This window comes from Thalassotalea psychrophila (assembly GCF_031583595.1).
Taxonomy (GTDB): Bacteria; Pseudomonadota; Gammaproteobacteria; order Enterobacterales; family Alteromonadaceae; genus Thalassotalea_A; species Thalassotalea_A psychrophila.
In genome coordinates, this window is sequence record NZ_CP134145.1 from 3,459,890 (window position 1) to 3,517,560 (window position 57,671).

General features: G+C 35.1%; 38 protein-coding genes and 3 pseudogenes (2 of these 41 running past the window's edge). 19 read left to right on the plus strand and 22 right to left on the minus strand.

Features of this window, described 5'->3' with window-relative positions:
* Positions 1 to 191, minus strand: the start of a protein-coding gene (gene sixA / locus RGQ13_RS14185; protein WP_348390401.1) for a phosphohistidine phosphatase SixA. It extends 286 nt beyond the left edge of the window; the window shows 191 of its 477 coding nt (coding positions 1–191); its start codon is at positions 189 to 191; its stop codon lies beyond the left edge, outside the window.
* A 381-nt stretch (positions 192 to 572) separates the two neighbouring features.
* Here sixA and RGQ13_RS14190 point away from each other — a divergent pair, with 381 nt between their 5' ends.
* The 3 genes from RGQ13_RS14190 (at position 573) to RGQ13_RS14200 (ending at position 8,596) form a co-directional block, all read left to right on the plus strand.
* On the plus strand, positions 573 to 3,338 hold the full coding sequence (locus tag RGQ13_RS14190) for an insulinase family protein (RefSeq protein WP_348390402.1): 2,766 nt from the start codon (positions 573 to 575) through the stop codon (positions 3,336 to 3,338).
* A gap of 117 nt (positions 3,339 to 3,455) precedes the next feature.
* Positions 3,456 to 8,075 carry an EAL domain-containing protein gene (locus RGQ13_RS14195; protein ID WP_348390403.1) on the plus strand — a complete coding sequence of 1,540 codons (4,620 nt, stop codon included), beginning with the start codon at positions 3,456 to 3,458 and terminating at the stop codon, positions 8,073 to 8,075.
* A gap of 254 nt (positions 8,076 to 8,329) precedes the next feature.
* Entirely contained in the window at positions 8,330 to 8,596 is a 267-nt protein-coding gene (locus RGQ13_RS14200) for a hypothetical protein (RefSeq protein ID WP_348390404.1), read from the plus strand.
* Positions 8,597 to 8,892: 296 nt separating this feature from the next.
* Here RGQ13_RS14200 and RGQ13_RS14205 read toward each other — a convergent pair whose 3' ends face one another.
* From RGQ13_RS14205 to fadI, 3 genes are all read right to left on the minus strand, one after another.
* Positions 8,893 to 9,087, minus strand: coding sequence for a hypothetical protein (locus tag RGQ13_RS14205; RefSeq protein ID WP_348390405.1), 195 nt, complete (start codon positions 9,085 to 9,087; stop codon positions 8,893 to 8,895).
* A gap of 234 nt (positions 9,088 to 9,321) precedes the next feature.
* Positions 9,322 to 11,478 carry a fatty acid oxidation complex subunit alpha FadJ gene (gene fadJ, locus RGQ13_RS14210; RefSeq protein WP_348390406.1) on the minus strand — a complete coding sequence of 719 codons (2,157 nt, stop codon included), beginning with the start codon at positions 11,476 to 11,478 and terminating at the stop codon, positions 9,322 to 9,324.
* Between the two features lie 4 nt (positions 11,479 to 11,482).
* Entirely contained in the window at positions 11,483 to 12,793 is a 1,311-nt protein-coding gene (fadI, locus tag RGQ13_RS14215; RefSeq protein WP_348390407.1) for an acetyl-CoA C-acyltransferase FadI, read from the minus strand.
* 360 nt (positions 12,794 to 13,153) lie between these two features.
* On the opposite strand from fadI, the gene RGQ13_RS14220 reads away from it, so the two are divergent.
* The 8 genes from RGQ13_RS14220 (at position 13,154) to RGQ13_RS14255 (ending at position 21,895) form a co-directional block, all read left to right on the plus strand.
* Positions 13,154 to 14,110, plus strand: coding sequence for an AAA family ATPase (locus RGQ13_RS14220; protein WP_348390408.1), 957 nt, complete (start codon positions 13,154 to 13,156; stop codon positions 14,108 to 14,110).
* A 57-nt stretch (positions 14,111 to 14,167) separates the two neighbouring features.
* On the plus strand, positions 14,168 to 15,169 hold the full coding sequence (locus tag RGQ13_RS14225) for a DUF58 domain-containing protein (RefSeq protein ID WP_348390409.1): 1,002 nt from the start codon (positions 14,168 to 14,170) through the stop codon (positions 15,167 to 15,169).
* Complete coding sequence (locus RGQ13_RS14230) at positions 15,157 to 15,714, plus strand: DUF4381 domain-containing protein (RefSeq protein ID WP_348390410.1); 558 nt, start codon at positions 15,157 to 15,159, stop codon at positions 15,712 to 15,714. The genes RGQ13_RS14225 and RGQ13_RS14230 overlap by 13 nt, the downstream gene beginning before the upstream one ends.
* Positions 15,707 to 16,855 (plus strand): vWA domain-containing protein, encoded by a 1,149-nt coding sequence (locus tag RGQ13_RS14235; protein WP_348390411.1) that lies wholly within the window; start codon positions 15,707 to 15,709, stop codon positions 16,853 to 16,855. Before RGQ13_RS14230 ends, RGQ13_RS14235 begins: the two co-directional genes overlap by 8 nt.
* Positions 16,855 to 18,789: a vWA domain-containing protein gene (locus tag RGQ13_RS14240; RefSeq protein WP_348390412.1), complete on the plus strand. Its 1,935-nt coding sequence runs from the start codon at positions 16,855 to 16,857 to the stop codon at positions 18,787 to 18,789. Before RGQ13_RS14235 ends, RGQ13_RS14240 begins: the two co-directional genes overlap by 1 nt.
* Positions 18,783 to 20,414, plus strand: coding sequence for a BatD family protein (locus RGQ13_RS14245; protein WP_348390413.1), 1,632 nt, complete (start codon positions 18,783 to 18,785; stop codon positions 20,412 to 20,414). The genes RGQ13_RS14240 and RGQ13_RS14245 overlap by 7 nt, the downstream gene beginning before the upstream one ends.
* 259 nt (positions 20,415 to 20,673) lie before the next feature.
* Complete coding sequence (locus RGQ13_RS14250; protein WP_348390414.1) at positions 20,674 to 21,189, plus strand: sigma-70 family RNA polymerase sigma factor; 516 nt, start codon at positions 20,674 to 20,676, stop codon at positions 21,187 to 21,189.
* Positions 21,182 to 21,895, plus strand: coding sequence for a DUF3379 family protein (locus RGQ13_RS14255; RefSeq protein ID WP_348390415.1), 714 nt, complete (start codon positions 21,182 to 21,184; stop codon positions 21,893 to 21,895). Before RGQ13_RS14250 ends, RGQ13_RS14255 begins: the two co-directional genes overlap by 8 nt.
* 124 nt (positions 21,896 to 22,019) lie before the next feature.
* On the opposite strand, the gene putP is transcribed toward RGQ13_RS14255, so the two are convergent.
* Entirely contained in the window at positions 22,020 to 23,507 is a 1,488-nt protein-coding gene (gene putP / locus RGQ13_RS14260; protein ID WP_348390416.1) for a sodium/proline symporter PutP, read from the minus strand.
* 352 nt (positions 23,508 to 23,859) lie between these two features.
* Here putP and RGQ13_RS14265 point away from each other — a divergent pair, with 352 nt between their 5' ends.
* Positions 23,860 to 24,537, plus strand: coding sequence for an EAL and HDOD domain-containing protein (locus tag RGQ13_RS14265; protein WP_348390417.1), 678 nt, complete (start codon positions 23,860 to 23,862; stop codon positions 24,535 to 24,537).
* A 103-nt stretch (positions 24,538 to 24,640) separates the two neighbouring features.
* Here the strand turns inward: RGQ13_RS14265 and pgi are convergent, their stop codons facing one another.
* The 3 genes from pgi to RGQ13_RS14280 form a co-directional block, all read right to left on the minus strand.
* The gene (gene pgi, locus RGQ13_RS14270; RefSeq protein WP_348390418.1) at positions 24,641 to 26,284 is read right to left on the minus strand and encodes a glucose-6-phosphate isomerase; all 1,644 of its coding nucleotides are present in this window, start codon (positions 26,282 to 26,284) and stop codon (positions 24,641 to 24,643) included.
* 39 nt (positions 26,285 to 26,323) lie between these two features.
* Positions 26,324 to 27,334: a UDP-glucose 4-epimerase GalE gene (gene galE / locus RGQ13_RS14275; protein WP_348390419.1), complete on the minus strand. Its 1,011-nt coding sequence runs from the start codon at positions 27,332 to 27,334 to the stop codon at positions 26,324 to 26,326.
* 91 nt (positions 27,335 to 27,425) lie between these two features.
* Entirely contained in the window at positions 27,426 to 28,382 is a 957-nt protein-coding gene (locus tag RGQ13_RS14280) for a DHH family phosphoesterase (RefSeq protein ID WP_348390420.1), read from the minus strand.
* A gap of 212 nt (positions 28,383 to 28,594) precedes the next feature.
* Here RGQ13_RS14280 and RGQ13_RS14285 point away from each other — a divergent pair, with 212 nt between their 5' ends.
* The 5 genes and pseudogenes from RGQ13_RS14285 to RGQ13_RS14305 form a co-directional block, all read left to right on the plus strand.
* Complete coding sequence (locus tag RGQ13_RS14285; protein WP_348390421.1) at positions 28,595 to 29,464, plus strand: glycosyltransferase; 870 nt, start codon at positions 28,595 to 28,597, stop codon at positions 29,462 to 29,464.
* Positions 29,461 to 30,327 (plus strand): glycosyltransferase family 2 protein, encoded by an 867-nt coding sequence (locus RGQ13_RS14290; protein WP_348390422.1) that lies wholly within the window; start codon positions 29,461 to 29,463, stop codon positions 30,325 to 30,327. The genes RGQ13_RS14285 and RGQ13_RS14290 overlap by 4 nt, the downstream gene beginning before the upstream one ends.
* 358 nt (positions 30,328 to 30,685) lie before the next feature.
* Positions 30,686 to 30,940, plus strand: coding sequence for a hypothetical protein (locus tag RGQ13_RS14295; protein ID WP_348390423.1), 255 nt, complete (start codon positions 30,686 to 30,688; stop codon positions 30,938 to 30,940).
* Positions 30,941 to 30,979: 39 nt separating this feature from the next.
* Positions 30,980 to 31,744, plus strand: a pseudogene (locus RGQ13_RS14300) (IS1595 family transposase); the annotation flags it as partial.
* Between the two features lie 13 nt (positions 31,745 to 31,757).
* Positions 31,758 to 31,958: pseudogene (locus RGQ13_RS14305) on the plus strand (lipoyl synthase); the annotation flags it as partial.
* A gap of 332 nt (positions 31,959 to 32,290) precedes the next feature.
* On the opposite strand, the gene RGQ13_RS14310 reads toward RGQ13_RS14305, so the two are convergent.
* Positions 32,291 to 33,559 carry a hypothetical protein gene (locus RGQ13_RS14310; RefSeq protein WP_348390424.1) on the minus strand — a complete coding sequence of 423 codons (1,269 nt, stop codon included), beginning with the start codon at positions 33,557 to 33,559 and terminating at the stop codon, positions 32,291 to 32,293.
* Positions 33,560 to 33,669: 110 nt separating this feature from the next.
* Here RGQ13_RS14310 and RGQ13_RS14315 point away from each other — a divergent pair, with 110 nt between their 5' ends.
* Both RGQ13_RS14315 and RGQ13_RS14320 read left to right on the plus strand, forming a co-directional pair.
* Entirely contained in the window at positions 33,670 to 33,816 is a 147-nt protein-coding gene (locus tag RGQ13_RS14315) for a hypothetical protein (protein ID WP_348393446.1), read from the plus strand.
* A 351-nt stretch (positions 33,817 to 34,167) separates the two neighbouring features.
* Complete coding sequence (locus tag RGQ13_RS14320) at positions 34,168 to 35,259, plus strand: glycosyltransferase (RefSeq protein WP_348390425.1); 1,092 nt, start codon at positions 34,168 to 34,170, stop codon at positions 35,257 to 35,259.
* Between the two features lie 291 nt (positions 35,260 to 35,550).
* Here the strand turns inward: RGQ13_RS14320 and RGQ13_RS14325 are convergent, their stop codons facing one another.
* The 13 genes and pseudogenes from RGQ13_RS14325 to RGQ13_RS14385 all read right to left on the minus strand — a co-directional run.
* Entirely contained in the window at positions 35,551 to 36,537 is a 987-nt protein-coding gene (locus RGQ13_RS14325; protein ID WP_348390426.1) for a hypothetical protein, read from the minus strand.
* Positions 36,534 to 38,150: a glycosyltransferase family 2 protein gene (locus RGQ13_RS14330; protein WP_348390427.1), complete on the minus strand. Its 1,617-nt coding sequence runs from the start codon at positions 38,148 to 38,150 to the stop codon at positions 36,534 to 36,536. The genes RGQ13_RS14325 and RGQ13_RS14330 overlap by 4 nt, the downstream gene beginning before the upstream one ends.
* Positions 38,151 to 38,359: 209 nt before the next feature.
* The gene (gene tagD / locus RGQ13_RS14335) at positions 38,360 to 38,818 is read right to left on the minus strand and encodes a glycerol-3-phosphate cytidylyltransferase (protein WP_348390428.1); all 459 of its coding nucleotides are present in this window, start codon (positions 38,816 to 38,818) and stop codon (positions 38,360 to 38,362) included.
* On the minus strand, positions 38,818 to 42,651 hold the full coding sequence (locus RGQ13_RS14340; protein ID WP_348390429.1) for a CDP-glycerol glycerophosphotransferase family protein: 3,834 nt from the start codon (positions 42,649 to 42,651) through the stop codon (positions 38,818 to 38,820). Before RGQ13_RS14340 ends, tagD begins: the two co-directional genes overlap by 1 nt.
* 331 nt (positions 42,652 to 42,982) lie before the next feature.
* A complete protein-coding gene (locus RGQ13_RS14345) occupies positions 42,983 to 46,816 on the minus strand; it encodes a glycosyltransferase (RefSeq protein ID WP_348390430.1) in 3,834 nt (1,277 codons plus the stop codon).
* Positions 46,817 to 46,862: 46 nt separating this feature from the next.
* Entirely contained in the window at positions 46,863 to 47,792 is a 930-nt protein-coding gene (locus RGQ13_RS14350; RefSeq protein ID WP_348390431.1) for a hypothetical protein, read from the minus strand.
* A 78-nt stretch (positions 47,793 to 47,870) separates the two neighbouring features.
* Positions 47,871 to 48,891, minus strand: a pseudogene (locus tag RGQ13_RS14355) (GDP-L-fucose synthase family protein).
* A gap of 21 nt (positions 48,892 to 48,912) precedes the next feature.
* The gene (locus RGQ13_RS14360; protein ID WP_348390432.1) at positions 48,913 to 51,174 is read right to left on the minus strand and encodes a glycosyltransferase family 25 protein; all 2,262 of its coding nucleotides are present in this window, start codon (positions 51,172 to 51,174) and stop codon (positions 48,913 to 48,915) included.
* 267 nt (positions 51,175 to 51,441) lie between these two features.
* Entirely contained in the window at positions 51,442 to 52,557 is a 1,116-nt protein-coding gene (gene gmd / locus RGQ13_RS14365) for a GDP-mannose 4,6-dehydratase (RefSeq protein ID WP_348390433.1), read from the minus strand.
* A 397-nt stretch (positions 52,558 to 52,954) separates the two neighbouring features.
* Complete coding sequence (locus tag RGQ13_RS14370; protein WP_348390434.1) at positions 52,955 to 53,710, minus strand: hypothetical protein; 756 nt, start codon at positions 53,708 to 53,710, stop codon at positions 52,955 to 52,957.
* Positions 53,707 to 55,620, minus strand: coding sequence for a GSCFA domain-containing protein (locus tag RGQ13_RS14375; protein ID WP_348390435.1), 1,914 nt, complete (start codon positions 55,618 to 55,620; stop codon positions 53,707 to 53,709). The genes RGQ13_RS14370 and RGQ13_RS14375 overlap by 4 nt, the downstream gene beginning before the upstream one ends.
* A gap of 16 nt (positions 55,621 to 55,636) precedes the next feature.
* Positions 55,637 to 56,680: a glycosyltransferase family 10 domain-containing protein gene (locus RGQ13_RS14380; protein ID WP_348390436.1), complete on the minus strand. Its 1,044-nt coding sequence runs from the start codon at positions 56,678 to 56,680 to the stop codon at positions 55,637 to 55,639.
* A gap of 13 nt (positions 56,681 to 56,693) precedes the next feature.
* A protein-coding gene (locus tag RGQ13_RS14385) for an exostosin domain-containing protein (protein ID WP_348390437.1) crosses the window boundary here: on the minus strand, positions 56,694 to 57,671 show its 3' portion. It continues 1,158 nt past the right edge of the window; the window shows 978 of its 2,136 coding nt (coding positions 1,159–2,136); its start codon lies beyond the right edge, outside the window; its stop codon occupies positions 56,694 to 56,696.

A 57,671-nucleotide genomic window follows, 5' to 3' on the forward strand; every position in this document is an offset into this window, starting at 1 on the left:
TTTAATGTTTTCGCTGATTGCTGAGCTCTAAGATATGGGCTAACGAATATCGCATCAAATTCTACGCCTTCATTGGCTAACCATTTCGCCATCACTTTGACTTCTAATATGCCTTGCTCGGTCAAAGGACGTTGCTCGTCAATGTGCACTTTAGTATCGGCGTCGCCGTGGCGCATTATAAATATGTTCATTGAAATACCAATTTCATTAATAAAGTGTTCTATTTTTTCATCAGATAAAATGGATAAATGCAAGGCATGAAATTTAGTGAGTAGTTATTCTTACTTATAAATTTTATAACGCTGTAGTTATTCATTTTAGCCATTAAAAATGACCAGTTAATTAGTGAACTTGGTATATTACCAATTTCAGTCAATGACTGGGTTATTGCCTATACCATAAAATGTCATTTTGAGAGTGCATCTGCATAGTATTGGCTTAATTTTCGACAATAATAAAGAATTACTTGCCATAGATAAACAATAGTTCAGAAATAAATTGTTATCAGGTATATTATTTAATAGTTTTAAGTATTTAAGTAATTGTTTTTAAACTTGGCAATGGAGCCTTTATTGAAGCAAAGTCCAAACGATCCTAAACAGTATAAGCCACTTACATTAGCAAATGGATTGCGCGTTTTATTGATTGAAAACAGCGAGTCTAATCGTAGCGCTGCTGCACTTGCTGTAAATGCAGGCCATTTTGACGATCCTAAGAATAGACAAGGCCTAGCGCACTTTTTAGAGCATATGTTATTTTTAGGTACGGAGAAATATCCAGAGAGTGGTGAATATCAACAGTATTTATCGCAACACAATGGGTCTAACAATGCCTGGACAGGTACTGAACATACTTGCTTTTATTTTGATATTAACCAACAACACTTTAGTGATGCATTAGACCGCTTTAGTCAATTTTTCACTGCCCCATTGTTATCACAAGAGTTTATTGAAAAAGAAAGGCAAAACATTGACGCCGAGTTTAAATTAAAACTTAAAGACGATATGCGCCGTATCTATGATGTTCACAAAGAGACCATCAACCCAGAGCATCCATTCAGCAAATTTTCCGTTGGTAGTTTAGACACGCTGTCGGACAAAGCAGACAGTTGTTTAAAAGATGAAGTAACTCGTTTTTACAATGAACATTATTGTGCCGAGCGGATGACACTCGCCATCGAAGGCCCACAGCCTATTGCCGAGCTAGAACGTTTGGTGATTGAAAAGTTCTCCGCGATCAAATCTGAACAACATGCAAAAATTACAGTTAGCGAGCCACTGTATAAAAAAGAACACCTTGGCATAACAGTTGATATTAAACCCGAGAAAAATGATCGCAAACTTATTTTAAGCTTTGCCATGCCGGGAATTGACAGTTCCTATTTATACAAACCAGTGAGTTATTTAAGTTACTTGTTAGGCCATGAAGGTAGTGGCAGTATTTTAGCTTATTTAAAAAACAAACAATGGGCAATGGCATTAACATCAGGTGGCGGCGTTAACGGTACGAACTTCAAAGATTTTAATATAAGCTTGCGATTAACTGAAGAAGGCGAACAACATCAAGATGAGATTGTTTCCTTAGTGTTTGCATATATTCAGTTGATGACAAAAGCAGGTATTAACGACACCTATTTCAATGAGAAGAAATCCATTTCGGAGTTCTCATTTCAATACCAAGAAAAATTAAAACCGATAGACTCAGTGAATCAGCTAGTCATTAATATGCAGCATTATCCAGCGCATGATTACATCTACGGTGATTATGTGATGGCAGAGCTTAAAGATGATTTAGTGGCTGAATTCTTAGATTATTTACGCCCAGAAAATATGCGTATTATTCGTGTTAACCAACACGTCACTACAGATAAAATAAGTTATTGGTATAAAGTACCTTATAAAACGTCCACTATTGATGCCAGTTTAATCACCCTTTGGCAGAGTAAGCTTAACTTTAAAGAGTTAAGTTTACCTGAGCCAAACCCTTATATAGTGGATAACCCAAAATTAGTGCCAGCCAAAAGTGAAATATCGGTGCCAGCATTAATTAAAGAAAAACCAGGGTTAAAAGTTTGGTTTAAGCAAGACAGCTCTTTTTTTGTCCCTAAAGGACAGATATTTATTGGTATCGACTCAACAGTTGCTATCGAAAGTAAAGCTCATATTGCCATGACCCGCTTATTTGTTGAGTTATTTAGTGATTCGGTACTTGAGCAAAATTACCACGCTGAACTTGCTGGTATTCATTATCATTTATATCCTCACCAAGGTGGAATGACATTACAGTTGTCAGGCATTAATGAAAAACAACCGTTATTGCTAGAAAACCTTCTTGATAGCATCAAAGATCATTCATTAGCGGTGGATCGATTTAACTTATTTAAAAAGCAATTAGTAGTGAATTGGCGTAATGCTGAAAAGAGTAAATCAATTTCACAATTATTTTCCAAACTAAGTGCTCTAATGAAACCGTACAGCCCTAGCGGCAAAGACTTAGCAGAAGCTTTAGAGCAAGTTAGTTACGAAGACTTTACCGACTTTTGTGAAGCATATTTCAACAAACTCTGTATAGAGGTATTCATTTACGGTAATTGGTTAGAGCCGCAAGCTACTAACATGGCTAAATTAATCAGTTCGAAACTCACTGAACATTTGGACGAAAATGAAGGAGTCACTTGCAAAGTTGTTGATTACCAAGGTAAAGGCACAAGCTTATTACCGCTCCATATTCCAGAACATGATTATGCCAGCGTAATTTATTACCCGATGCACAATAATGATGTGCAAAGTGTGGCTTTAACTATGGTCACCAGCCACTTATTGTCGCCACATTTTTTTCATCAAATGCGCACCGAGAAACAGTTTGGTTATTTAGTTGGTGTCGGCTATGTACCGATGAACCGGTACCCAGGTATCGCCTTTTACATCCAGTCTCCGGACACTACTAGTGATGCCCTATTTTCAGCGATGGATGAATTCATCAATGATTTTGATGTAAACATATCAACTGATGAGTGGCAGCATTTACAGCAGGGATTAATAGGTCAACTGCAGGAGAAAGACACCAGTCCAAGAATAAAAAGCCAACGTTACTGGGTAAGTATTTGTAATAGAGATTACGGCTTTGATCAAAAAGAAAAACTGATTGATGAAATAGAAAATTTAACACTGCCAGATATAGCTAGCTTTATTAAAAACAAACTTGCTAACAACAAGCAAGTCGATAAGATCAGTTTAGCATCAGTAAAGCATTCTGATGAGCTTGCTTATTTATTAAATAATCATAGGGTTATTAAAGATTTAGATGAATTTCATCAAACTAGCCCGCATAAGTCATAGTAAAATCCCCAATTACATACTCAACGTTTTTGTTACCAATAAAAGTATAATATTTATGACTAATTTTTTACAAAATATTCACCTTTAAATCACCTTGCAATTGATTTAAGATATTGAATGCAGATATACCAACTTGGTATTATTTGTTATCAAAATAATAAGTCTCAGTTTAAAGACAAAGCAATACGCAAAAGGCCTTGTGTGCAGTTTAAAAATAATAACAAGATAAGCTACAAAGTTATAAACTTATTCCAAATGATCATGGTAACTCTGCTTGCCATTTTCTCTGTATCTGCACATTCATCTTCACAAACACCAATCAAGTTTCAACAGCTATCAATCGAGCAAGGTCTTTCTCAGAGTAGTGTTTATTCTATAGCACAGGATAAAGAAGGCTTTATTTGGCTCGCAACTGGGGATGGCTTAAATCGGTATGATGGTTATGAGTTTTCGTATTATAGAAATGAATTAAATAATCCCAATTCACTTTTAAACAATTTAGTCCGTGTAGTTTTTGTTGATAGCTCAAATACTTTATGGGTTGGGACTCAAGCAGGCTTAAGTAAATATAATCCCGCCCTAGATGAATTTGATAACTCCTACACAAATTTCAAAGATAAAGCGATTTGGAGCATTTTCGAAGATAAGGATAATAATTTATTTGTATCTACTGCAGATGGCTTATACACACTTAAAGATAATGCTCTAAGATTTTCAAAAATTAACTTTAGAGAATTTTCCAATGATATAAAAGAAATAAAATCAATTTTTCAAGATGTAAATGATAGATATTGGATAGGCACTTTTGAAAATGGTCTATACATTTCAAATAAAGAGCTTGATTTTATTTCTCCTATTAATGGTAAAAATAAATGGCATTTAAATATTGATTCTGGCGGTGTTTTTGAAATACAAAAAATAGAAGGAAATTATTGGGTAGCTACTGATAATGGGATTTTTATTGTTGATGAAACTTACCAATTAAAAAAGCATATCCTTGCAGAACAGTACGGTTCTAATCCGCTAGCCAATAAAACTAGAAGCCTCAATAAAGTAAATAATTTTGAAGTATTAATAGGTACGGAACATGGATTATATTCATATAATTTAATTGAAGATAGTTTTACAAGAAAAAGAATAGCTAAAGTAGATTCATCTCCCTTAGAAATGAATTTTATATACTCTATGTTTACAGATGCATCAGATACAGTTTGGGTTGGTACTAGCTCTAATGGAATAAACAAATTTAATTCCATTTATTCTTTATTCCCACATTATTTATCTAATGACAGTAAGAATAAAAAAAATGTGTTAGGTTTTGCCGAATTACCGAATGGAAATATCTGGATTTACACTCAATTTAATGGGCTTTACTATATCGACAAGCTCACTAACCAAGTAATAAAATCTCCAGTAAACATTAAAGACTCCATAAAGACTATTTTTCCAGATACAAATAATAACTTATGGCTGATAACAAAAGAAAGTAATATTCTGTATTTTGATACTACCCTAAATACTCTAATCAAATATGACTCACTTGAGCATTTAGCTAGTTCACGAAATGATAAAATAGATTTCTTAGCTATCAATGATGAAATTTGGTTTGGCTCTAACAACTCCGTGATTAATAGATATTCACTGATAAATAAAAAATTAACTACCTATAGAATTAGTGACGAAAAAGAAACTATTTATACTATTTCAATAAATAAAAATGATGAAATTTGGTTAAATGGCAGTTCAGGTAATATATATAAGTTTAATATAATTTTAGAAAATTTTAAAAAGATAGCTCTCCCCTTAAACAAATTGCTTATAGAAAATAACATTACTTATTTAAAGGAAGATACTAATTACATTTGGTTTGGATTCTGGGATCAAGGTATTTTACTTTTTGACAAGCAACACAAAACTTACCAACTTTTTAATGAAAATTCAGGGTTAGCTAATAATTTCATTGCAAATTTACTGTTAGATGATTCAGGCGATGCATGGATAAGCACCAATAAAGGAATTAGTAAAATTAGCCCTAGAACATTATCCATATCGAATTACGATTCAACTTATGGTTTACAATCTAATGAATTTTGGGATGCGTCATCATTAAAAACAAGTAATGGAAAGCTTTTATTTGGTGGAATTAATGGATTTAACAGCTTCTATCCTGATGAGATTGAGATAGACTCTCAAATAATATTCAAGCCTATCCTATCTAAGCTACGTATCGCCAATAAAGAAGTAAAAATTGTTAATAAGGATAAGCAATCAACAATATATAAATTAAATGCTCAATTATCCCATTTACGTGAAATTACATTAGATTATGCTCAATCTCCATTTACATTAGAGTTCATTTCTCCAAATCCAAATATTCCAGAGCAAGTACTATATAGGTACAAATTAATAGGATTAGATGATAACTGGATTGAAACTAATCATAAAAATAAACGAGCAACTTATACAAACTTAAATTCAGGCTCTTACTCCTTTGCCTTGGAAGCTTTCGATTTAACGAAAAACAAATACATTTCCTCTAAAAATTTTACTATTCATATACTTCCTCCTTGGTGGAAAACAAATATTGCGTGGGCAGTGTATGTATTATGCAGCCTTTTCATTATTTATTACTTTATCCGTCAAGCTCAAAATAAAGAGCTCAGTAATATAAAAATTAAGGAATCTGAAGAACGATTGAAATTAGCTTTATGGGGCTCTGGCGATGAAATGTGGGATTGGAATTTAAAAACCAATCAAATGTTTCGTTCAAACATTTGGGGGATATTAGATTTCCCTATTGAAGGCTCTGAAATAAGTGCTGATGGTGAAGAGCGCCGTAATATACATCCTCAAGATTACCCTAGAGTAAAACAATTATTACTTGAGCATAAAGAGGGTAAATCTGAGCATTACGAAGCAGCATACCGAGTTAAAGATAAAACCAACAGTTGGTTATGGGTACTTGATAGAGGCAAAATTGTTGAGCGCGATGAAAATGATGCGCCATTACGTATGACTGGTACTTTAAAAGATATTAGTCAAATAAAGGCCAATGAAGAAAGCTTAAAACTTTTTGCCAAGTGTATTGAAAACATATCTGATGCAGTAGTGGTGTACGATAACCAATTTAAGTTGGTAGATTGCAATATTTCTTACCAAACAATTACTGGCCAGAGTAGAGCTGAAGCATTAGGTCAAATGTTAGCCTTTAACTCTTACCCTGATAGTTTTTTACAAAACTTGAAAAAGAATCTACTTTCACATGGCACCTGGCAAGGTGAAATTGAAAGCAAACGCTCAACTGGTGATTCATATTTAGTTGATATCACAATCGATATTATTCACGACGAAAATGACAATATATCGCATTTTGTTGGCGTTTTTTCAGACATTACTAAACGTAAAGAGACTGAAGCTGAATTACGCAAGCTAGCAAACTCAGATACATTAACGGGATTACCAAACAGATCGTTTTTCCAAGCAAACCACTCTCAATTAGTAAGCCAAGATCTTGAGCATGCCCTGCTTGTATTCGATTTAGATAACTTTAAAAAGATCAACGACTCTCTAGGCCATCAAGTAGGTGATGTATTGTTATGTAAGGTAACAGAACGCATAGCAACCATAGGCAATATTAAGGATACCTGTTACCGCTTAGGTGGTGATGAATTCGCGTTAATACTTGAAGGTACCAATGATATTCACAAAATCACCTCTATTGCTGACGAAGTTTTAAACACCATTGTTGAGCCGTATTATATCCGCCAACAAGAAATTTCTTTGTCTTGTAGCATCGGTATAGTGTTATTCCCTGATGATGGAGCTAATTCGCATGAGCTGTTAAAGAACGCAGATACCGCCATGTATCACGCAAAAGATAAAGGTGGAGATACATACCAGTTCTTTAATGATTCAATGAATAAACAAGCAGTGAAGCGCTTACAAATTGAAAATTTAATACGCCATGGTTTAAAAGAAGATTTATTCTCAGTGTTCTACCAACCCAAAATTGATGTGGCAACTGGCGCAGTTAAAGGCATGGAGGCATTAGTTCGTTTTGAAGCTGGCAATAAAGGTATTATTCGTCCAGATATTTTTATTCCTATTTCAGAAGAAACCGGCCAAATTTTAGAAATTGGCGAAATTGTTTTACGTAAAGCCTGTTTAGCAACTAAAGCTTGGTTAGACAATGGCATGTTTAGAGGGCGAATAGCGGTAAACCTTTCAGCAGTACAGTTTAGACAACCGAATTTAGTGCAAATAATTGCTGAAATTCTAGAAGAAACTAAATTACCAGCTAAACACTTAGAGCTAGAAATTACTGAAGGAACAGTCATGAACTCGCCCCAAGAAGCAATAGAGTTGATGCATCAAATTAGAAAAATGGGTGTGAATTTATCTTTAGATGATTTTGGTACAGGTTACTCATCTCTAGCCTATTTAAAACAATTTCCACTTAACACATTAAAAATTGATAAAGCCTTTGTTGATGACATAGAAGCTTCAGAAGAAGGCAGAAACATGGTTGCCACCATTGTGACTATCGCCCATAACTTAGGTATGGATGTTGTTGCTGAAGGTGTAGAAACAGAAAGCCAACTTAAATATCTTAAAACAGTAAACTGTGAACAAATGCAAGGTTACTTATATTCCAAACCATTGGCTGAAGAAGATTTTGGTCGTTACTTGCTTTCACATATCATTACCAATAAATCTACGCCTTATAACAATATATAAGCTCATTGTTATATCTCTACTTCAAAATATGACTTATTCAACAAGGTTTTATTTTATTTGCTGAGTTTTAAACACTTGTACAATTAGAAAATTGTACAAAATATAATACGAAAAAAGTATTAGTCACCTACCAAATATAAAATCCTAACAAAAACAAGTTTTTAAACTTTATTCAACAAAATGTTAAAGTTGGCACGTTATTGGCTTAAGTATTCCTATATGTATATTTATTTAAAATAAAAATAGGAAATACCATGCTTAGTTCATTAATTTTATCAGTATTACTTTCTACAGGTGCTCCTGCACTAGAACAAGTAAACAACTTAGAAACAGTTGAAGCCGGAAGCACACGAATTCGTATTCAACCAATTGGTAGTACTCGCATTCGCATCGAACCAACAGGCAGCACTCGCATTCGCATCGAACCAACGGGCAGCACTCGCATTCGCATCCAACCAGCGGGCAGTACTCGTATTCGCATCCAACCGGCTGGCAGCACTCGTATCCGTATTAAAGCTTAGGAGAAAGACAATGATTGCAATTATTAAAACAATATTTACATCTAAAACTACTGCGAAACAAGTTGCAGATAGTATTGAAATTCGTGAAATGTCAGCAAGCAGTTGGTGGTCATAAGCCTTTTAAAAATAAGGCCTTGAGGTGATTTATGTTAAAAGTATTTAAAGCTATATTTGGTACAAAGAAAGTAACACAAGCACCAGCAAGAATTGAAGTGTATGAAATGACCGCTTCGAACTGGTGGTCATAAAGAGCTAAGCAGTTTTCAACGCATAGTTAATGCTATGTAGTAAAATAATTATGCGTTGAAGATACCAAACTTAGTACCAAACCTTTTAAAGGTTTTCATGCGTTTTTCCATACAGAACATTGGCCATACTAATGGACCTAGTACAAAGCCAGCTGTAGCCCAGCGTTTACGCCCCATTCCGGACTGTAGAGCTTGGCAATAAAAGAACACTGCGAATAGTAAGGACACAACAACAAACAACATATTTAACTCTACACGGCTTATAGGACTACTTAAGGGCGCGTATTATAGCAAATAGACTATTTACACTAAAGTAGTTTCAGCGTATTTTTCAAGCATATTTGTTAACTTCTTATATCCATTCAATATTTTCTTAAATTCATATCTTCTTTAGTATTTTAAAAAAAAAAGAGGCAATAAATTGCCCCTTCGTCGTTAAAGCGGCAACAACTTACCGCTACTTTTGTATGAACTTAATTAATAACAAGTCTGATTATTTTTTGCCATTTTAACTAATGCAGCACATGGTTCAAAATGTTCACCGTATTTATCTTGATAAGCAGATAATTTTTCAACAACGGTTGCAGCACCTAAGCTATCAAGGTACCTAAATGGCCCACCGATAAACGGAGGGAAGCCTATACCGAAGATAGTACCGATATCACCATCTCTTGCATTACGAATAATACCTTCATCTAAACAACGTACAGCTTCATTAACCATAAGTAATACACATCGTTCATGAATCTCTTCAGCGCTTAACTTACTTGCAGGTTGTATATTTAATAATGAATAGACAGTTTCATCAACTTCTTTACCATTGGCTTTTTTACCAGAATAATTATAAAAACCTTTCTTAGTTTTACGGCCTTTACGGTTGTCATTAATAAGTTTACTAAATGCATCAGGAGCTTTAAATCGCTCTCCTAGTTCGTCTACTAAAATTGGACTAATTTTAGCGCCAATATCAATACCCACTTCATCCAATAACTTAATTGGACCAACAGGGAATCCAAACTTAACTAGCGCACGATCAATTTTCTCAATTGGTTCACCTGCTAATAAAATACTGGCCGCTTCATTTACGTATGGTGCTAAAATTCGGTTTACATAAAAGCCGGCTTTATCTTTAACAACAATAGGTGTTTTTCCTTGGCGCTTAGCGAAAGCAACCGTAGTAGAAATTGTTTCGTCTGAGGTTTTCTCATGAGCGATAATTTCAACAAGAGGCATTTTGTCCACTGGTGAGAAATAATGCAGACCAATAACATTTTCAGGTTTAGCTGCTTGTGCCGCTATTTGATTAATGGGTAATGAAGAAGTGTTACTGGCAAAGATGATCCCCTCTTTACAGTTTGCTTCAATATCAGCCACCATAGATTGCTTAAGTGCTAAGTCTTCAAATACTGCCTCAATGATCATATCAGCATCTTTAAATCCAGTGTAATCTACCGACCCAGTTACCATGTTTAGTTGTTTTTGCATGGCACTTTTCGACATGAATCTGCGCTTCACTTTTTTATTCAAAATATCAAAGCTGTACTTTAACGCATGCGAAATACCGGTATGGTTGATATCCTTTATTCGTACAGGAGTTTTAGCATTATTAGCTGAAACATGAGCTATACCACCACCCATTAAGCCACCGCCCAACACGCCAACTTTATTTACTTTAGCGGGAGATACACCGGCAACGCCCTGCTCTTTTTTCATTTCGGTGGTAGCAAAGAATAAGTTACGTAGCTGTTTCGACTCTGGCGTTTGTGTTAACTCACCAAAGTTGTAAGCTTCAATAGCTAAACCTTTAGTGGTTCCTTTTTCATAACCCGTACGGATACAATCGATTATTTTTAAAGGTGCTGGATAATTACCTTTAGTTTTTGCTAGTACTGTTTTAGAGGCTTGATCAAAAACTATCTTTCGGCCCCATGGGTTAGACTCTAACGCTTTTTCAACAAAGCTAATTTTTCTATTGGCTTTACGTTTACCGTTTTGCGCTATTTTAATGGCAACATCTAGCAGTACAGAATTAGGCACAACATCTAACACAAGGCCCGCTTTTAATGCTTGCTTAGGGCGTAATTGCTTACCTGACAGCATCATATCTAAAGACTTTTGCAAACCAACCAGTTTTGGTAAACGCTGCGTACCACCACTACCAGGTAGTAAACCAAGTTGTACTTCTGGTAAACCTAAAACAGTTTTATTCGAGTCACTACAAACACGCATATGACACGCCATAGCTAACTCTAAACCACCACCTAAACATGGGCCATTTATGGCGGCAACAACCGGAATAGCTAATTGCTCAAGTTGATTGAAGATCATTTGCCCGCCAGCGGCAATTTCAGTTGCTTGCTGCGCGGTTTCACATTTACCAAGCATTGTGATGTCTGCGCCGGCAACGAAAGAATTACTTTTACCGCTATAAATAACTAAACCAGTAATTGAGCTATCGCTCTTAACTTGTTGCAAAATTTCTTGTATTTGCTCAGCAAATTCTGCTTTAAGCACGTTCATGGTTTCGTTTTGCACATCAATTTTTAACAGTGCAATACCATTGTCTTGTGGCATTAACGTAAATGTAGAAATTGAATTTTCTGTTTGAGTTGTTTCTTTTATAGAATCAGTCATGTGCTTACTCCACTTCCAAGATCATTGCAGCGCCTAAACCACCAGCTGCACATGCTGTTGTTAAACCAAGGCCACCGCCTCGACGTTTTAATTCGTTCAATGTCTGGGTAATGAGTCTGGTACCTGTTGCGGCGAACGGGTGACCATAGGCAAGTGACCCACCTAATACATTAAACTTGTCCATATCGATATCGCCAATGGCTTTATCTAAGCCAAGTTTATCTTTGGCAAATTTAGTACTGCCAAACATTTTTACGTTAGCAAGTGTTTGTGCGGCAAATGCTTCATGCATTTCTATCAAGTCTAAATCATTAAGCGTTAGACCAGCTCGTTGCAAAGCAAGCGGTGTAGCATACGATGGCCCCATTAACATATCCTCCCAAACATCTATCGCAGTAAATGCGTATGAGCGAATGTAACCTAACACGTTGTAGCCAAGTTCTTTAGCTCGGCCTTCTCGCATTAAAATAACAGCGGATGCGCCATCTGTTAACGCAGTAGAGTTAGCAGCAGTAACTGAGCCGTGTTTACGATCAAATACAGGACGAAGTCTGGCGTACCCAGCTAGTTCCGAGTTGTCTCTGAAACAATTATCTTTGGTAACAATTCTTTTATAAGGTTCATTATGAGCTGTCATCACTTCATCGTTTAATTTACCTTCAGCCCAAGTTTTTGCAGCTAACGTATGTGAACGATGAGCTAATGCATCTTGCTCTTCACGAGATATACCGTGAGTTTTTGCCATTTGTTCAGCAGTTTGCCCCATAGAAAGACCGGTAGAATATTCTGCAACTGCTGGTGGCTCTGGCATTAAGTCTTTTAATTTTAAGCTGGTAATAAGCTTGGCTTTTTGACCAAAGGTTTTAGCTTTTGATAAATCTAATAAAGTACGAGCTAATTTTTTAGTTACCGTAATTGGCGGCACCGACATTGAATCTGCACCACCGGCAATACCAACATCGATATTACCTAGCATGATATTTTCAGCAACATTCACAGTAGATTGGAAACTGGTAGCACAAGCACGAGATACGCTATAAGCATCGGTAGCAACATTCATTTGTGTTGCCAAAACAATTTCACGAGCAATGTTTGGTGCTTTTGGCATTTGTACCACTTGACCAAAAACTAATTGCTCAATAATTGCTGGATCAATATCACTTTTTGCAATCAGTTCGTTAACCACCATAGATCCTAAATCTAAAGCCGGTATACCGTGAAAATCTGTTGCTTGTTTTACAAACGGCGTTCTTAAACCTGCAACTATTGCAATTCGTTCACCTTGAGCTGTTTTTACAGTTTGCTGAGTTCCCATCATGTTTCCTTTATTATCGTCGACTAATGCTTATACCAACTTCATTAAATTATTGCCCACTTGTGATAGCTAAAATACTCCAAGACTGTGTTGCTCTCAATCCCAATAGCGAGCTATTGGTCAATCGAGCGCCTTGCCCTGATTTATTTTTCCTTAGCACAACAAGATCACAAACTTAATGAAACTGGTATTACTTAATTAAAAGCAAACAAGCTAACAGGTCCGACCTGATCATTTTATTTGATTCTATCTGCAAATGAGGCTTTTTAAAAGCATTGATTTCGCATAACATGATCCTTATATATTCTATATAAGTTTAATCACACTATTTAACTGCGGTTACGGAAAATAATAATTATTATGGCAATTGAACAATTTTCTAAATTACAAGAACATTTAAGTGAACAAATCGTTGGCCAACACGCCTTAGTCGAAAACTTACTTATTGCACTATTAGCAGATGGACACCTAATTGTTGAAGGCCCTCCTGGTCTTGCAAAAACACGTGCGATTAACTCATTAGCGGATGGTATTGATGCCAATTTTCATCGTATTCAATTTACTCCTGACTTATTACCAGCCGATTTAACTGGTACTGATATTTATCGACCAGAAGATGGTACCTTTGTATTCCAACATGGGCCTTTATTTCAAAATTTAGTATTAGCAGATGAAATAAACCGTGCGCCGGCAAAGGTTCAATCAGCATTGTTAGAAGCAATGGCTGAAGGCCAAGTAACTGTGGGTAAAACCACTTATCAATTGCCTGACTTATTTTTAGTAATGGCTACCCAAAATCCATTAGAGCAAGAAGGCACTTACCCGCTTCCTGAAGCTCAGCTCGATCGCTTTTTAATGCATTTAGAAGTTGATTATCCAAATGCTGCTTCCGAGCTGGAAATTTTACGCTTAAATCGTGGTGAAGCGTTAAATGAGAAAAAAGCACCACTAACTAATATCAGCCAAGCAGACATATTTACCGCTCGCAAAGAAACATTAGAAATTTACCTAGCGCCAGTACTTGAGCAATACATTGTTGATTTGATCATGGCAACACGCAATGGTGAAAAATATGACGAGAACTTGGGTAAATGGTTAGCCTTTGGCGCCAGCCCTCGCGCAACTATTGCTTTAGATAGATGCTCACGTGCTAGAGCCTGGTTAAATGGCAGGGACTTTGTTAGCCCCGAAGATATTCAAGCTGTATTTCATAACTGTTTACGCCATCGCCTAATGCTTACCTATCAAGCAGAAGCTGAAGGCATAACTACCAACCAAGTTATTGATCGCATTTTAACTTTAGTTGCTGTTGGTTAATGCCATCTTTAGCTAAACATTTTTTAAGCGAGTTAAATGTTGCGATAGGTAAAAACTATGTGGTGGAATAAGCATTCAAATTTTGATGCAAACCTTGGTATAAGTGAACAACTTAGTACCTTGCAAAGTGACGGAATTAATTTAACGATTGATGAACTGTTATCTTATCAAGGCAAAGCGTCACTGCTTAATCTCGCGCCTAAAAACGCGGTGCACGGCCACTTATCAGGTAATTACCTTGCCCGAACAAAAGGCCGAGGTATGGAGTTTGATGAAGTGAGACATTATCAAACTGGCGATGATATTAGAGCCATAGACTGGCGCGTTACAGCGCGAACTGGCGAAACTCATACTAAATTGTTTAAAGAAGAAGTTGAACGTCCAGTTTTAATTGCCACCGACTTAGGCCAGTCGATGTTTTTTGGTTCAAAACTCTTGTTTAAGTCTGTACAAGCATCTCATATTGCTTCATTAGTTGCTTGGCATGCAAAAAAGCGTGGTGATAGAGTTGGCGGATTGGTCTTTAATGAACTTGAACATCAAGAACTTAAACCAAGAAGTCGACAAAATGGTGTATTGCATTATCTGCACGCGTTGGACGAATTGCACTTGCAAGGCTTAGAACACTGGCAACAAGACAACCCTAGCAGTAACGATTATTTTATTGAAAATTGTAATCGGTTAAGACAGTTGGCCCGTCCAGGTTCATTGGTATATTTAATTACAGACGGTAATCATTTTGACGAAAAAGCTCTGTTGCCGTTATCGCAAATTTCCCGCGTATGTGAGTTAGTTATTTGCCAAATATCAGATCCTTTAGAGTCTGAACTCCCAGAAAGTCATCATAAAACATCTGTCGCGGTTACCGACGGTAAAGTGAAACAACAGCTTACCCTTGGTGATAAAAAAGCCGCTGAACGTTATCAGCAAAAAGCGCAAATGCTTACTCAGTTAAAACAACATATGTATCAAAAAGCCGGGGCTCGCTTTATTAGCTTTTCTGCCGGCAGTAGCATTGAACATCAATTAAAATCAGGAGTTGAATCTTGGATCCGTTAGCGAATTTACAAGATATTCACTTGCCCGAAAATATCCATGGCTGGCCTATTGCCCCCGGTTGGTGGATATTGCTTGTTAGCATTATTGCCATAGCAGTTTTCTCCTATAAGAAAATATCAGCTAAGCGCAAGCAAAGTTTGGTGAAGCGCCAAGCAATAAAACAATTAACCGAACTAGATAATTTATCTACCGAGAAATCGATCGCGATTTTGAAATGGGTAAGCATGCATTATTTTAACCGCAATGAGGTAGCGGCAATTCATGGTGATAAATTATTGGCATTTTTGTCGAATAAATTACCCAATGAGCAACAAGCAAGTTTCGTTCAGTTAGCTGAAAACGCGTTAATGCAACAGTACCGTAAATCGACTCATTCTCTTTATTCACAAGAACTTCAGCAAGCGGCATTACTTTGGGTTAATAATGCCGCGCTCATAGAAATTAAAGGTGTAGAAGTTATAGCATCAGACAAAAATCAGCCCTCGGCTATTCAAAACAACAATAATAAAATGACAACAGCTAAAAGTGAGGTTACTCATGATTAGTTTTTTATGGCCATGGCTCGCTCTGTTGTTACCTCTGCCATTAATTGTGTACTTCTTATCACCTAAAAAAGCAGCAAGTTCGGCGGCGCTAAAAGTTCCGGTACTATTACCTGGTGCCAGCTCTAAAACCTCTGCTATGGGACAACAACAATTGCCAGTTTGGCTTGCTGTCGTTGTATGGTGTTTATTAGTATTAGCGGTTACAAGACCTCAATGGTTAGGGGAACCGATTCAAATTCCAACCCAAGGCAGAGAGATGATCATCGCCGTTGATTTGTCTGGCAGTATGCAAATAGAAGATATGCGATTAAACGGCAGCACAGTGAATCGTTTAGTGATGCTAAAAGAGTTACTTGGTGATTTTATTGAACGCAGAAATGGTGATCGCTTAGGCTTAATTTTATTTGGTGATGATGCTTATATGCAAACACCAATGACCTTTGACCGAAAAACCATGCAACAAATGTTGGATGAATCAGAGATTGGTTTAGTAGGTCAAAAAACCGCTATTGGTGACGCTATGGCGTTAGGGGTTAAACGCTTCGTTAATAAGAAAGAGTCTAACCGCGTATTATTACTAGTTACTGATGGCCAAAACACCTCAGGAAAAATAACTCCGGAGCAAGCATTAGAATTAGCAGTAGCTAAAGATGTGACCATTTACACTATCGGTGTTGGCGCAGAAGTAATGCTTGAGCGCTCATTATTTGGTACCCGTAAAGTTAATCCATCTCGCGATTTAGATGAAAATACCTTAACTAAAATTGCCAAGCAAACTGGAGGCTCATACTTTAGAGCCACTGATGGCGAGTCGATGACAAGAATTTATCAAATGCTGGACCAGCTTGAACCGGTTGAACAAGATCAACAACAGATGCGCCCGTTAACGGCGCTATTTTACTACCCATTAACCGCTGCCATGGTGTTAATGATCATGCAAATGCTGATGATTAAATATATAAGCTTTGGCTCTATATTTAATTGGTCTTCGGGTACAACAAATAAAGTAAAACCAAATCAATTATTTAACAAACCGTCTCCGGAGTCATTTAAAGCAGCAGATAAAAAAATCAGAGATAAGCCTTCATCAGGCTCTAACGAGAAAACTGAAACCATGGCACATTCTAAGGAGCAAATATAATGAGCGAATTTCATTTTATCCGCCCTTTATGGCTACTCGCTGTTGTGGTGCTTGTCTGGGTTATTTGGCAACTTAGAAAAATTAGAATATCAAGCAGTGCATGGCATCATGTTATTCCAAAGCATTTAGCCCACATGTTATTAAGTAGCAGTGAAAATAAAAAGCCAGTATCACTTATACCTGCCTCAATTATCGGCTTATTATTTATTTTTGCATTGGCTGGCCCAACTTGGCAGAAGCTACCACAACCGGTATTTGATGTTGAACGCGGCTCAGTACTTATCATGGATATGTCTTTTTCAATGCTTGCAACTGACATTAAACCAAATAGACTCACCATGGCTCGCTATAAAGCGATGGATTTGGTTGAAAAAATAGATGAAGGTGAAATTGGTCTGGTGGCTTATGCTGGTGATGCATTTATTATTAGCCCGTTAACAGCGGATATAAACAATATCAAATTACTCTTACCCTCATTGTCACCAAATATTATGCCTGAGTTAGGTTCTAACCCCTACCCTGCATTAGTACTAGCAAATGAAATGTTACTAAACGCGGGGCATATTGAAGGTGATATTTATTGGGTAACCGATGGTATAAGCTCAGATGAACTTGCCGATATTAATGACTTTGCCAGTGAGCATCCGCATCGCATTAATATATTAGGCGTGGGTAGCGATCAAGGCGCGCCAATTACGTTAGCCAATGGTGAGCTAATGAAGGATAGAGGTGGCAATATCGTTATTCCTAAAATGAACGCGCCAAGGCTTGCCGGTATTAGCCAAAATAGTGGAGGAGCTTTTAGTCAGATAACCGCTGATGACAGCGACTTAGAAAATCTAAGTGAATTAAAAGCACTAGATGCAAAAAAAGAAATGCAAAATGAACAAGACAATTTAGGCGATCAATGGCAAGAAATGGGACCCTATCTATTATTAATAGCCCTGCCATTATTGTTAGGTTATTTTCGCCGCGGAGTATTGTTTACCCCTGTATTATTAAGCTTGGTTATTGCATCTTCACTACATGCCCCAAGGGCAGAAGCAAGCCTTTGGGATGATTTATGGCAAACTAAAAACCAGCAAGGTAAGGCAAACTTCGAACAACAACAATATGCAGAAGCTGCCGAGCAGTTTTCAGAGCCGCTTTGGCAAGGCAGCAGTTACTACAAGGCTGGTGATTTTGAAAAAGCGTTAGATGCCTTTAAGCAAGTTGAATCAGCAGAATCTAGTTATAACCAAGGTAATACCCTAGCTAAGCTACAGCAATATGATGAAGCAATTAAAGCTTATGATGAGGTTCTCGCTGAAACCCCTGATCATATGGATGCGGCATCTAATAAAGCGCTTGTGGAACAATTGCAGCAGCAACAAGAAGAGCAAGAACAGCAAGAGCAGAATCAAGACGATTCGAATCAAGAACAAAATGAAGAACAGGATCAACAGCAGTCTGATCAACAAAAAGAAAATCAACAACAGTCTGGCGAAAATGGCGACAGCGATGATAACCAAGAGCAGCAACAAGCTCAAAACCAGCAAGAACAAGATTCTGAGAATCAAGATCAACAATCACAAGACTCGCAAAGCCAAGAAAGCCCTGATGGAGATCAAAATCCTAATGAACAGGAGTCTGATCAGCAAAGCCGTGACAATGAGCAACAAAACGCTGAGCAAGATGAGTCAGAGCAAGAACAAAATGCTGCAGCTCAAGCTGAAAATGCAGAGCAAGATGAGCAGCAAAGCCCGCAAGACGAACAGAGTGCAGGTGTAGTAGACGACACGAGTAAAGAAAACACCGAATTAAATCAAAAGCATGAACAAATGCTTAGAAAAGTTACCGACGATCCCCAGTTGCTATTACGCAATAAAATGAAACTGGAATATCAAAAACGTCGTCAAAACAGAAGCAGCATTGGAGTAAAAGAAAAATGGTAAAAACGATCAAACAGTGCGTTTTTATAGTTTCCCTATTCGCTACATTTTTTGCAAATGCATTAACTAACGTTACCGCCAGCATTGATAAAAATCCGGCAATAGTTAATGAATCAATTGTACTTACGGTTAAAGCTGATGATTCAGTATCTGCCGATGCCTTTGACCCTAGCATTTTACAAAAAGACTTTGTAGTTGGCGGTACTTCAGTAAGCAGTCAAACCAATATGGTTAACTTCGATATGACCCGTTCCACTCAGTGGACAACTCTGCTTATTCCTAGGAAAAAAGGCAAGGTAGTGATCCCAGCCCTTTCTGTAGGCGGAGTTAGCACCCAACCTATTGCGTTAGTGGTGCTAGCTGAAAGTGAAAAAGGCGCGAGCCAACAAAAAGATTTATATATTACTTCCGACGTAAGCGATCAAGACATTTACGTGCAGCAGCAATTCACCTTAAGAGTTCGTTTGCATTTAGCGGTAAATTTAAAGCGCGGTGTACTCACTGAGCCAAAAATGACCGGCTCTGAAATTAAACAAATAGGCCAAGATAAAGAAGATACACAGATTATTGACGGTAAACGCTATCGAATAATTGAACGCATTTACTCAGTAAAACCACAGACCAGCGGAAAATTTGTATTGCATAGCTCTACCTTTGAAGGTGAGATCATAATTAGTAAAAGTCGCTCTTTATTTTCAGGTATGGATCGAGGTAAACCAGTTAGCATACGAGGTAAAGAAATTGATATTAACGTAAAACCAGTGCCTGATAATTATAGCGGAGAGTGGTTGCCGAGCGAAATCATCAGCATTGAAGACGAATGGCCTGTGGCAGGCACTGAATTTGAATTAGGTGAGCCTATTACCCGTAAGGTGACAATCACGGCTGCAGCGCTTAGCGCCGAGCAATTACCGGTATTAAATTTTGTAGTACCCGATGGTTTAAAAATATATCCAGACCAAGCTGAAAGTCAAAGTGGTGTTCAAAACGGTTTGTTGATCAGCCAAAAAGTACAAGAATTTGCCATAGTACCTACCAAGCCTGGTACCTATACCCTGCCAGATTTAACCGTTCCTTGGTGGAATACTAAACTGAATAAACTTGAGCAAGCAATTATACCGGGTAAAACAATTACCATTAATGGTATTCAGGCAGCAACACCAGCATTTAATCAACCAATTCATCCACAAACGCAAATTGTGACTGAACAAAATACTACATTACAATGGCTATTTTTAGCTGGCTGGATACTTACCGCCTTAGCTTGGTTTTATATGGCAAAATTGAAAGGCAACATAAGCTTTAGCAAAGCGACATTCACCAGCGAAGACAAGCAAAGCTATTTAAAGTTAATGGCGGCATGTAGCCAAAATAATGGTGAACAAGTTATTAGCCTATTGCCAATATGGGCGAAAGATCTATATCCGAACGAGCACTTTGCTAATTTAGAACAAGTAAGCAAAAAGCTTAATAGTGTTGATTTTAATGAAGCATTAGCCGAGTTACAACGCAATTACTTTTCAGCCAACACCGGAAATTGGCAAGGTAGTAAATTGTTAAAGATAATTTCAAGATTGCAAACTAAAACGATACAACAGCAGCAAATCGAAATAGCGATTAATCCTTGAAACAGCAACCTGTAAAGCTTAAAGGCTACAAGCTGCAAGGCTGCGAAATGCGAGCCCCAACCTTATAGCCTTAATTGCCCACAAAATGTGGGCATTTTTGTGTTTACGCCTAAACTCACTATTAAATAAAATATTTTTTATTTTTTCGAAATTAAAATTACCTTTGATTGGTCCTTACTAATAACCAACAATAATATTGTTATACCAACTTAATTGAGTATGTGATCAACTTGGTATTTATAACCCTTGGAACCCATTTATGGCAAGTAAGCAAGTTAGATACGAAGCCTTGGTTAAAGCACTGCACGCAGACTTATTCCGCTACGCATACTGGCTAGTTCATGACAAACATATCGCTGAAGATTTAGTTCAGGAAACCTTCCTTAGAGCTTGGCGTGCGCTTGATTCTTTAAAAGATCAAAAAGCAGCGAAATCATGGCTTATTACTATATTGCGTAGAGAAAATGCTCGCCGCTTTGAACGTAAACAATTCGACATGAGCGAGTACGATGAAGGCAGTACGGTTGACAATTTTTCAACTAGTACAGAGCAACAACTTGAAGACCATTGGTTAAGAGAAAAAATCGCTCGCTTACCAGCAGAATACAGAGAGCCTTTGGTATTACAAGTTATAGGTGGTTTTAGTGGTGAAGAGATCGGCAAGATGTTGGATTTAAACAAAAACACCGTAATGACTCGCTTATTTAGAGCGAGAAACCAACTCAAAGATGCAATTGAAAAAGATAATGAAATTAAGGGGCGAATTAATGGATGATTTAGAATTCAGACGAAGACTATATTCAGATCCGAATAGCCAAGATCAAGATATAATCGACGCCATTAATAGTGACAATAAGCGCAAAGACTTCGCTGAAGATTTAAAAACCTTAGACTCGCACATTGCCAAGGCCTTAAGTGTTGAAGTACCTGACAACTTGGCGAACCAACTTATTCTTCGGCAGAGTTTGCATTCACATCAGCAAACTAAGAAGAAGTCGAGAGTGCATTTAGCAATGGCTGCCTCTGTTGCTTTAGCATTAGGTATTGGTGTGAGCTTTATCAACTCAAGCCCGGCCTACTCTAATGTTGCAGATTATTCATTAGCGCATTATCACCATGAAGCGGACAGCTTTGCCAAGCAAGGCAATGCTCAATATAGCTTAGCTAGTTTTAATAATGATGTGTCTGACTTAAACGTTGGCTTTAAGGAAAAGCTAGGCAAGTTGATTTCAATTGATGATTGTTATTTTGACGGCATGGACAGCGTTCATCTAGTGTTTGAAGGTGAATTTGACAACGTAACGGTATTTCTAGTGCCTAAGTCGACTCATTTAAAGTTTACCCAGCAATTTAGCGATGACTCCGTTGTAGGTATCACCCATCAATACCAACAAGGTGATGTCATTATAATAGGTAACAAGAACGAACCTTTGCAACAATGGCAACAAAAGATTAATGAAACCATAGAGTGGTCGATATGACTCAATACTAGTTTCGAATTGCGAATACGTTACACTCCGAATACGCTACTTCGTATCTTCGAAGCGTCAGCGTATTCGAAGTAGCGAAGCTACGTATTAGAAGCATCGCGTATTCATTACTTAATTAAGAATGTAAAGACTCTACCTGAGCAAACGTTTGTTGAATTTCATCCTCTGGTTGCTCTGTCATTCTACTTACAACCACAATAGCAATAGCGGAAAATATAAACCCAGGCACAATTTCATAAATCCAAGCACTTAAGTTTTGACCATTAATAGTGATTGGCGCATAAATCCAAAATAGTACCGTGAAGGCACCTACTAACATACCTGCTAGAGCACCTTGTTTATTCATACGTTTCCAATACAAACTGAGGATAACAAGTGGCCCAAATGCAGCGCCAAAACCAGCCCAGGCATTACCGACTAAGCTTAAAATAGAACTTTCCCTATCGTATGCTAGAAATACTGCAATTAAAGCGACTAGCAGCACAGACAATCTGCCAACCATAACAAGTTGCTTTTCACTGGCATCTTTATTCAAAAACACGTTATAAATATCGCCCGTTAATGAACTCGACGTCACTAGCAGTTGCGATGAAATAGTACTCATAATTGCCGCAAGAATAGCAGCAAGAAGAAAACCAGCAATTAATGGGTGAAACAATACTTGCGACAAAAGAATAAATATAGTTTCAGGATCAGCCAAAGACGTACTAGTTTTGTCTATATATGCAATACCAGCGAAACCAGTTGCGACAGCACCGCAAAGAGACACAATCATCCAATTCATACCTATACGACGGGCGACAGGTAAATCTTCCACTGAGCGAATAGCCATAAAACGAACAAGAATATGAGGCTGGCCGAAATATCCCAATCCCCAAGCCATAGCCGAGATTATCGCTACAGTACTAACACCACTAAACATATTAAATAAATCAGGATTTATGTTTTCGATGCTTTGCTGTACTTCAGCTAAACCACCAACATTAGATATCACCACAACAGGTACTAATACTAAGGCTATAAACATAATACAGCCCTGAACGAAGTCAGTTAGACTTACGGCTAAAAATCCGCCAAACATGGTATAACAAACCACAACGCCTGCTGTAATATAAAGGCCAAGTTCATAATTTAAAGCGAAAGAGCTTTCAAATAATTTACCGCCAGCGACAATGCCAGATGAAGTGTACAACGTAAAAAATATAATGATGACAATTGAAGAGACTATGCGAAGCAAGCGCTTATCATCTTTAAAGCGGTTTTCAAAAAAATCAGGTAGGGTTATAGAATCATTTGCAAGTTCGGTATATGTACGTAATCGTGGAGCTACAATTCTATAATTTGCATAAGCACCAATAATCAAGCCAATCGCTATCCACGTACTACTTAGGCCGCTGATGTACATTGCCCCTGGAACGCCCATTAAAATCCAACCACTCATATCTGAAGCACCCGCAGACAAAGCAGTAACAGAAGGGCTTAAACTGCGTCCTCCCAACATATAACCAGACACATCATCTGTGGACTTTTTAAAGGCGTATAAGCCAATTGCGATCATTACAATAAAATAAACAGCTAAAGAAAAAATAGTTCCGATGGCCAAATTAGACTCCTAAGTATTAAAACTGACTTTCTTAAGTATATACCATGATAAATTTCATTTATTGAAAGCCAATAAAAATGGAATTTACACACAGTTGCGTAAGAAAAATATGCCTTATGATAAATCTAAACGATGTTTAATTACTATATTTTTGCGTGTTATTTTTTATTAACAATTTGTTTTGATTGAATTAATAGAGTTATTACATTAAAAGAGCTCAATATATGCAAACTTAAAAGCCTTTCATAGAGAATCTTTTAACTATTTATTTCTTTTTTATATGGTAACGTAGTAAATGAGTTTTATCTTTTAATGAGATTTTAATCAGGCGCACTAAGGTATTTGGCTTCAAATGCAATTAAATAAAACATTATCAATACAAGAAAAGCAGACAGAGTATGATGTATTGCAAGGCTATGCTGCTAGGCAATCAATTGTTGATAAAGATAATAATATTTTTGCTTATGAATTGCTGTTTAGAGACAGTTTAATTAATGTTTTTCCAAGCATAGACGCCGATTTAGCAACTGTACAACTTATTCAAACCACACTCGAAAGCCGACAAAGTAAAACCTTCACTAATCAAAAACCAGCCTTTATCAATTTCACCTTAGAAACTCTACAAAAAGGCTACCCCCAGCAGTTTGATATTGAGCATGTTATTGTTGAGATCTTAGAAACTGAAAAGCCTTGTACTGAGCTATTAAGCATTTGCCAAGACTTGCATGAAAAAGGCTATTGCATTGCCTTAGATGATTTTGTTCATCACCAGCAATGGCATGATTTTTTTCCTTTCATAAAGATTATAAAAGTAGATTTCAGACAAAGCACTATTGAAGAGATAATTGAGCTAATTGAACATCTTGCTGACTTCCCACATATTCAACTACTGGCAGAAAAAGTTGAAAATCAACAAGAATACAACCAAGCGCTAAACTTAGGTTTTGACTTTTTCCAAGGTTACTTTTTTGACAAACCTGAAGTGATTAAGTCTAACCCTAACGGTAAGTTAGACTTGTCATTCGCATAAGACTGCAACTCTGAACTCAATGATAAAATGTCGTCTTTCTAGAGAACGACTGCATGGATGTAGAAGGTAGAGCGACGCAGGATGCCAAAGCCGAAACCAGAATCTACTTACGCTTGTCTAAATACTTGGCAATTAACCCTTGAGTAGAAGTAGATAATGCATCATTACTTTCTCCGCCCATTACCGCTAATATCGACGTCCCTAACTGCTTGCCAAGTTCAACCCCCCATTGGTCAAAAGAGTTAAGCTCCCACATAACGCCTTGAACAAAAATTTTATGCTCGTATAGTGCTAAAAACGCCCCTAAAACTTTCGGCGTTAAGTGTTCAAATACGATAGTATTTGAAGGTGAGTTACCAGGCATAACCTTATGTGGAGCTAATCGTTCAACATCTTGAACCGACAAGCCTTGTTCAGTCAGTTCAGCTTTAGCTTGCTCTAAAGTTTTACCAACCATTAATGCTTCACTTTGAGCAAAGCAATTAGCTACTAACATAGTATGATGATGGTGATAATCACTATTTGATGTTAGTGAAACAATAAAATCAGCAGGAATTATTTCATTACTTTGATGCATCAACTGCATAAACGCGTGCTGGCCATTAGTACCTTCTTGACCAAAGACAATTGGCGCTGTGGTTAATTCAACCTCATTGCCTTGATGATTCACTCGCTTACCATTACTTTCCATATCTACTTGTTGTAAATAGCCAGGAAAGGCACGTAAAGAATGGTCGTAAGGTAAAACAGCCAAAGAATTATAGCCAAGAAAACTTGAATTCCAAATACCAATGAGCGCCATTAATACCGGCATATTTTCAGCAAAAGGCGCCTGTTGAAAATGCTCGTCCATTTGATAAGCACCAGCGCGCATTTGCTCAAAGTTTTCATAACCTATGGCAATCGCTAATGGTAAGCCAACCGCTGACCATAAAGAGAAACGACCACCAACCCAATCCCACATAGGTAAAATATTACATTCTTTCACCCCAAATTCTTTTGCTTTAATTATGTTAGAGCTAACCGCGACGAAGTGATCAGAAATATCATAATTAGAAAGATAACTGGTAAGCCAGTTTTTAGCACTTTGTGCATTTAATAGAGTTTCTTGGGTGGAGAAGGTTTTTGAAATTATAACAATGAGCGTAGTTTCAGGGTTTAATAATGCTAATTTTTCAGCTACAGCACTACCATCAATATTCGCTAAATAGTGCACTTTTACACTTTGTTGATGAAATGGTTTCAATGATTCCTGCGCCACTTTCGCACCGTAATAAGAGCCGCCAATACCTATGGCAACAACATCGTGGATCGCTTTACCAGTACAACCTAAATACTCACCTTTATGAAGTTGTGAACACAGCTCGCGCATTTGCTGATTAGCATTAACTATTTCATTAGCGACTTGCTCACCAAGCACTTCAATTTGCTTTGATTGTGGGGCACGTAAAATACTGTGTAGAACCGCTCGTCCTTCTGTATGATTTATCTTCGCACCACTAAACATATCAGTAATGGCATTGCTTAACTTTATATCATCAGCCCAACTAACTAATGAATTAATAACATCACCATCAATATTTTGTTTTGAGTAATCCAGAAATATATTGCAAGCAGTCAATGATGATTGCTCGAATCGCTTTGAATTTTGTTCAAACAAACTTAATATCGAATTACACTGAAACTGTTTGGCACTATCATGCAATTTTGAAATGGATGCAGAATTCTTTTGATGTTTTGTAAACACGCATGTTCCTTAAGGTGTTAATCGTTTAGCTTTGAAAATTTACTCAAAACCATTAGGATTATCTGATTGCCAACGCCATGTATCGATGATCATATCATCTAACCCTAGCTCAGCTTGCCAACCTAGCAATTCATTAGCTAATTTTGCTTCGGCAAATACCGTAGCTATATCACCAGGACGACGAGGGCTAATATTAAATGGAATATCAACACCACTGACTTCTTTAAATTTATCGACAATTTGCAATACCGAAGTACCGTTACCTGTACCAATATTGATTGCGGTACAACCTGAAAGTTTATCTAAAGCATCAACCGCTTTTACATGTGCATTAGCTAAATCAACCACGTGGATATAATCTCGAACTCCAGTGCCATCAACAGTTTCGTAATCATCACCAAATACATTCAACTCCTTTAAACGCCCTACCGCAACTTGTGATACAAACGGGAGGAGGTTATTTGGAATGCCGTTAGGGTTTTCACCAATAAGCCCTGATTTATGAGCACCAATAGGATTAAAGTAACGTAGAGAAATAATAGACCAGTCAGGATCGCTTTTCGCTAAATCAAACAATATATGTTCGACCATTAGTTTGGTTTGACCATAAGGATTGGTAGCTGACGTTGGCATAGTTTCAACTAATGGAGAAACATTGTTTTCACCATATACGGTAGCTGAAGAGCTGAACACTAAGTTTTTAACATTAAACTCGCCCATAACTTCTAGCAAAGTAACGGTGCCAGACATATTGTTATGGTAATAACTTAAAGGAATTTGCGTAGACTCACCAACGGCTTTTAAGCCCGCAAAGTGTATTACTGCTGTAATATCATGTTCTGAAAAAACTTCACGCATAGCGTCTTTATCACATATATCTGCTTCAATAAATACAGGCTTAACACCAGTTATTTGTTCAATACGCGCTAATGATTTAGTTGAAGAATTAGCAAGATTATCAACAATAACCACTTCTTGCCCAACTGAAAACAACTCAACAACCGTATGGCTGCCAATGTAACCGGTACCACCGGTAATTAATAAACTCATAATCTTTCTCGTCTTACTGGCGAAGGCCAGTATCTATAAACAGTCATCCCGTTGAAGTACGGGATACCACTTCCTGAACTCGTTTAAGGATCTAATCATAATAATTTTGCAACACAGAAATAAACGTCTCAATTTGCTCTTCTGGTAACGCATTAATACCAGCAGCACCTGCCCGACCACCACCAGTCGGAAACTGAATACACACCTCATCAGCGCCCTGCTTATTATTTAAAGGCGCACGAACACTAACCGTATAGCTACCATCTAAATTGCGTGTTAATACACCATGAGCTTTATCTGGTGCTGTATTAGCCAAATCATTACCAAACACACCACTAACTCGTCGAGACCAGGCAGCATCTTCTAAGCAAACCACTTTGCAGATATTATTTTCAAACAAAACTTCGGCAGTTTGAGCCATATTCATATCTTGCTCATAAGCAGATTCCAAATCATAAAAAAGCGATGATTTATTAGAAAACAAATTTTCTGGATGCTCATAGCCTAATAGCTTCTGGTATAAATCGGCTGGGTGGTAATGCAGATCATCTGTAGTACGACCATAACCGTTATAATTTACATAGGTACCTAAAGCTTCAAGTTGATTAGCTAATGGGCTGCCAACGCCATTAAGAACACAATGATTAGCAGCAACCGTTTTAAGGTTATCACCATAAGCCGCTGCAATAGCCCATAAATGATGTTTGCCCTTTAAATAATCATTCACCAATAAACTAGTACAAACATCTGGCGATGTATTGACTAAAGACGTTAATAAAGGAGATTCAGGCACATCGCCTGTTCGGTGATGATCAACATAAAATACAGGTACATCGTTTGCTAATAAATTTGTCAATGCTTGAGTGTTCTTTTCCATTGAAACATCAAGAATGGTTGCACTTATTGCAAGTTCAACATCAACTTGTTGTACTAACGAAATATCTCTTTTAACTCCAGTTATAAGCGTTGAAACTTTCGGTTCGGCTAAACGTAATTGTAATAAAGCTAATATTCCGTCGGCGTCGCCGTTGAAAACATCGAAGTGCATGTTGTTAATCTTTAATTTGATAGATAATGGCTAAGTATAATAGCAAAGAAAGGATAAGATCAGCATAAAAAATGTTTAAATTGCATTAAAAACAGTCTATATAGGGAGCCAACAAATTAAATAGTGATAAAAATTAACTATCTGCTCCTATCTCCCTAAAAAGATGTATAATTTATAGATTACTATCAGCTAGTTACTTTTCATAGGTTGTTTTGACTCTTACTAAATTAAACCCTTTAATTGCAGTAGCAATGTCCGTTTATAAAAACGATAATCCTTCCTTTCTTATAGGAAGTATCGAAAGTGTCCTTTCACAAACATATCAAAATTTTATTTTCTTTATTGTGATTGATGGTCCTATATCCAAAACGTTACAAGATATACTGGATAAATACGAAAATGAAATAAAAATAGAAATTAGTATAAATAACAAAAATGAAGGTTTAGCATTTTCACTTAATAAAATTATTAATACGATTATTGGCAGTGAATCTACTAAGCCTGAATTATTGTTTCGCATGGACGCTGATGACATTTGTGCAAAAGACCGCTTTCAAAAACAAGTGGATTTTTTAGTCAACAACCCTGAGGTTTCAGTTCTTGGCTCTGATTGTTATGAGATTAATGAAAATGGTAAAGTTATAGGCAAACGCCTTATGCCTTTACACCATAAAAAAATAATAATAAAAATGCCACGCCATTGCCCAATGAATCATCCTACAGTTGCACTTCGCCTCTCTATTTTTGAAAATGGTTTTCGTTATCGTAGTGAACTCATGAACACTCAAGATTACTACCTGTGGATTGAACTTGCCGCAGCAGGTTATAAATTCAGAAATTTGCCAAATAAGTTATTATATTTTCGACGAAGTAATAACTTTTACCAGCGTAGAGGAATGGAAAAAGCAATTAATGATCATGAAGCTAGAAAATTAGCTAGAGAAAGTTTAAATTTAAATACATCTTTGAATTTTATCTATGCACACACTGTTTTTATTATACGAAGGTCTCCACCTTTTTTAATAAAATTTGCTTACATGTTCCTTGAACTTAAAAGAAAAATTCAGCGTTTGATATCATGAAAAATATTGCAGCAGTAATTATTTTATATCACCCAAAGATTTTGGAGGTTGAGAAAAACATCTCACTTTTAGCTTCTCAAGTATCCCATTGCTTTATTGTGGATAATTCGGTACCAAAGACTGAACAATTAATGCTTCCAGATAATGCCACGTTAATAAGTTTAGGTGAAAATGTAGGAATTGCTAAAGCGCAAAATATTGGATTAAAAAAAGCCCAAGAACAAAATGCTGATTTTACAGTTCTGTTTGATCAAGATTCACAAGTTACCAAAAGTATAGTAATTGACTTACACAAGTCATATTATCTTGAAGCTGCAAAGACACATAAAGTCATCGCAGTTGGACCAAGACCATTCGACATTTTCACTCAAAAAATAATGATTCCATCAGTGCAAAAGGAGCACGCCTCATTATCTGAACTAACGATTTGTAGTCAGATAATTGCATCTGGAAAAATGATTAAAATGGAATACTTAGATGAAGTTGGTTTATTTTTAGAAGAGTTATTTATTGATGGTGTTGATCATGAATGGTGCTGGCGTGCAAAAGTTAAGGGTTTCTCTGTAGCGATTAATGAAAGCGTTATCATGAATCACCAATTAGGTGATGCTAGAGGACGATTTTTAGGAATAACCTATAAAATAGGTTCTCCAATACGTTTGTTTTATCAATTTAGAAATATTCTAATTTTAAGTAGGCGCGATTACGTGCCTACTTATTGGAAGCTAAGGAACTTAATTTCCATTCCTGTTCGTTTTGTTATATTTTCAATTAGAGGTCCAAACAGATCAAAACGCATTAGATTTATGTTACGAGGAATTTTTAAAGGTATACTTTATAACTCAAAGACAATTAATAACTGATAGTAATATGTTTTAAAACCACAATTTAGTTTTTATTTGAAGTGTAGAGTAGTAATACTTTTATACTAAAATTGTTCATAGGTAATTTTATGCGTAATGACACCGCATTTTTTATTAAATCTTTTAATCGCCTAGATGTATTACAACGATCTCTCAATTCATATTAGCCCTTCGTAGTCCCAAAGAATATTTATATTATTGACAACGGATCGGATTATGAACCGTTGCTTGATTACTTAATAGTACTTGAAATTTCTGGGTATAACATTATTTACTCGACTCTCTTGTAGGCGGAGAAAACGGGCTAAATTCTATAGCGCCGATAATTAATAAATATAAAATTGGCTATACTTACTATGTGGTCACAGATCCTGATATTTCTTTAGAAATTTCTAGCAAAGATAGTCTCAACGTGTATATTCGACTATTAAACCAGTACGATGATGTAAATGTCGTAGGACCAATGTTAAAAATCATTGATGTACCTGATAGTTACCCATCTAGGCTTTCATGCTGGATGTTAAAAACGAAACAGTTCTGGCGAAAAATCCCATTAATGACCAAACTAGCAGGTAAAAAAATGGCTCTATTAGCGTTAGTCGTTGATCATTGAAAATGCTCCTATACTTAATGCCCACAGCGTATAGGAGGCGTGGCATTTAGAAAAAATAGATTTACATTATTAATAGAGTCTGTACATAAGCTAACATACAATCAGAAACGATTGCTACATCACCATGTTAACGAAGATCTGAAGCGGGGCGATACAGAGAACCTAATTAATAAATCTAAAGGGGGTCATGTGATTTTGCCCCCATTGCGATTGCGAAAATATAGGTAAATGGGGCATGTATTCTGGATTAGTACGCTTCAAATGCAAGAGTTCTACTTGCGGTAAAACTTTCAACGCCCTTACTAAAACGCCTCTAGCTAGGCTACGTAAGCGTGACCTTTGGGCTAAGAATCTTGAATATAGCTAGACGGCTTACCTATATGCAGGGTTGCTGAATTACTCGATGTGGCTGAAACCACTGCATTTAGATGGCGACATAGATTCCTTAAAGCACCGGCCACCCGCAAGCCATCTGAAGTCACGGGGATTATCGAGGCTGATGAAATGTTTTTTGCTGAATCCTTCAAAGGAAATCAAACCATACATAATCGTGAACCTAGACATCGTGGTGGTATGGGTGACAAGCGAAAGCTAGAAGACAAAATACCGATCCTTATTGTGGCAGATAGGAGTGGCGGCCTCACAGATTTTGTGCTGGAAGAACACAAACGTCATGATATCCATGAAGCTATGCGGCCAATAGTGAACCACGATAGTATTTTATGCAGCGATGCGGCTCATGCATACCGATCCTTCGCTAAAGGGATGAACATTAAGCATTACAGAACCATCGTTAGTAACGGGTGTTCGTGTAATTGGCGTAACTATGCTAACAATTGGTCAATACTTACAAACAAGTAAACATCACTTAGCGGTTGAGCGCTATGTTCATCCTGATGATTTTGACATGTTTAAACGTGAAGCCGACGCTATGGGTTTTGATCACGCTGCATGTGGACCATTAGTTCGAAGCTCATATCACGCTGATAAACAGGCTGCTGATGAAGAAGTCAGGTAAGACAATGACTTAAATTAAGTGGTACATAATTAATTTAAATTATGTACCGATAGACTTATAGTACCAACCTAATGTGTAAACAATACTAAACTAAAGAACTCCATTAATTTGCCGGGGCATAACTACATTTAGACAAAGTAATTAAATTTCTAAATTGATAGATAATGTATTGTGCCAATTACATTTACCCTAATTGTTATTTTTTGCATTTTTTAAAGCGATGCCAAATCCCGAAGTTTGTGGCTATAACTTAAAAAATCAATGTATTAGAATGTGAAGGTAACATCGATTATAGTTAAGAGAACGGCTTATATGTACGCTTATTTTATACTCTATTTATTGTTAATCCAATCATATGTATATTCAAATGGAGTGACTGTATTACCGGTTAATGTTATCCAATCAGAGTATAAGTCATAATGTGCTATGCCTCCTGAATGATATTCATCGGTTAGCTCTGAATTGCTATTAATATTGTTATACCCTAATACCTTCTTAATCTTATTAGCGTCCTCACCATATAAAGTTGTGCTCATTATACTATACATTTCTAATGGCTGTTTAGGTAGTGACATATTGTATTCAAGGTTATCATACGTGTAGTTAAATGAACCTTCACCTATTAGTTGCCATATTTCATAAGGAAAACTTAAAAAATATGATATGTCAGATGAGTTGTCATCAATCCAATCATTTACTGATATTTCACTGGGGTGGCCCTTAAATATCAGGTTGTTTTCGCTAAGATCTATAGTAGTTTCAAGATTTTTCAAAATATCAACCTGATTAACATACGATACATTCGGTTCATCTCTCGTATAACTGCCGAATAAAACAATACTTTCTTTGTCGGCATCAAATGTTTCACTCTCTTTAAATACAGGAGCTTCAAGAGCTTCTATATTTATAGAGCCAATATAAAAGCCTGTTGATATTAATCCTGAACTTGTTTTTAAATCGCTGATTTCAGAAGACATTGCATTAAAATTAATAAACTCATAATCAACTCCGTTGCTTTTTAAACGACCAATCTGCAAGTCAGAGTTTAGAAGAGTCTGCTCGTCAATACTATCCCAAAGGACTAGCTTAACATTTTTGACGCCATTTTCTTTTGCTTTTGCTGCAAATGAAATTATATTGTCAATTCGATATTTTTCATATTCAAAGATACTAGTACCTTCAGGAATAACGTATATAGTATCTAATTGGCTAAACGCCTTATTTGAAAGTAAACCGCCATCAGTTACAGGTATAACTGATAGATAAGCGTCAATTTCAGTATTTCCATCTGCAGTATTAACTATGATTTCACTTATATCTTGAAAGTTTTTCACTAATTCTCTAACTGTAACTTCAGCGCCATTTTTTGAAGTATACACATATGGATATGACGGAGAGCCTACACCTAATGCTAATATTGATTCTTTTGTATTAGACGAGAAAGTTCTTCCTAACATAAAGGCTCTGCCAAAATTTCCACCATGGGTTGCATAAATATCAATTTTATCTATAGTTTTTGATGAGTTGTCATCATCATTACAACCAATTAAAGCCAAATTAAAAATAGTGATTAGTAAATATTTTAGTTTCATGATTTTCATTTTATTAAATTCAATAGCTAACTAATAACTATAGGTTAATTATTCCTATTTTAGCAAATAAGAATAATGTCAATATTAATTGTTTTTAAAGTGATGTTTTACAAAAAAACGTGGGATACAATATTGACATTGAAACCTGTATCGATTGCCAGTGGCAGGTAAAGGTCATTGCCTATATTGAAGTTCCTGATGTCATCAAGAAAATATTAGATCACCTAAAAAGCAATGAAGAAAAAGCATCCGGTAAGCGTCTTTAAGCAAGAGCCCCCTAGTTTCAGTATTTGCATTAGTTAATTAGGGAAAGAAAATACAACAAAATAAGGATAATATTGCCGTTGCGCTAGGAGGGTAGCGTTTGTTCTTTTTTTGTAATTGAAAAGAATGAGGACATAATAGGCCTTAAACTAACAGATTTGCGTCAAATCATCAGGGTATTGGTTTGATGTTATCTCTATAAGGAGTTTTGTGGTTTCCACTATAGATTGATTATATCGGATATGGTGTTTAAATTACTTATACTCCTTGCCCATATTGCATAGAAGATACTGGTAGATTATCATATCTACAGTCAAAAAATGTTTTAGATCGTACTTTAGGGGATTATAGATTTGATTGATTTAGAAAAGCTTAATGCGGCATGGGTTTCTTTAAAGCGAAAGACTAAGAGTGTATTGATTAAGTTGGAAAGTTTAATAGCAAAGCGTAGCTTGCATAAATCTTCAAAATTTTGTGAATGGAAGAAACTAGAAAAATGTAAAGTTCTATTCCACAGAGATTATAGAGGTTATACCGGCGGACACTTAAAAGTTTATGATTACTACAGACATCTAATTGATATTGGTTGTGATGTTGATATTTTTTTTACAAGCAGGAGCGTTTGGGATAATATTGCAAACGTAAACCCATGGAAAGAAGAGACAGAGAATATTGTTTCTGAATATAATCCAAAAAACTACGATATATTGTTTATTGAAGGTATGGATTGGGCTTATCTTGAACCTGGTGTCGAGGAAATAGTTCCTGTTATAAACTTAGTTCAAGGTTTTCGTCAAACAAATAAAGAAAATACGCAGTTGTATAATTTCTTATTTCGCAAAGCTACTCGTATAGGGGTATCCAATGAAGTAGCAGAATCAATGAGATTAACTAACGATGCAAATGGCCCAATTCACACTATCCCCTGCGGAATAAACTTACATGAAATAAGTGTAAATAAAACAAATGATATCTATATCATGGGTAAAAAAAATACGAAGATGGCACTCGAACTTTATGAATATTTTACTGGTTTAGGTTACCGAACTATTTGCTCAACTAAGAATATTCTAAGAGATGAAAATCTAGATCATATGGCTAAATCATCCATTTCAGTTTTATTATCAAGTCCTGGAATAAATGAGGGTTTTTTCTTACCGGCTTTAGAGTCAATGACTTATAGCGACATAACGATTGTCCCTGATTGTATAGGGAATAGATCTTTTTGTTTTGATGGCAAAAACTGTCTCATGCCCAAAAAATATACAAAAGACCATATTATCAAGAAAGTTGAGCTGGCCTTTAGTATTCTTAAAGATTATAAACTGTTGAATAAATATAAATCTGCAGCGCTTTTAACAGTCAATCGCTATAGTATTGAAGCGGAGAGAGTAGCTTTTTATAAAATACTTAACGAAGTTTTTATCAACCAAGGTAAGGTTTAGAATAAAAAGACAAATAACAGGCTTATGTGAATATAAGAGAAATAAACCACAATTCTGTATTCTCCGTAAAAGTTATGTGCCTGTGTATTGTAAAATACGAAATCTAGTATCTATCCCAATCCGTTTAGTTATCTTTACCATTAAAGGACCTGAAAGACATAAGAGAATAGGTTACATGTTAAAAAGAATTTATTCAGGAATCACTAAGTCCTATACTTTAAATATGTAGTTTACATCTATATAGTGACGACTTGACGCTAAAGTCACTCGCCACATTTTTAATTAAAATAACTATACTTTAATTTTTAAAGGGCCATAATTCAATTTTTGTCTAGTTTGTTTGACTACAACATCAAAATGATCCGAATTTTTTAACTCGTCAGGGATGCAATATTTATAGCTAATGTAACTACCTCGAGGAAGCTTAGCTTTTATATGCCCCTGATATAATAGCGAGGCGTTGACGGTTGCTATTTCTTTATCATCGGCAATTATACACAATGTTACTAATTCATCATTACTCTCATTCCAAGCATCACCAACGATTTCATTTTTTGCGTTAATGTGTGCAATTCCATGAACCCAAGTAAGTTTTTTTTCGTGTAATTCCTTTCTATTATTTAATAACCATTTCGCTTTATTATAAATAAAAAAGTCATTTGGACTTATAGCCCGCAATCTATGAGCTAATTTTTTAGTTAAAATTTCTGCTTTATCTCCTTTATCAGCATTTACATTCGAAGATAATGGTGGAACGTTAAGCCCTAGTTGCTTGTTAACTATAGCTATAGAATCATTATACAATTCTGTAATTCCAATCACGCCAATTAATTCAATAGGAAAGCCCGCGATCCACTTATGCTGAAAATTCACAAATCTTTTTTCTTCAATGAATTTTTCAATATCACCTTTATAATTCATATGCTTTACTTGATGCTTATAATGAGAAAATGTTTGCTCCAGCGGATCTCTAAAAAATGCTACAATGTTACGAGGGTCTACAAAATTTGAATATTTTGTCACAGAAACATGACCAGATAACCAATCAACATTCTCTTTTTCAAGTTTCTTATACAGTTTGAAAAAGTCTTGTTCTTTATAGATTGATTCCTGAACTATTTTGCTTGTGGAAGGTGATCTTTGCTCATAATCACAGATAACTGTTGATTGATTTTCTATACCATTCCTAAAGCTGGTACCTGCTGTCTTGGGAATATGGACAAAAAGCTTTAAGTCAAATAGTTTTTTATTTGATTTTTTAAATACTCTAGTAATCATATGTCTCTCGAAATTGAAAAGTCTTCTAATTTTAAAGTGAGGTTAGGATTATATGCTGGGTCAAGATAAGTGTTAGTCCCCCAAGTATCATGCATATAATTGATTTCTTTCTCTGCGCGAGCCCTTTTCTCAGGAGTTGCATCATCCCCCCGACTAATAGATTCATAATGATATAGCTCAGCATAAGGCGTCCAGAGATTGCGCACACCTAGCCGTTCTACTTTTAAACAAAAATCAACATCATTAAACGCAACGGTCAAATCACGTTCATTTAGACCAGAGACCTGATTAAAAAGCTCTTTTTTAACCAATAAACAAGCAGCTGTTACTGCTGAATAGTTTTGCACTAGCTGTAAACGATTATTAAAACCGTCTGCACTTCTTGGATAATACTTATGACTATGCCCTGCACAGCCCCAGATACCGATAATGACCCCTGCATGCTGAATAGTATCATTAGGATAATACAACTTAGCCCCTACACAGCCTATATCAGGCCTAATAGCATGGCTTACCATTTCAGTTAACCATTGTGGCGAAATGACTTCAACATCATTATTTATTAACCCAATAATGGTACCTTGCGCGTGCTCTGCAGCAAAATTATTAATCGCTGAGTAATTGAATGGATGATTATAATTTATGACATTGATCTTAGAATTGCCTATCGATTTTAAATAATTTATTGTTTCAATATCATCCGACTGGTTATCTACAATAATAATCTCATAGTTTTCATACGTTGTTTTGGCTAAAATTGAGTCGATGGCTTGTTTTAAAATATCTAATCCATTGCGCGTAGGGATGATAAGTGAAACAAGCGGCTCTGGCTTCATGATGGGCCAGGTGAGTTTTTGCCCCCAAGTTGTAGGCTCCACTTTAAGATCAAGGTTAAACCTTTGTTGTAGAGCTTTTTGACTCTCCAGAGAATTTAGCTCTAATGGGCCATCAACTAGGTGAAATAATACTTTAGCTAAATGCTCAATTTTAGTGGCTCTGTTATGGTTATCAATGTTAATAATCAACCCAAACATTTCAGAGCGAGACGACAACTGATTGAGGGTAATATCGTGTAAAACTGAATCGACTTGAATAACACAACAATTAGCAATGTATTCCTGCTCATAATACAGGTCAGCATTCCAGTCAGGTTTAAATTTAACATTATGTCTTTTACCCTCACGGTCAATATAATCATGGTCAGAGTAAATACAGCCAGACTTTGACGATTTATCAGCATTGATGTATACCGCAAACTCCCATAACGCTTGCGGAGCTAAAACCAAGTAATAATTAATATACAAAGCCCAATAGCCAGAATACTTAATATTAAACGGTTGCATCAACTCTGAACATTCTACTTTTAATGTTGTTATATTAAGAGTGTTGGTAAATATATCCGCTACTGTTTGCGTGTCGTGTAAAACAACAACAACCTGCCAGTTTTGATACGACTGTTTAGTTATTGAAATTAATATCTTTTCAAGTTGACTATCAGTCAACAAAGGAGAATTGACAACAATAACAAATTTCGTAGTTTTGATGACACCATTAAATGGAGTAAAACTCTCAGATTTTTTGATCCAATTTTGATACGTCCTGGGATGTTTCATTTTGAAATGATTGACCACACGCATCATTCGCCAATAACAGAAAGACAGATAAGGGATTTTTTTTACTAGATTTTTAAATTGGTTAATCGACAACATTAAGTCTCTTAAAATTAATTATGCCCAAAGGCTTTTTACAGTATGTAATATTATAAAATCGCTTAAATTAAACGAATTCAAGGGTTATTTAGTTACAACCTTATAGTATTAAACTACTCAAGATCAGCTCTGAGTTGTTCAAGTATGTCCAGAGCATTTATCAAATCTTTTTTGGATATATTTCTAATGGCACTTAAAGAGTTCTTAAGTAAAGTTGTTGAAACACCTTCAGTCCTTTCTAAGTATACAACATTGCAATGTTCCTTTAGAAAATCAAATTTACCTTCCCAGTCGTTGCCAATTACAAATGTATCAATATTGTATTTATTAATATCTTCAATTTTTTGCTCCCAACTTTCTTCAGGTATCACCTTATCGACATACTTAATTGCCGCAACTATATCGGCCCTTTGTTGCCATGGTATTAGTGTTTTTTTACCTTTAAGCAAGTTAAATTCATCTGTTGATACAGCCACAATAAGTTCATCACCTAAACTCTTTAGCCTTTTTAATAAATTTAAATGCCCAATATGAAACATATCAAACGTTCCATAAGTAATCACTTTGGTCATTATAGTTCCTTCTTATAAAGCTCTTTTATTTTATCTACTAGTCTCTGCGAATTATTAGCATCAAGATATTTAAAGAACAGATTTTGTTTAAATTGATATTCACCTTTTGATATGTGCTTGTCAGGTTCTTCGATTAGCGCCTGCAACCCCTTAATTAAGCCATCAAAAGACTTGCAAACTTTACCTGGTACCGCAAACTCTAAATCATAAAACAAACCTCTTTCGCTATTAATATAATGCTCATAATCATAAGCGAATGAGAAAATAGGCTTTCCTGTTACCATAAAATCAATAAAGCAGCTCGAGTAATCTGTAATTAATATATCTGCTACCCTATAAATCATTTCAATGTTAGATACTTTATTATTGTTTAAATTAATAACAGGTAGTTCTGACAAATTAGCATAATAACTATTGGCTTTATCAGCCATGTGTTCACGAATGCCTAGTATATAATTATTATCTTTTAAAAACGTCTCTAAACGTAATTTATCTAGAGGTGTAAATCTATAATAGCTCCCATCCTGCCCATTTTTAAATGTAGGGCAAAAGAGGATTAACTTTTTATTCCCAACACGTTCCTTTATATAATTGAGTTCTTTCAATAAATCACTTGGAAGTTGTCCTATGCTTTTAAGAACTAAATCGATTCTTGGCAAACCTGTTATCCACATATCGTTATATGTTAAAGGGTAAAACGCAGATGCCATCGCTAATCTGTCGACATCTGATGAACAGATAACACTATGATGCTTCGCATGTTCTTCACCCAATGGCTCTAACAAATGCTGCAAATCTTTAGAAGTATATCCAATTCGCTTTAATGGAATACCATGCCATAGGTTAATAAAGAAATGTTGCTTTGGATCTAATGGGTAAACAGTATTTCTTTGTGCAGTATGTTTAATAAAAATATATTTACTACCAAGCAAAAACTCTTGCCCAGCCTTACTTTTAAGAGGAACTATTTCAACATTATCACCTTCAATATCAATATGATTTTTACGCGTAAGAATTATTTTTTTAATGGATTTATCATTTTTAACCTGCTCAAATAATGCTCTTTCATTACCCGTAAAATTATTATCATAAGCACAAACGGGGAATACCCACCAATCATCATGCTTTTCACAATGTAAATCGCATTGTTTAAACTGCTCATCAGTAAGTAGCTCAGGGTATTGAGGTTCACCTTCACTATCTAGTGTAATATTAAGGTTGCGATATAGTTTTTCGTTATCTGCTATTCGTAATATGTTGTCATTTATAGGCTTTAAATTAATCCCCGGCTTTAAATGCTCTAATTTATTTTCCCATTCATATAAATTAGGTATTTTATAGTGGTTTTCTGTTAATAAAAATCGTTTTAAAAACGGGAATCCCTGTTCAATTAAAGCAAAATGGTTATTTGTATAAATAGGGTGAAATGTATAAAGTTCATCAATAAAACATGAAAAATTAAAACCTGCATTAATCAGTCTTTGTGTTAAACCAATCTCATACTTGCGAATAATATTAAGTTTATTTTTTTCTTTCTTTACAGACTTAAATACTTCCTCTAAATCCCCCCCTAATAGTACTTCTTTTCTAAATGTTAAAAAATAAGAGCCTATATGGAAGTCATACATATATTCTTGATTATAAGATTCGAGATAGCGTTCTTTTACAACAGATAAAGGTATGTTCTCAGCAAAACTATTCGACTCCTTTTCACGAGTCCTAAATAAACCTTTAGTAGCTTGCATTCCCCACCAATCACATTCTTGTTGGTCCATTTTATCAAAAACGGGTCCTAACTTATCAATCAGGTAACAACTATCGTTTGCTAAAATCAATTCATCGTAATCGCAAATATTTTCCCAGCCAACCAGGTGCAAAGCCAATTTAGCATAGGAACCAAAATCATAAGCTCCATGTCTAAATGACCAAGCTCCTTTCACAATGTGGGAAATCTTGTTCATTTCATCAGCTAAAATTTCACTATCAGCTAAATAATAAATATCAGCGTATTTTGAAATTTCGGCTAAATAATCAACAACATAAGTATCTATTACACCTTGACTATCATAACCAGCAAAAAGGCAGACTCTTCTAATCTCCTGATGACTCTCATAACTGAGGCCTTTACTTAATTCTATAGCTTCGACAGGTTCGTTATATTCATTAATGATACTATGAACTAAAGGGTTAATTAATTCTTGAGTACTATCTAAATGCCTTTGCCAATATTGCCATAAATCAAAGTTAGGATTAGGTTCTCGTAATTCACGCCAGCCATATACGCAAAAATGTTCAAGTGGATCAATATTTTTAGCTAAAACGTCCGGGTTTTCTTTTAGATAAAATTCTGAATCAAAAAGGCCTGATTGCAGAACAATATTTTTGTTCTGTTGAAAGCTATTAACATTTGGGAATGTTTTTTCGCGCTTACGCTGGCCAACTTTTAAATAGTTTATAAATGGGTTAGTACCATTTGAATTGTCAAGGTGTTCGTATTTATAAAGTTTTGAATTAAATGATTCTGATAATTCGTCACCAAAGAAGACACCATATCTAACATAGTAATTAATTGGCTCTAACAGAAACCCATCAAGCTTAGCTCCATATAATTGATAATCTAAGCCCGAGTTCGATAAGTAGTCAAAGTCTTCTTTAGCACTTATAAGCTGTTGGTCTAGTTTTCCTTTATCACTATTTATTAAGTAGTCACTTTGCATACGCCTAGGTATTGCTATAACTGAAAACGAATCAATCTTGTTATTTCTAGAAAAAGATAAAGCAAATCTTGCATTACTCATTTTTGCAAGTATGCCGTGCAAATTATCTATATTTAACGTTTGTTTACCAGTGGAATAATCGCTACCTTGTAACTTTAACAATGGCAGTAAATGCTCCACGCGAGCCCAATAAGAACTGCTAACAAAGCCACCATAATCAACCGTAGGATCTTCCTTAAAGCCTATAGAGTTAATACAGTTGATTAAACAAGACTTTTCTACGTTTGAGTTTGGGACATTATTTAAAAAAGCGCTCCCTCCCCCAATAAAACCTATATCATCGTGCTCATTAAACGCATAAAAAATATCATTGATCACATTCAAATTAGCAATCAACGGAATTAAATTAGAATGAGGCTTTTTTGACAAATCACTTGCTAAGAGATCGTCTTGTTGTATATGCAACAACAATTCAATTTGATTATTGAAAACTACCTCTAATGCTTGTAAATACGCGTCATTATGATTTGAAAACTCTGTTATAAAGTTAACTTTAAGGTTGGGGAGTATATTGACGAGTTCAAAGTTCACAGCATCCTTAATTTTAGATGTAGTCGATAGACAAACAACACTAACATCAGAAACTAGTCTCAAACTTTTAATAAGCTCAGATAAAATGGAAATATCTGTTATATATGCATATACCCCGACTAAAGGTCTCTCTTGCATTTTAAGAGAATTATCATGCTGAATAAGAGTTAACTTGGTTTTAGCAGCCTCTTTTTCTGAAGTTAAACAGTCAAAATCCAATGGCTGCAAACATCTCCTTCCCTCAATTTTACCAGCTAAAATAAAGTGTAATAACGGATTCATACCACTAAGTTTCACATCATGGTTGTTGCTAAGATAATAGCTTGTATTGAAACTAGGGCTAGGGTCCCGGCCTTCTAAATAACCAAACTGCAAATAGTGGTCCACGGCATCAATATTTTGATCTTTCAGATCAACATATTTATTCTTATACCATGATTCATCAAATAATCCTGATTGTACAATAGTGGATTTAATTCTTTTTTGTTTTAACTTCTTAATAAATTTTTTTAATTGTTTGATCATATTTATCTAAATAGTGTTGGAGAGGTTTCTTAGTTTTAACGGTGCTTATATAGTAGAAGTATAGAAAGAAGTGTGCATTTTTAAAGTAAACTCCTCTTAAAGTTTACGTTATCAAGTAATTTCATGCTCAAGTAAAGCAATTTTCCAATTGCACCATTCCATATTCATATTCACTTGTTTTTTTGTACTGTCGTCAACTAAAGTCGAGCCAGTGAAGTATTCAAAATCTACTCTATATTTATTGCACAAATTCCATCATTTGGCATTAACTTAATGATAACACTGCAAATTATATCGTAATTTTATAATCAGGGCGATAGATAAGATAAGGTTAGTTACCATAGGGGAGTTTAATACCTACATAGTCTATGGCCATTTTAAACTGTTCTTGAGCATTTTCAAAACTATATTGGCTATTTACTAACTGTTTTTGATTTTTAGCTATTTCATCCCATAAGTAATTATCTAAGTACAATTTTTCTATATAAGTTACCCATTCTTCAGTAGTGGTCGCAACTAAAGTACTCACGTTATGAATTAAACCTGTTGCTTCAACAGCAATAGGGGATAAAACCGAAGGCAGACCATATGCTGCAGATTCAAGAACTTTGCCTTTCACACCCGCTCCAAATAATAAAGGAGCAATAAACACCCTGTGATTAGCATAAACTTCACCTAAAGACTCAACATAACCGACCATGATGACATTATCATGCTGAAAATTCTTCATATGCTCGGGCATATTAGAGCCATAAAAATAAAACTTAATATCAGGGGTTCTTTCAACAATTACAGGTAATATGTCTTTTATAAAATATTCGAATGCCTGTACATTAGCGAGATGATCATAGCCTCCTAAAAATGATACACCTTCCCTTTCAATAAAGGGTTTCCCACTTGTCTTTTCCGATAAAACCCAGGGGCCTTTAAAGATGTTTTCTGTTTTAAAAGTATGTGACGCTATAACTACATGCTCAATTTCATTATAAGATAATATTGCATCTACACTTTTCATTACTTCAACTTCTCGTTCTCTTGTTTTTTCTGCATTCTCAAGCAAGAATTTATCGTTATGTAAATGAGCTTGACGCATCTCTCTTAGGAAATGTAAATCTGCATTATTAAACAGTACAGGAACATTTTCTGAGAATGCTTTTATAGTTGGTAAATATTTCTCTACATTTTGGTATCTAGTTATATAAATACAGCTCACCTTAGGTAGATAGTATTCCAACGCCTCAAAAGGAGAAGCAAAGTAAGGTGCATATACAACCTCTACGCCTATGTATTGGAGTTGTTCGGTATAACGAATGCTATATAGAAAGTCATTTGGAATAAAAACGACATGGAATCCAAGTGATTGTAATAACTTAATATCATTAACCGCGGCGAAAGAGCCTGCATCCCTATCCGGTCTAGGTATAGATCTATCAATCAATAAAATTGTTGGGCGTAAATCACATCCCCTTTTATCTTGTTCGATTTTATACTGTTCAAATTTTTCACTAAAACTTTGGGCTGGTTCATTTATATTTAATGATTCTGAATTTTGATTAACATTTAATACCTTAAAGCTTTGTGCAAAGGGAGTAAAAAATAAATCTATGTTTTTTTGTATTAGAAACTCTGATAATGCAAGCCCAAATTGCCATTGTTCCTCCTCCCCCTCGTAACCGAGTAAATACTGCTCCACAATAGCTTTATCAATAATAAAAGGGGATATGGTTATTGCATCTATCTTTCTAAAATAACTATTTTCAGGATGATTAATAGATAATTGAGTACCTATAGTTTCAAAATCTAAATATGATTGTTCTACAACTTCTAACTCTTCATTTATTAATGATGCCGTAACTAGTGAAAAATTGTATTCACTTCTCTTATACAATTCATCTAGAAATCCAGAACAAATTTCATTAGCGTAATTAATAAATAATAGTTTTTCAGTTGAAGCTTTATTGACGCATACTTTTAAGGGGGAAATGACATCGGTTTCATCTGTAATCAAAATCAAGTTAGGAGCATGTTCTCTTAAATGTAGGTAAGTTTGAGAATTAGATTGTACACTTGTAATAACTTCAAATTTCACTTTGCTCACGGATAAAATAAGGGATGAAATAACTTTAACGTAGTAATCAAATGATTGGTTGGCTAATAAAACAATGGATATCTGTGGTTTTTCATGATCTTGCAGCATAAGCTTAGGAGGACAGCTAACAGGGTTATTTAACCATTGGTAATATGAACCATAATCGATATCATCAGAGTTATTGTTTGTACTTAGTCGCAATTGATAAGCTTCTAATCTTGCTCTTTTTATAACAGACTGTTGATCAGTTGCACAAAAATACTCAATTGATAATGGCCCACTAGAAAAAAGATCTAAACTGCTTTGAGGTAAGTGAACTACCTGTTGCCATATGGGCTCAATAAACTCTAATACACCTATCGTTAATACTTTATCATGATGAGTATCAGTTTGTTCGGGTAAAGGAACTTCAAGAACATTAAGGCCAATACCTAGTGAAAGTTCTCTTTGAAAGAAACGATCGGTGTCAAAAAAACATTGAAAGGTAAGTTTAGCAGCAATTTCTACATCAACGTCTATTATCAACAAGTGCTGATATATACTCAAATTAACTATTTTAAATTGAGGCTTGTTGTTTTTACCAATCTGAAAAGACTTACCTACAAGAGCCCCTTCAGAGTCTAATAACCTTAAAATTTTTCCTGACAATTCCTCTGATTGTTTATCATGTTTAAAACAAAAACCATGTTCACCATTACCAATTCCAGCATCAATCAAATCTTTACGGTAGTCATACGCAGTGGAAAAACTGATGATTTTGCCATCAAGCTCAATTGAGTAGTCAATGTGTTCTTTTGGTTTATTTTTATTGTAAACCCAACCACGGATGAAGCCTGATGAGACGCAATCAATGTAGCCTTTTAAAGAGGAATTAAGAGCATTAGGTTGATGCTCTAAAAGGGACTCCTCTAACAATATTTGATCTGACCAAAGGTACTCAATACAATCACCTCGACCAATTGTGATCTCATGTTTTTTATTATTTAGCAATTCTTTGGGTAATAGGACTGTTTCTATATTATTACCATTTCGAAGTGATATTTTCTTTTGGCAAATTCGGAAACCATCATCAAATATTTGTAAGATAATTTCATTAGCACTAGAACTTTCAATCTCTATACAGAGCTCATTTAAAGCTAAATTAACATCAATAACTTGAGCATTTGATTTAGCGTTAGTTATGAATTTACTATAGATAACTTGTGGTTTAATGAGTTCAATGTTATTTGTATCTAATAAACGTATTACATTTCCCTGAAGTGCGTTTCCTGGCAACTTGTGTTCGACGCAAAAACCATGCTTACCGTTGCCAAATCCAATTTTTTCAAGGTCAGCTCGATATTGACTAGCAGTTCCTTCAAAAAAAACTTCCCCATTGATTTCTAATTTATAATTTACAGAAACGTCAGGTTCATTTTTATTAAATACCCAGCCTCTTATGAAACCAGAGGAAATCATATCAATATAGCCTTTTAAGGCAGTATTTGAACTAGAATCTACATTACGAGTTTTGATACGGTTAGACCATAGCGCATCAATAATTTCTTTTGCGCCGATAGTAAAATGTGAAAATTCATCCTTAAAACAGGAAATTGGACATTTAAACTTTAATTCATTCTTACCTTTAACTAGTTGTTTATTTTCCTGTGCAAATAGACTATTTTCATGAAAAACTTGAAAGGTTAACCCGATATTATCATTCACGTTTACGTAAAAACTTAAAACCTCATTTTCAATTGAAACTCTTGAAATTTCAGGTTCAACCCCAATTGCAGATTTGATAATATGGGATTTACCAATTTGATTTCCGTTTTTATCTAATAACGTTAGCTCTTTATCTTCTACATGCTCTTTAGTTAAACCATGCTTTATACAATAACCGTATTTACCATTACCAAAGCCTGCTTTTTTTACATCTGCTCTAAACAAGTTAGCTTTGCTTTCTACAATAATTTCATCATTAAGTTTAAGTGAAAATGAACATTCTTCATTGTTATTCTCAGGGTTAAATACCCAGCCTCGAACAAAACCTGAGGATACCCAATCTATATATCCTTTATAATGAGATTTTTTCACAACAGCCTCTTAGCATTTTGTAATAGTTATACTTATTTGAAAATTTTTACTTTATTGAAAAATGCTTCAGTAATATTTGCTCTAATTGATTTACTCTTACAGATAATGTCGCAATATTTTCAAGAGAAACCGAAGTTGCGTTATTTGACACTCCATCAATATTACTTTCAACATCAGCTTTTAACCTTTCCATTTCTAATTTTACTGCCGTGGAAAAGGTATCTAATTCATTTTCATATTTATGTAAGTATTTTGCCTGCTCAAATTCAGCGGTTGGTACGCTTAAGTTTATGGCTTTTGTTTTAACTTTATGACCATCTATATATAAATCACAAGTTACATTTTCATTAGTAAAAAGGTGAACAACAGGGTTAATTTCAAAGCAGTAACAACCATCTCCGATGCCTGCATTCTTAATAGATTGCCTAAATGAACTCGCTTTGCCAGCTCCTAAAACAACATCACCAATTTTTAACTCAACATTTACCCGATGTGTAGTAGAGTCTTTTCTCTTAGCCCAACCGATAATTTTTTCAGTAGAAATGTGATCAATATGTATTTGAATTTCGTCATTGATATTATTTTTAACTTGATTTGGTATATTACCGTTTTCAATTGTTTTTGATGTACCTATGAAAATGCAAGGAATAGACTTTTTATTTGCTTTAATACCGTCAAAATAAATGTCAATTTCGTTTACTTTACCAGTTAAACTTGACAGTTTTGGGGTAATAACAAAGCCATGCTTGCCATTTCCTATAGATTTACTTTTAAGGTCTTCTCTGAAAACATTAGCAACCGAAGACCATAGCAATTTTCCTTCTGACTTTACTTCTACGTTAACCGCCTTAGCCAACTGCGCACTGTTTAACACCCAACCAGTGATACGGTTTTCTGACACTGCATCAATGTTAAATTGATAATTATTAATGGGCTTCTTTATTTTAATAAGTTTTTTAATGGCTTTTTTGAGCATATTCGTTCCTAATTGAATTGTTTAAGTAAGCAGACAGACGACTAATAAGAAAATCTACTTACACTATTTAAGTGTACATCATTTAATAAACTGGTTAGTAGTATTTACTATATTATCCAGCTGAAAACAGCTAATTCTTTTTAACTTCAGTATTGATCTTGGTTTTTCTAAAAACCACTTATAAGATTGAGTTAGCCCTTGTTCAAGGTTATAACTATATTTCCAGCCCAAATTTTCCAAGCGTTCAACATTCATTAGTTTACGTGGAGCTCCATCTGGTTTTGTTGCATCAAAATTAATATTACCTTTAAAACCTGTTACTTTAGCAACTGTTTCAACCAACTCTCGTATAGTGCAATCTACACCTGTACCAACATTGATATGGCTAAGCAATGGTTCAGTATTTTCTTCATAAAGTTCTACACTTAAAATCATTACATGAATCGAGGCAGCAGTCATACCATCTACATGTAAAAACTCTCGCATAGATTTACCACTGCCCCAGGCTAAAACTTCACTATCATTGTTTAATTTAGCTTCATGAAAGCGCCTTAAAAGCGCGGGAATAACATGAGAATTTTCAGGGTGAAAATTATCATGGGGCCCATACAAATTTGTAGGCATAACCGAATGGTAATCTCTTCCGTATTGTCGATTATATGATTCACATAACTTTATCCCTGCTATTTTGGCAATATCATAAGGTTCATTGGTTTCTTCAAGAGTACCTGTTAGCAAAGCAGTTTATTTCATTGGTTGCTCTGCAATTTTGGGATATATGCAAAAAGAGCCTAAAAACAATAACTGTTAAATGCCAGTTAAGTGAGCAGAGTGAATAATACTGCATTCAATCATTAAGTTCTCATAAATAAAGTCTGCGGGATAAGTATTGTTTGCAACAATTCCCCTATTTTAGCTGCTGCTAAATAAACTTGATCAATTTTTTCTGTTTCAAAAAATGTAAAACATTTTGTTGAGAGGTTAAGTTTATTTCTTTACGTGTTCTATTAATTACTTATAAATCTTCTTGCTTTTGTAGGTGTCGAACAATTGCCGAACCTAGAATGTCATTATGACCAGCTACATACATTCTTTTCATTTTTAATCTCTATATTTATTATTAATACTCTGGAATATCAAATAATGGTTTTTTAAATACTACTTTGGGTAAAGACTCAATACTTTTAATAAAGATAGAAGTGCAAGAAGGAAAAGCGGCTCCAGCTACTGCTCCTGATAATCGAATCTGATAAAAACCTTCTTCAACTAAATATTGATACCCCTCGATATAATCACTTCTATTAGAGTTATCAAAAATAATAATCCCATTCTTAGCTAATTTTTTAACTGCGAAGTGAGCACAAAGTCGACGAGCCATTCCGTCAATTACTATACAGTCGAAATAACCTGGCTGAGCCAATATTGATTCCGCATAACCAATAAAATCAATATCATTTAAACCTCTACGTGTGATTTTATCGTCATCGTAATCAAACTCACCCCTTGGTCGCCTATCAGCGTATTGCTGATATATTTTTTGCCCTTCTAATGAAGATTGAATACCCGAGCCCTTATGGTACAAATGATGAGGTCGATTAATGTTAGGTAGTATTTTATTTACCCACTCTAAATCATGATCTACGCTAACAACCTGAAACACTCGTTTTTGCCACCATAAGCTAGAATTGCCACAGCCAAATTCAAATACTCGAGTATTTTGAGATATGACAGTTTCCATAAACTCAATCGATGGATAAGTCCACCAAGGTAATGCGTCTCCAGAGACATCAACTGGAACCTGTTGTTTAACCGATTCGCACCAGCCTTGAGGCTTAAGCGTAAGCTTCGTAAAACGATCCAATTCATTTGTTACTGATGATTCATTAGTCATTAGTTTCTTCTCAATTGTTGGGAAATTCGAATATCCATATCTACTGCAAAGAGCATTTAATTTTTCCATCAAGTGTTTTGGAACACTATTAAAGTCTTGCTCTTCTATAAAAGGCTTACGATAAACTACCCCTTTATATTTTTTATCTTTATTTATGTCAGCAGTAGGCATTTCAGCTTCAGACAAATTTAACTTACTAATTAATAAGTTATCTAATAAATACTGATGTAAGTGTTCTTGTTGATCCTCAACCCTAACGCGACATTGTGGCTCTATTTTTTCAATTAATAAATTCCAGTAGACATAACTTGCAATAGCACTTGCTAATGGGTTATTAAAATCATCAATATCAATATTAAATGCTGATTTAATATGTTTACGCCTGAATTGATGAGAAAGGTTAGAAAACTCACTATCACGCATAATGCTTGGAATGGCATCAATAGGAGACCGAACATGATGAATAATATGTTTAAAATATTTAAAACGTTTATTAGCCGCTTCATCATTTAGGGCGAAAGGATAATCATCATCCACTGCGAACATCCATGAGCAAATACCATCATAACCCATTTTTTCGTGCCCAACATCAAGCCCAAACACGGTTAGGAGCTTAGCGGTATAACCTGAGCCACAACGCGGATGACCTAACGCTAAAATGGGGTAAACTGATGTATGTTTGCAATGCTGTTCTAACTTATTTTTTGCAATTTCATATTCAGGTGTATGATCTTGCGAATTATTAGATAAAAAATCTAGCCTTACTAACTTCGGATGAATCAGTGACTCAACTTCGCCAGTACTCCAAGACATCTCATAAAATAACGGAGGATAAACAGTTATAGAGTTACTCTCATTTGCCATCATCTTATGCTGGTATACATCGACAGTCGTTTCTACTTTTTTGAATCCCTTCAGTAAATAACTAGCCATTTCTAAATTGATTGCGTGTACAGGGTTCGACATCCGAACTTTATTAAAATATAAACTCACTTCGTCAAGGCTAGTATGCTCACTCGACAGTGCCCAACCAAATCGTACTAACATTGGTTTATAATCAAACAGTTCTGATTTAGCCAAAGTGTGATTGTTCAAAACCTCATCGCATAAACGTTCAGCCTGCTGTACCAAAACAATATCGTCTTCAACAATTAGTGCGTTATTGATTTTATTATCTTTCATATACTGCCAAAGATTGGCATAGGTAAGGAACGTCGCAACTTGAGATGGAATCAACGTATTATTGCAGTCGTCATTACCACATACGAGCTTCTTGCACCTAAAACAGCTTGGAAATTTTTTAACTAGATCCGCTTTATAAAAATCAACAACTTGATCACTCGTAGCACCGACAGCATTGAAAAATTCAAAATTCGATATTTTGTACTGTGATTTGAAATTCTCCATATATTGTCTACGTTCAATGCAACTAGGAAGAGATAAACAAATAACACGGTCAAATTGTTTAAAAAACTTAGATATCGAACTCAATATACTCCTTAATATAAGCCTTAAGCTTACATAATTTAAACTAAAAAAAGGACCATGCTACACTTCAATGTATTGTCTATTAATATAATACATTGAAGTGTATTTTAAAATTCCCTGTAAAATTAATATTTACATATTTTCTATATAAATATCAACCGTGAACTAGAAACTCCAAAATAGATACTTAGAATGCAAATATACGAGCGAAATTTCGCAGTACCTTTAAATGAATAGCCCTTGAAATCACTAAACTACATAACATCAGTTTTACTCTTTAGCAACTGAAATAGAATAACCATGCTGTTTTAATAAAGCATGCTGTTTAGCTTTACTTAAATCGTACGCAACCATTTCAGCGCACATTTCTTCAACAGTAATTTCAGGAATCCAGCCAAGTTTTTCTTTAGCTTTTGTAGGGTCGCCTAATAGAGTTTCTACCTCTGCTGGGCGAAAATAACGGGCGTCCACTCTAACAATCACATCACCTGTTTTAACACCAGGTGCATCATCACCTTTTATTGCAACTACTGTTGCAATTTCATTTATACCTTCTCCAGAAAACTCAAGCTGTATTCCAACTTCTGCTGCAGACATTCGGACAAACTCGCGTACAGAGATTTGTTTACCGGTGGCAATAACAAAGTCTTCAGGACTTTCCTGCTGTAACATCATCCACTGCATGCGCACGTAATCTTTTGCATGACCCCAATCACGAAGTGCATCCATATTACCTAGATATAAACAAGGCTCTATTCCTTGGGCTATATTAGCAACCGCACGGGTAACTTTACGTGTTACAAAGGTTTCTCCGCGACGTGGTGATTCGTGATTAAACAAAATACCATTACAAGCATATATACCATAAGACTCGCGATAGTTAACCGCAATCCAATACGCATACATTTTAGCGACAGCATAAGGAGAACGAGGATGGAAAGGAGTAGTTTCTTTTTGCGGGATTTCTTGCACTTCACCGTATAATTCTGAAGTTGATGCTTGATAAAACTTAGTCTTTTTTTCTAAGCCTAAAAAGCGGATAGCCTCTAATAGACGTAATGTCCCCATTGCATCCACATCAGCTGTATATTCTGGAGCTTCGAAGGAAACAGCAACGTGTGATTGAGCACCAAGATTATATACTTCGTCAGGTTGTACTTCTTTCATGATTCGAGTTAAATTTGACGAGTCGGTTAGATCACCATAATGTAATTTAAAGTGTGCATTCTCTACATGCACATCTTCATAGATATGATCTACACGTTGAGTATTAAATGAAGAAGCACGCCGTTTAATTCCATGTACTTTATAGCCTTTTTCTAATAAAAATTCAGCTAAGTATGAGCCGTCTTGTCCAGTGACACCGGTAATTAATGCTTTTTTCATTTGCACACATCCTCTCGTTCAATTTAAATTAAGTCATTTACTTAACATATATTCTGACAGCAATTAAATAACCATGCGACTAAAGTTATAAATACCAAAAATTAAGATATTTTCATATTTATGAAAAACCTTCCCTATAAATCACATTTAGATTTATCCCCCCTACGTGGATGGCCAAATTAATTATGCTACTACGATTACGATATATTCTGCATTTGCTATAAATCTAGCTTTCTACGAAATAAGCCAGAACAAAGGTGCTAGGTTGAATATAAAAAGGTGAACACAGTTTATTAGCCACTACAAGGTAATAAATGACTTCTTATCACTTTAATTCATTAATAGATCCTATAAGAATATATTAATAGGTTAAATTGATTTTCCATAATCTGATATATTAATTTAAAATATACTTGGTGATATTGTCTAAAACTAATTTAGCGCCTTCTGTATTTAAATGAATAAAGTCAATAGGGTTTGTTGACTTGTATTTCGCGGCAACAGCTTTATCATCAACAAATAACTCAACAGGCAATGGTAACAGGTCTATTCCTTTTTTTGTAAGTACTTTAGTGACATTATATATACACTCAGAATATTTGGCGCCATTTGGAATTAAAGCCAAATAATCAGTATTTTGCGCAACTACACCATCATAATTCCAAACAAGCTCATTCAGTATAGGTTCAGGAATAGATATAACTTTTAATTTATTCCCTAATGCTTTTTTAATCTGTAACAACCATTTATAATGCAATGTTGGGCTAATTATTTGAGAAGCATATTCCTCTAAAAAACCTGAACTGTAAGATGTATCAGGGAAGGTTAAATTATACCAATTATGATATAAAAATCGACCTCCATAAACGAATATATAATCATAATTAATCAGCTTAATAACCCCGCTCTTATCTATAGAGTGAATTAGCCTATGTATCTGCTTGTACCATTTTTCAAGTTCCGTATTATTAGCACACCTTTCTAATTCAGTTATTGGGCGTATTGCCAACCCATTAGAGTCAATAACTAACATTTTAGCAATAGGTAAAGGAAATCCGACAAAATCAAACTTAACTAAATCACTTTTAAATTGATGACCTACCCCTTTTAAAGACCCAACATGGCTGTCACCAAATACTAATACTTTTTTCATTTTTCATCCCCAAAATTAGCAAGTAATTCCTCTTCACAAACAACGTCTTCGGATACTTCAATCTTTTTATAAGAACTTTTAACTACTTGAGTTCTATTTTTAGAGTTATCAAATTTAGATTCTAAACATTTAAAAAAATTTTCCATAACAAAATTAACACCGAAAGGATTCACACTTCTTTGATTGGGTTCAAAAAACACACCTTTAAATATAGGGCTGTTAATAATTTCGTATGAAGGGAAGTAATCAATATAATCAAAAGCTTGCGTTAGCTTCTCAGCTACTGCTCTCAATATCGATTTTGAGCCCATAGTTGCTACCGCAACATGTTTATCCGTATTTGTAGCTGTTAGAGGCACGGGGGAAACCGTAATAATAAATTTCAAATCAGGGTTTATTTGCCTCATCAAAGCAATTGCATCTAATAAGCTAGAAGAGATTTGATTATAATCTTGATTAACAAATACATGCTGTGCAGAATCGAAAAAACCGGAGACCGTGCCAGGGCACATCGGATACTCAAAATTATTTTTATTAAACCAACTCTCTGTTAAACCAAGCGTAAATACAAAGTAACTCGCCTTTTCAATACTACTCTTAAAACTTTTTAAAGTTACTTCACGAGAGTTAATTAGCTCTAACTTTGACTCAAACCCATTAGGTTCTATTGTGGGGCGAAACGGATCATAAAAACGATTTTCTTTTTCCCAAATCTCCGTTGGTACTTTCTTAATTCCGAGAGACCATTCCGTCCACTGCATTAGCAATGAAGTTGTATAAATGTTGGCTGTACGTGCAGAAAAGATATTGTAATTATACTTCTTAGATAATCTAGGGTTACAACATTCAGGAGGACGTTCGGTAATTAACCAGTTGAAACCTTTATGCTTAAGGGCATTTCCTATATGTTGAGCGAAGCATGAACCAAAGGTAACTATATTATCTGTTTTAGTAATATTAAATTTAGGGGACCATATTCCGTCAATATCAAACATACTTCTATTTGAAATCGCTAATTTCCAAAATGCTTTTTCAGGTAAATTTTCATATGGATTTTTCTCAATAACTTTTTTTGGTTTCCTAGAAAATACAATATTTTTTAGATCATTTATATTTTTTACCAACTGCATTTCATCAGCATCATTCTCAAAAGCTAAAATATTACTTAAGTACTCAAATCTATTGTAAATAAAATAAGAATTTAAGTCATATTGTAACCCCAACTCCTTAGCAAAAATATTCTTGATTGGTCTAAAATGACCATACTCTTTGGGAGCATTACCGGGTTTTCTCTGATCTATTGCATTAAATTCTAAGCCTCTCTTCTCAGAAATTATACCTATAATTTGAGCTGCAAAATGTTCAAAAAAGACAGTTGTAGGGTGAAGTTGGTCTCTAAACAATGGAACCATTTTATAGTTTTTTAAGAAAAAGTCATAAAATTTAATATCTCCACTTTTTTCAATTTCAGCGAGTTTGATTAATGCTAAATTAAAAATATCAAAGATTAATTTGGAATCTGTCACTTGTTCTGTTAAATAATCTGCAATCTCTTTTGTGGTGTTAACTTTAGGGAAATCAGTTACAGCAGCATGCTCAATTTTTTTTAAAACTTTAGCTTTTTCTTTAGGCCAAAACCCATCAAACCTTACAAAAGGTACTCTGATTACCAGACAATCTTTTTTGATCACATTATTTAAATTTTCTAAAGTAAATTCTTTGTAATTAGAAACAGGCTGGATAATCAGTATATCCGCAGCTTTGAAAGTAGGTAAAAGCTTCTCATAATCTTTTAAACTTTCATATGAAATAGCATAATCTAATTTATAGTTTATGTTCTTATTTATATATTTATTAATGTAATTTTTATATATTTGGCCATGACAGTTTGCAAAAATAAAAATATTCATCTATTTAGAGCCTCATTTAAACCGAAATTGAAATCGGTAGGGTATTTATTATTGTTAATTCATTTAGCACTTTCTGTACTACTGTTCTTCTCTCCCTGTTAAGGGCATTGTAATCAGAAAATAATTTAGCTAGTTTCGACTGTTGCCCTTTATAAAGTGAGATGAATTCATCAGAAACTTCAAATTGATGAACACTTAGTTCAGCCTCATCTATTGAAAAGTTAAAAACATTAATATAAGAACCATCATCAACTAATTTTTTAACGCGATGATCGTTGCTAGCGTAATATATAGGAACAGTGAGAGCTGCAAATGCATCAAAAAGTTTCTCTGTTACATATTTAGGGTGGTGTGTATTTTCAAGTGCTGAAACTATACGGCTTTTATAGCTGATAGTTGCTAGCTTATCTAGATGCCAATCAGGTAGTTTTTGTCGTTTTTGTGTTTGCTCCCACCCACGCCCAACAATTAATGCGTCTTCATTTTGAAACTTTAAAGTTAATTCTGTTCTAAAAGAGCAAAGACCTCTAGTATCATTGAGAGGAAAGTCTACATTATATTTGTCACCTAAACGGTGTTCAGCATAAAAAGCTTTATCTATTGATGCGGTAGTTAAACTAGATCTAATTTCAGTATTTGTTAAGTTTGAGTTTTGCTGAAATAGACAGTGATATCTGACAATATAATCATTTGAAGTCGTAAGAAAATAAGGGAACATTACAAAATCGAAAATATCAGTAGTTTCATGATTTAAAAAATAAAACTCTATGTTTATTCCTTCAATCGTGACATTTTGTTTTTTTCTTGTGAAATCAGGGCTCCATAATGTATCCCATAGGGGCTCCTCGGATAAAATCACAATTTGTATTTGTGGGTTCATTTTAAGTGAATATTTTATTATCTCGATATTTTCTTTAATATCAATAAAAAAACCAAAGATCAAAATGTCTGCATTTTCTGGACGAGTAACATAGGTAAATGATTCTTTAAATAATAACTTATATTCAGAATATGCAAATGGTGTTCTATTAGAATGTTTTCCAACTAGACAAATTTTCACTTAATAACCCTCTTTAAATTAATTCTATGTGTTTAAGCAAAAGTGTTTTATTAAAAGCTTCGAAATATTTATTATCCTCTGCAAATATTTCTATAACGCTTTGTTTACTTAAATCACTGCGAGTATATTCTAAAAAAAAGTTATCGGCGTCAATTAGCAGCTTAGAAACACAAGATAACATGATCATTTCTTTGGTGCATTTCCCACTTTCATAATCATCGACCAAAGACTTTAGCGACTTTAATGATTTAAATTTGTACAAAACATTAGGCGAATTATTTAAAAACTCTTTTAAAATATCATAAACGAAACAATCAGGCCCATAAAGCAACCACAGTTGCTTAAGAGCATGACGTTTTCGAGTGAGTAATTCTTTATCTTTTGCAATTTCAGCTAACACCCCTGGTAACTGCTTAATCGATTCAGAATCTTCCTTCGAATATACAACAGCTTCATTCCAAAGCTTTTGATTTCCCGGGGGCTGATATGAATCAGCTAATATAACAGGTATTACGCCACAACCAATCGACTCCCATAATCTTATTGAGTTAGGACCAGAACCAGAAGGGCAAAGTGAAAAGATGGAATCATTTAATATTTGTTTAAACTCTTCAGATGTATCTTTGTCAACTAAATCTATTTTACTAGATATTTCATTATGGATTTGATGTTCATAAACTGTTTTATTGTAATGCCATGAGTCTCGCCCAATGACTTTGCTATTTGGAAAACCTGATAATAGATCTAAAATATGAGTTCTTGATTGAGTCAAATACCAACGATTAGCTTTTGCCCCAACAAAAGAGAACAAATACTTACGCTCTAATATTGAAGTTTCTTTACTTTCATCAGTATCAATTGCTTGCACGGGATATAAGGGAAAAGGGTGAATATTGATAGATTCGTAATCAGGTAACCAGTCCTGAGCTGCTACTTTGTGAGTCCAAAATATATCAGTAATTCCTACTTTATCGAATAAACATTGATATTT

Bases quoted from the DNA above. Each gene is read 5' to 3' on its own strand.
- RGQ13_RS14195 (WP_348390403.1), top strand. From the start codon at position 3,456: ATGCAGATATACCAACTTGGTATTATTTGTTATCAAAATAATAAGTCT.
- RGQ13_RS14200 (WP_348390404.1), top strand. From the start codon at position 8,330: ATGCTTAGTTCATTAATTTTATCAGTATTACTTTCTACAGGTGCTCCT.
- RGQ13_RS14205 (WP_348390405.1), bottom strand. From the start codon at position 9,087: ATGTTGTTTGTTGTTGTGTCCTTACTATTCGCAGTGTTCTTTTATTGC.
- fadJ (WP_348390406.1), bottom strand. From the start codon at position 11,478: ATGACTGATTCTATAAAAGAAACAACTCAAACAGAAAATTCAATTTCT.
- fadI (WP_348390407.1), bottom strand. From the start codon at position 12,793: ATGGGAACTCAGCAAACTGTAAAAACAGCTCAAGGTGAACGAATTGCA.
- RGQ13_RS14220 (WP_348390408.1), top strand. From the start codon at position 13,154: ATGGCAATTGAACAATTTTCTAAATTACAAGAACATTTAAGTGAACAA.
- RGQ13_RS14225 (WP_348390409.1), top strand. From the start codon at position 14,168: ATGTGGTGGAATAAGCATTCAAATTTTGATGCAAACCTTGGTATAAGT.
- RGQ13_RS14235 (WP_348390411.1), top strand. From the start codon at position 15,707: ATGATTAGTTTTTTATGGCCATGGCTCGCTCTGTTGTTACCTCTGCCA.
- RGQ13_RS14240 (WP_348390412.1), top strand. From the start codon at position 16,855: ATGAGCGAATTTCATTTTATCCGCCCTTTATGGCTACTCGCTGTTGTG.
- RGQ13_RS14245 (WP_348390413.1), top strand. From the start codon at position 18,783: ATGGTAAAAACGATCAAACAGTGCGTTTTTATAGTTTCCCTATTCGCT.
- RGQ13_RS14250 (WP_348390414.1), top strand. From the start codon at position 20,674: ATGGCAAGTAAGCAAGTTAGATACGAAGCCTTGGTTAAAGCACTGCAC.
- RGQ13_RS14255 (WP_348390415.1), top strand. From the start codon at position 21,182: ATGGATGATTTAGAATTCAGACGAAGACTATATTCAGATCCGAATAGC.
- RGQ13_RS14265 (WP_348390417.1), top strand. From the start codon at position 23,860: ATGCAATTAAATAAAACATTATCAATACAAGAAAAGCAGACAGAGTAT.
- galE (WP_348390419.1), bottom strand. From the start codon at position 27,334: ATGAGTTTATTAATTACCGGTGGTACCGGTTACATTGGCAGCCATACG.
- RGQ13_RS14280 (WP_348390420.1), bottom strand. From the start codon at position 28,382: ATGCACTTCGATGTTTTCAACGGCGACGCCGACGGAATATTAGCTTTA.
- RGQ13_RS14290 (WP_348390422.1), top strand. From the start codon at position 29,461: ATGAAAAATATTGCAGCAGTAATTATTTTATATCACCCAAAGATTTTG.
- RGQ13_RS14310 (WP_348390424.1), bottom strand. From the start codon at position 33,559: ATGAAAATCATGAAACTAAAATATTTACTAATCACTATTTTTAATTTG.
- RGQ13_RS14325 (WP_348390426.1), bottom strand. From the start codon at position 36,537: ATGATTACTAGAGTATTTAAAAAATCAAATAAAAAACTATTTGACTTA.
- RGQ13_RS14330 (WP_348390427.1), bottom strand. From the start codon at position 38,150: ATGAAACATCCCAGGACGTATCAAAATTGGATCAAAAAATCTGAGAGT.
- tagD (WP_348390428.1), bottom strand. From the start codon at position 38,818: ATGACCAAAGTGATTACTTATGGAACGTTTGATATGTTTCATATTGGG.
- RGQ13_RS14340 (WP_348390429.1), bottom strand. From the start codon at position 42,651: ATGATCAAACAATTAAAAAAATTTATTAAGAAGTTAAAACAAAAAAGA.
- RGQ13_RS14350 (WP_348390431.1), bottom strand. From the start codon at position 47,792: ATGCTCAAAAAAGCCATTAAAAAACTTATTAAAATAAAGAAGCCCATT.
- gmd (WP_348390433.1), bottom strand. From the start codon at position 52,557: ATGAAAAAAGCATTAATTACCGGTGTCACTGGACAAGACGGCTCATAC.
- RGQ13_RS14370 (WP_348390434.1), bottom strand. From the start codon at position 53,710: ATGAAAAAAGTATTAGTATTTGGTGACAGCCATGTTGGGTCTTTAAAA.
- RGQ13_RS14375 (WP_348390435.1), bottom strand. From the start codon at position 55,620: ATGAATATTTTTATTTTTGCAAACTGTCATGGCCAAATATATAAAAAT.